Here is a 56,789-nt window from a genome sequence, read left to right on the forward strand (position 1 = left end):
GCCGGCGTGAGCTTGAGGATCGTTGTCTGTGTGAAGTACGTGCCGGACGCCACTGGCGACCGGAAGTTCGCCGACGACCTGACGGTCGACCGCGAGGACGTCGACGGTCTCCTGTCGGAGCTCGACGAGTACGCGGTCGAGCAGGCGCTGCAGATCGCCGAGGAGGCGGACGACGCCGAGGTGACCGTCCTGACCGTCGGTCCCGAGGACGCGCGCGACGCGCTGCGCAAGGCGCTGTCGATGGGCGCCGACAAGGCCGTCCACGTCGACGACGAGTCCATCCACGGCTCCGACGTCATGGCCACCTCGCTGGTGCTCGCCAAGGCGATCGAGAAGACCGGCTACGACCTGGTCATCGCCGGCATGGCCTCCACCGACGGCACCATGGGCGTCCTCCCGGCGATCCTGGCCGAGCGCCTGGGCGTCCCGCAGGTCACCCTGCTCTCCGAGGTCAAGGTCGAGGACGGCAAGGTCACCGGCCGCCGGGACGGCGACACCGCCTCCGAGCAGCTGGAGGCCTTCCTCCCGGCCGTCGTCTCCGTGACGGACCAGTCGGGCGAGGCGCGCTACCCGTCCTTCAAGGGCATCATGGCCGCCAAGAAGAAGCCGGTCGAGGAGCTGGAGCTCGACGACCTGGACATCGACGAGGACGAGGTCGGCCTGGAGGGCTCCTGGACCGCCGTCGACTCCGCCGACGAGCGTCCGGCGCGCACCGCGGGCACGATCGTCAAGGACGAGGGCGAGGGCGGCAAGCAGCTCGCCGAGTACCTCGCGAGCCAGAAGTTCATCTAAGGCTCCCGCGAGCCGCGCTGTCCCCTCAGGCCGTCCCCTTTTCGTTCGCAGGAGATTGAAGTCCCATGGCTGAGATTCTCGTCTACGTCGACCACGTCGACGGAGCCGTCCGCAAGCCCACCCTGGAGCTGCTGACCCTCGCCCGCCGCATCGGCGAGCCGGTCGCCGTCGCCCTCGGCAACGGAGCCGCCGACACCGCCGCCGTCCTCGGCGAGCACGGTGCCACCCGTGTCCTGACCGCCGAGGCCGCCGAGTTCGCCGACTACCTCGTCGTCCCGAAGGTCGAGGCCCTCCAGGCCGCCTACGAGGCCGTGTCCCCGGCCGCCGTGCTGGTGCCGTCCTCCGCCGAGAACAAGGAGATCGCGGCCCGCCTCGCGGTCCGCATCGGCTCCGGCATCATCACCGACGCCGTGGACCTGGAGGCCGGTGACGAGGGCCCGGTCGCGACGCAGTCCGCGTTCGCCGCCTCCTTCACCACCAGGTCCCGCGTCTCCAAGGGCACCCCGGTCATCACGGTCAAGCCGAACTCGGCCCCGGTCGAGGCCGCCCCGGCCGCCGGCGCCGTCGAGGCCCTGGCCGTCTCCTTCTCGGAGAAGGCCACCGGCACCAAGGTCACCGCCCGCACCCCGCGCGAGTCGACCGGCCGCCCGGAGCTGACCGAGGCCGCGATCGTGGTCTCCGGCGGCCGCGGCGTCAACGGCGCCGAGAACTTCGCGGTCATCGAGGCCCTCGCCGACTCGCTCGGCGCGGCCGTCGGCGCCTCCCGCGCCGCCGTCGACGCCGGCTGGTACCCGCACTCCAACCAGGTCGGCCAGACCGGCAAGTCGGTCTCCCCGCAGCTGTACATCGCGGCGGGCATCTCCGGCGCGATCCAGCACCGCGCCGGCATGCAGACCTCGAAGACGATCGTCGCGATCAACAAGGACGCCGAGGCGCCGATCTTCGACCTCGTCGACTACGGCGTGGTGGGCGACCTCTTCGACGTCGTCCCGGTCCTGACCCAGGAGGTCCAGGCCCGCAAGGGCTGACGACCAGCGCTTCCGCAGGTCCAGGGGGCCGCACGGCGAGTTCCGCCGTGCGGCCCCCGGCCGTTTCGGACAACCATTGACGCGGGTCCGACGGCCTACTAACTTCGCTATACGGATTGTTGATTCCGTGAAGCGGAAAACAGGAGGGATCAGGGATGGGTCAGCAGGAGAAGGTGTCGACGAGCCTCGCGGGCGCGGTCAGCGAGGGCATCAGCGCCTCCCTCACCGCGGTGGACGCCGAGCTCGACCGCCGCTACCCGGGCGACCCCGGCACCCGCCAGCCCGTCCACACCGTCTACGTCCCCGGCAACGCCTTCGACGCCGGCACCCTCCGCTCCTGGGGCGACCAGGCCCTCGCCGCGCTCGACGAGCACGCCCCCGACGCCGCCTCCTTCGCCGCCGTCCTCGGCCTCTCCGACGACCTCGCCGAGGACGTCCACACCCGCGTCCGCGCCAAGCTGGAGCGCGAGCCCGTCGAGGACCTCCGGGTCGACTTCGAGGACGGCTACGCCGGGGCCGACGAGGACCAGGACGCGGCCCGCGCCGCCCGTCTGATCAACGAGGCGTACGCCGGGGGAACCGCCGCCCCGTACATGGGCATCCGGATGAAGTGCATGGAGGCCGCCGTCCGCGACCGCGGCATCCGCACCACCGACGTCTTCCTCACCGGCCTCCTGGAGAGCGGCGGCCTGCCGGACGGCCTCGTCCTCACCCTCCCCAAGGTCACCTACCCCGAGCAGGTCACCGCCTTCGTCCGCCTCCTGGAGGCCTTCGAGAAGGCCCACGGCCTCGACGCCGGCCGCCTCGGCTTCGAGATCCAGATCGAGACCAGCCAGTCCATCCTCGCCGCCGACGGCACCGCCGCCGTCGCCCGCATGATCGACGCCGCCGAGGGCCGCGCCACCGGCCTCCACTACGGCACCTTCGACTACAGCGCCTGCCTCGGCGTCTCCGCCGCCTACCAGGCCAGCGACCACCCGGCCGCCGACCACGCCAAGGCGATCATGCAGGTCGCCGCCGCGGGCACCGGCGTCCGCGTCTCCGACGGCTCCACCAACGTCCTCCCGGTCGGCTCCACCGCCCACGTCCACGAGGCGTGGAAGCTGCACTACGGCCTCACCCGCCGCGCCCTGGCCCGCGCCTACTACCAGGGCTGGGACATGCACCCGGGCCACATCCCCACCCGCTACGCCGCCGTCTTCGCCTTCTACCGCGAGGGCTTCGAGACCGCCGCCAAGCGCCTCTCCGCCTACGCCAACCACGCCGGCGGCGACGTCATGGACGAGCCCGCCACCGCCAAGGCGCTCTCCTCCTACCTGCTGCGCGGCCTCCAGTGCGGCGCCCTCGACACCGCCGAGGTCGACGCCCTCACCGGCATGACCCGCGCCGACGTGGAGCGCTTCGCCGCCCCCCGCCGCGGCGACCTCACCGCGAGCGCCGACCGCTGACCCCGCTCAGCCGGACGACGGCGGGACCTCGCCCGACCCCCGGGCGACGAGCCGCGTCCCGATGACGACCCGACGGGGCGCCTCCGCGGCCCCGTCGAGCCGCCGGAAGAGCAGCTCGGCCGCCGTCCGGCCGAGCGCGGCCGGATCCTGGGCGATCACCGTGACGCCCAGGACGTCGCCGAGCTCGACGTCGTCGAAGCCGACCAGCGCCACCGGGGGACCCCCGCCGGCCCGCCCGGCGAGCACCCGGACGGCGGTGACGGTGACCCGGTTGTTCCCCGCGAAGAGCGCCGTCACCGGCTCGGGGCCGGACAGCATCGCGGCGAGCGCCGCCGTCACCCGCTCCGGCTCCGTGGACCCCGACGCCACCCACCGCTCGTCGACCGGCAGCCCCGCGTCCTCCATCGCCGCCCGGTAGCCGCGCAGCCGCTCCGCCGCCGTGTGGATCCGCGGCCGGTCACCGACGAAGCCGATCCTCCGGTGGCCGTGGGCGATCAGGTGCGCCACGCCGTCCCGGGCCCCGCCGAAGCCGTCCGAGAGGACGGCGTCCGCGTCGATGAGCCCGGCCGGCCGGTCGGCGAAGACCGTGGCCACGCCCGCGCGCATCTCCGGCTCCAGGTACCGGTGGTCGTCCCCGGCCGGGATCACGATCAGCCCGTCCACCCGGCGCGCGCAGAGCGTCAGCGCCAGCTCCTGCTCCCGGCCGGGGTCCGCCGCGCTGGAACCGTTGATCAGCAGCGTGCCGTGGGCCCGCGCCACCTCCTCCACGGCGCGGCTGAGCTGCCCGTAGAACGGATCGGCGAGGTCCTCCAGGACGAGCCCGACGGTCGCCGTCCGCCCCTTCCGGAGCACCCGGGCGCTGTCGTTGCGGCGGAAGCCGAGCGCGTCGATGGCCTCGCGGACCCGGCCCTCGGTCTCCGGGGTGACCCCCGGCTCGCCGTTCACGACCCGCGAGACCGTCTTCAGGCCGACGCCCGCCCGGGCGGCGACGTCCTTCATCGTGGGCCGGTTGCCGTAGCGGGGCTCGGGGCGGGGGGTCTCGGCCACGGTGCGGGAATCCTCCTGGTCGGGGGAGCCGGCGGGCGCTGCCACCGGCGGATCATGCGCTTCCGACCGAGCATAGAGCCTCGAAAACGTTGTCATACCAGGGCTTTCCGGTACGGGCCCGAGGCCGCCGCACGGCCCCGTGAGAACCTGATGCCCATGCCCACCGCGCCCGCCCCCCGTCCCGCCTCCGCACCCGTCGCCGCGCTCGACATCGGGGGCACCAAGATCGCCGGGGCGCTGGTCGACGCCGACGGCCGGATCCTGGCCAGGACGCGGCGGCCGACCCCGGCGGGGGAGGACGGGGAGAGCGTCTTCGGGGCGGTCGGCGCGGTGCTCGACGCCCTCGCGACCTCCCCGGCCTGGGCGGTCGCCGAGGCCGTCGGCATCGGCAGCGCCGGCCCGGTCGACGCCGCCCGGGGCACCGTCAGCCCCGTCAACGTGCCCGGCTGGCGGGGCTTCCCGCTGGTCGAGCGGGTCAGGGAACACGCCGGCGGCCGGCCGGTCACCCTCGTCGGCGACGGCGTCGCCATGACCGCCGCCGAGCACTGGCTCGGCGCCGCCCGCGGCCACGCCGACGCCCTCGGCCTCGTCGTCTCGACCGGCGTCGGCGGCGGCCTCGTCCTCGGCGGCCGCCTCCACCCCGGCCCCACCGGCAACGCCGGCCACATCGGCCACCTCAGCGTCGACCTCGACGGCGCCCCCTGCGCCTGCGGCGGCCGCGGCTGCGTCGAACGCCTCGCCAGCGGCCCGCACATCGCCCGCCACGCCCTCGACGGCGGCTGGCGGCCGGGCCCCGACGGCGACGCCTCCGCCGCCGCGGTGGCCGAGGCCGCGCGCGCCGGCCACCCGGCGGCCGTCGCCGCCTTCGAGCGGGCCGCCCGCGCCCTCGCGGCCGGCATCGCCGCCACCGCGCACCTCGTCGAGGTCGACATCGCGGTGATCGGCGGGGGAGTCGCCGGCGCCGGCGAGGTCCTCTTCGCCCCGCTGCGGTGCGCCCTCGCCGACTACGCCACGCTCTCCTTCGCCCGCGGCCTGACCGTCGTCCCCGCCGCCACCGGCGCGGACGCGGGCCTCCTGGGCGCCGCCGCCGCGGCCCGCGCGCCGCGCTGACCGGGCGCCGTACGCACGGGCGGCGTCGTACCGCGCCGGCCGGGGGCCGCGTCCACGCGCGGAGCGGCGTACCGCGCCGAGCGGGGCCTTGCGCACGCGTGGAGCGCCGCGCCGAGCGGCGGGCGCCGCGGTCACTCGCGCAGGGGAGCGGGCCGGGGCTCCGCCCGCCGCGGCGCGCGCTGTTCCACCACGACCAGGAAGGCGTCCGACGCCAGGTCCATGACCACCCGGGCCGGCACTCCCTCCTCGCGACGCGCGCCCGCGTACTCCTCGGCGGGCCAGTGCCCTCGCGGTCCGCCCGCGGGAAACCGCTCCAGAACCGTACGGTCCATCTCCGCACCCCCTCGTGCTCGCCGTTGTCAACGATCTCCGGCCCCGAAGCGTTACGGCTCGACCCCGGACGTGTGTTCGTGGTTTCCGTGGCAGGGTGTTGCGGGCAAGCCACAGGGGGCCGTCGATGAGGGGGGAATCGTGATCGTCTGGATCAACGGTGCTTTCGGCGCGGGCAAATCCAGCACCGCGCGCGAACTGGTCGGACTGATCCCGCACAGCACGCTGTACGACCCCGAGGCGACCGGTGCCGCGCTGCGCCGGCTCCTCCCCGCCAAGCGCCTCGCCGAGGTGGACGACTACCAGGACCTGCCGATCTGGCGCCGGCTCGTGGTGGACACCGCGGCCGCCCTGCACGCCGAGGTCGGCGGGGTGCTCGTCGTCCCGATGACACTGCTGCGGCAGGAGTACCGGGACGAGATCTTCGGCGGCCTCGCCGCCCGTCGCATCGACGTCCGGCATGTGCTCCTGGCACCCGAGGAAACGATCCTGCGGTCCCGGATCGACGGCCGCGCGGACTACGGCGACCCGGACGTCGACGCCGACGTCCGCCGCTGGTGTCACGCCCGTCTGCCGGCCTACCGGGAGGCCGTCGCCGGCTGGCTCGGCGCCGACGCCCACGCCGTCGACGGCTCGGCGCTCACCGTCGCCGAGACGGCCAGGGCTGTCGCCGACGCCGTCCAGGGCGGCCTCGCCACGCCCTGCGGGATCGTCCAGACGCCCGAGCCGACCCGCGAGACCCTCGCCGCCGGCGTCCTCCTCTTCGACGACCAGGACCGCTTCCTGCTCGTCGACCCCACCTACAAGCCCGGATGGGAGTTCCCCGGCGGCGTCGTCGAGGCCGGAGAACCCCCGGCCCGCGCCGGGATGCGGGAGGTCGCCGAGGAGATCGGCCTCGAACTCGACGCCGTCCCCCGGCTGCTCCTCGTGGACTGGGAGCGGCCCCAGCCCCCCGGCTTCGGCGGCCTCCGCCTGCTGTTCGACGGCGGCCGGCTCGCCGCCCACGACCGGGACCGGCTCCGGCTCCCCGGCGCCGAACTGCGCGCCTGGCGCTTCGTCACCGAGGAGGAGGCCGCCGACCTCCTCCCACCCGTCCGCTACCACCGCCTCCGCTGGGCCCTGCGCGCCCGCGAACGCGGCACCGTGCTCAACCTGGAGGCGGGCGTACCCGTCGGCTGACACCGACCCGGTCCGGGCCGGACGGGCCCGGGTCCCGGGCCCAGGGGGCGAGACCCGAACAGCGCCCCGGCTCCGGCCGTCCGGTGGGCCGGCCCCGTCAGCCCAGCGCGACGGCGCCCGCCGCCGCGGCCGCCGACAGCCGCTCCGCCGTGTCCTCCGTCACCGCGGGTCCGTGCCCGCAGCACAGCACCGACGGGCGGAGCTCCGCCAGCCGGCCGAGCGACTCCAGGGCCCGCGCGCGGTCCACGTGCATGACGCCGAAGGTCACGCCCCGCACCGACGCCACGGTGTCGCCCGCGAAGAGCACGCCGTGGCGAGGGAGGTGGACCGCCATCGAGCCGGGGGTGTGGCCGGGGACGTGGACCGCGACCGCCCCGTCCCCGAAGCCGAGCTCCTCGCCGTCCTCGACCTCCCGGTCCACCCGGGTCGGCGGCGCCTCCGGGCAGGTGAGGCCGTGGTCCCAGATCGGGCGCTCCCACTCCAGGAGGTCGGGCGGGGGCACCGGCAGCTCGCCGCGCACGTAGGGCGCGTCGAGCCGGTGGGCGAGGACCTCGGCGCCGTGCCGGTCGGCCAGCTCCTGCGCCGCGCCCACATGGTCGCGGTGGCCGTGGGTGAGGACGATCCGGGCCAGCCGGTCCGGGTCCAGGCCCGCCCCCCGCACCGCCTCGGTCGTGGCGTCCGCCGAGCCGGCCCAGCCGGCGTCCACCAGGGTCAGTTCGCTGTCGTCGCGCCACAGGTACGCCTGCCCGATCCCGTAGTCGAGCAGGTGCAGCCGCGGGGTGATCCTGAGGGCTTCCATGCGTCGAACGTACGCATGGAGCCCCGCCCGGCGGGGGGTTCTACGCTCTCGGCGAGCTTCGCCCAGCGCGGAAAAGGAAGGCCGCGGACCGGCCGCGGCGGACCAACCCCGGCGGCCGTCGGCGCGTCAGACCCGGCGCGCGTCCGCGTAGTTCACCAGGAACAGCGCCTCGGCGACGGAGAGCCGCTCCAGCTCCTCCGGCGACACGGACTCGTTGACCGCGTGGATCTGCGCCTCCGGCTCGCTCAGGCCGATGAGCAGGATCTCCGCCTCCGGGTAGAGGGTGGCGAGCGTGTTGCACAGCGGGATCGAGCCGCCCATGCCGGCCGCCTGCATCTCCTGGCCGGGGTACGCCACCCGCATCGCCTCGGCCATCGACGCGTACGCCGGGCTGGACGTGTCCGCCTGGAACGGCTGGCCCTGGCCGACCTGCTCCAGGGTCACCCGCGCGTTCCACGGCGTGTGCTTCTCGATGTGGGCGAAGAGCAGCTCGGTCGCCTCGACCGCGTCCTGGCCGGGCGGCACCCGCAGGCTCAACTGCGCGCGGGCGGTGCGCGGGATCGACGGGGTGGCGCCCGCGACCGGGTGGCAGTCGATGCCGATGACGGTGACCGCCGGACGCGCCCAGATGCGGTCGGCGACCGACCCGGACCCGGGCAGGTCCACGCCCGGCAGCACCTTGGCGTCGGCCCGGAACTGCTCCTCCGGGTACTGGAGGCCCTCCCACACGGCGTCCGCCGGCAGCCCGTCGATCACCGTCGAACCGTCCTCGGCCCGCAGCGAGTCGAGGACCCGGATGAGCGCGGCGAGCGCGTCCGGCGCGGCGCCGCCGAACTGGCCCGAGTGGAGGTTGCCCTCCAGGGTGTCGATCCGCACCCGGATCATCGTCATGCCGCGCAGGGTCGCGGTCACCGTCGGCAGGCCGACGCGGAAGTTGCCCGCGTCGCCGATCACGATGGTGTCGGCGGCCAGCAGCTCGGGGTGCTCCTCCGCGTATCTCTCCAGACCACCGGTGCCCTGCTCCTCCGAGCCCTCGACGATCATCTTGACGGTCACCGGCACGCCGCCGTTGGCCTTGAGGGCCCGCAGCGCGAGCAGGTGCAGGATGAAGCCGCCCTTGCAGTCGGCGGCGCCGCGGCCGTACCAGCGGCCGTCCTCGCGCTCCGTCAGCTGGAACGGCGGGGTCAGCCACGCCGACTCGTCGAGCTTCGGCTGCACGTCGTAGTGGGCGTAGAGGAGTACCGTCGGAGCGTCCGCGGGGCCCGGCAGAACGCCGTAGACCGCCTGCGAGCCGTCCGGGGTGTCGAGCAGCGCCACGTCCTGGAAGTCCTCGGCGCGCAGGGCGTCGGCGACCCAGTTCGCGGCGGCCTCGCACTCGCTCCGGGGCGCCACGGCCTCGTCCGCGACCGACTCGAAGGCGACCAGCTCCGTCAGCTCGGCCTTCGCGCGAGGCATCAGGGACCGGACGGTCTCGGCGATCGGATTCGGCGACATGGGCACGCTCCTCGTGGGTGCGACGTTGAGAGTCAGGGAAACGAACGGCGTATCGGGTGGTACGGCGTTCGCACCGTCGATCCTACGACCGGGCTCCGGCCTACCGAGCCGTAGGATGCGGGAAGCAGACGCCGGTCGGATCAGGAGCAGAAGCACATCGTGAGCAGCGAGAACGCAGAGAACGCCGGACCGGAGCCCATCGAGCCGCTCGCGCCCGGCGACCCGGCCCCGGCGGCCGGCCCGACCGGCCCGTCGGCGGACGCGGCGACGGGCGCTTCGGCGGACACGCCGACGGATGCGCCGACGGACGGCGGGCCGGAGGCGGGGCCCGACGGGGAGCCCGCTTCCGCGGACGGCGGCGACGGGCCCGAGGTGTGGGACGTCGTGGTCGTCGGCGCCGGGCCGGCCGGTGCCTCGGCGGCGTACGCGGCGGCGGTCGCGGGCCGCCGGGTGCTGCTCCTGGAGAAGGCGGAGCTGCCCCGGTACAAGACCTGCGGCGGCGGCATCATCGGCCCCTCCCGCGACTCCCTGCCGCCCGGTTTCGAACTTCCCTTCCTGGACCGGGTGCACGCGGTCACCTTCTCCCTCGAAGGCCGCTTCCCCCGCACCCGCCGTTCGCGCCGGATGCTCTTCGGCCTCGTCAACCGGCCCGAGTTCGACGCCCAGCTCGTCGAGCACGCCCAGAAGGCCGGGGCCCAGCTGCGCACCGGCGCGACCGTGACCCGGGTGGAGCAGCACGGCCCCTCCGTGCCGGACCGGCGGACGGTCGCGGTGGTGCTCGCCGACGGCGAGACGGTGCTGGCGCGGGCCGTGGTCGGCGCGGACGGCAGCGCCAGCCGGATAGGGGCGCACGTCGGGGTGAAGCTCGGCCAGGTGGACCTGGGCCTGGAGGCGGAGATCCCGGTGCCGCCGTCGGTGGCGGAGGACTGGAAGGGCCGGATCCTCATCGACTGGGGCCCGATGCCCGGCAGCTACGGCTGGGTGTTCCCGAAGGGCGACACCCTCACGGTCGGCGTCATCTCGGCGCGCGGCGAGGGCGCGGCGACCAAGCGGTACCTGGAGGACTTCGTCGCCCGGCTCGGCCTCGCCGGATTCGAGCCCGCGCTCTCCTCCGGCCACCTCACCCGCTGCCGCACCGACGACTCCCCGCTCTCCCGCGGCCGGGTCCTGGTCTGCGGCGACGCGGCCGGACTGCTGGAGCCGTGGACCCGCGAGGGCATCTCGTACGCGCTCCGCTCCGGCCGGCTCGCCGGCGAGTGGGCGGTCCGGGTCGCGGAGGCCGCCGACGCGGTGGACGCCCGGCGCCAGGCGCTCAACTACGCCTTCGCGATCAAGGCGGGGCTCGGCGTGGAGATGGCGGTCGGGCGGCGGATGCTCTCGGTCTTCGAGCGCCGCCCGGGACTGCTGCACGCGGTGATCACCGGGGTGCGGCCGGCCTGGAAGGCGTTCGCGGACATCACCCGGGGCTCGGCCACGCTCGGGGGCATGGTCCGCTCGAACGGCCTGGCCCGGCGGGCCCTCGACGTCCTCGACAAGCGCATGGACACGGAGTCCGGCGTCGGCCCGGCCGGCCGTGGCGTGACCCGGAAGGACGAGGAGGACGCCGCCGCTCCGGAGGAGGCGGCCGGGGCGCTCTGACGACCGGGCGCCGCCGGGGTGCGAGGGCGGGCGCGGGCCTCGGGGGCCGCGCCCGCCCTCACGCGTCTCCGGCGGCCGTGACGCGGAAGACGGGGTGCTTGTGCGCGACGGCGCGCAGCTCGTCGTCGGTGGAGTCCGGGCCGACACCGCCGAAGAAGACCCCGACCTCGGCCTTCCAGCGCTTGAGGTAGGCGCGCAGCACCGCCACCTTGGCGTCGTCGCCGACCTCGGCCGCGGTGAACGGCTCGACCCGCTTGCCGAGGTGCAGCTCGCCGCCGCCGACGGCCCGCATGTTGCGGGTCCACTGGACGTGGCCGCGCGGGGCGACCAGGTAGCGCTCGCCGTCGAGGGTGAGCACGTTCACCGGAGTGGTCCGCCAGACGCCGCTCTTGCGGCCCCGGACGGCGAGGATCCGCGAGCCCCAGACGCTGACGCCGCGGCGGGTCAGCCAGGCGACGGAGCGGTTGACGACGTGGACGGTGAACCAGCCGGGCTTCATGACGTGGACGGTGGTCTCGGCGGACATCGGATCCTCCTGGGGGAAGCGGGCCGGGGCGAGCGGGCGATATTGCTGCGTGAGCGATGCTCTCGATTCGTATCGACCACCTGAATCGTGAGCGGTGCTCTCGAACGAGAACAGTCTGCACGGATCTCCGCTCGCAAGCAAGAGCAGTGCTCTCATTTCAGTGCGCCGCTCCGAAGCGTGGCAGACTGCTCCCATGACCCCCGTACAAGGAGCCCGTGCCCGCGCCCGGGCCGAGATCACCGCCGCCATCAAGGACGAGGCCCGCCGACAGCTCGCCGCCGAGGGCGCCGCCAAGCTCTCGCTGCGCGCCGTCGCCCGCGAGCTCGGCATGGTCTCCTCGGCGCTCTACCGCTATTTCCCCAGCCGCGACGAACTGCTGACGGCGCTCATCATCGACGCGTACGACGCCGTCGGCGCCGCCGCCGAGCAGGCCCACGCCGCGGCCGTCCACGCGGCCCCCGGCGACCACCTCGCGCAGTGGACCGCCGCCTGCCGCGCCGTGCGCGCCTGGGCCCTCGCCCACCCCCACGAGTACGCCCTCCTCTACGGCTCCCCGGTCCCCGGCTACACCGCACCCCGGGACACCGTCGGCCCGGCCGCCCGCGTCGCGCTGCTCCTGGTCGGGACCGCCCGCGCCGCGCACGAGGCCGAGGGCGTCGCGCTTCCGCCGCTCCCGGACGTCCTCGTGCCGGAGGCGGAGCGGCTCGCCGCCGACGTGGCCCCCGACCTGCCGCCCGCGCTCGCCGTCGCCCTCGCCTCCGCGTGGGCGCAGCTCTTCGGCCTGGTCTCGTTCGAGGTCTTCGGCCAGTTCCACCGGGTCGTCGAGGACCGGGACGCCTTCTTCGCCGCCGCCGCCGAACGCCTCGGCCGCGAGGTGGGCCTGCTTCCGCGGCCCTGACCACCCGGCGGCGGCCCGGTCGCCGGCGGGCCCGTCGGACCGTCGCGTCCGGGAAGGAGGACCGGTCCGGCCGGGTCCGGAGGGCGGCCCCGATCATGGCAGACTCGGGCGCATGAACGGCAAGGCGACGACGACGCGTACTCGGCTGGACAGGGGGCGCAGCGCGCTCGGCCCCGCGCTGGAGCTGGTGCACACCGGCCGGGCGCCGACGCGGGCCGTCCTCACCGCCGAGCTGGGCGTCACCCGGGCCACCGCCGGTGCCGTCGCCGCCGAGCTGGAGGCCCTCGGGCTCATCCGGGTCGACTCCAACCCCGGGGCCGCCGCCGGTTCCCAGGGCCGGCCCTCGCACCGGCTCGCCGTCGACGAGAAGGGGCCCGTGGCGCTCGCCGCCCAGGTCCACGCGGACGGTTTCCGGGCCGCGCTGATCGGCCTCGGCGGCACCCTCGTCGCCACCGTCCCCGGCTCGGTGACGGTCTCGGCCGACCCGGCGCAGGTCCTCGGCGCCGTCGTGGACGCGGGGGCGGCGCTGCTCCGCGAGAGCGGGCGGCACTGCGTCGGCGCCGGCCTCGCCGTGCCGTCCGCGGTCGCCGAGCCCGAGGGAACCGCGCTCAACCCGCTCCACCTGGCCTGGCCGGCCGGTGCGCCGGTCCGCGAGATCTTCGCCGAGCGGATCCGCGCCGCCGGCATCGAGGGCCCGGCCTTCACCGCCAACGACGTCAACCTCGCCGCGCTCGCCGAGCACCGGCACGGCGCCGGGCGCGGCGCCCGCGACCTGCTGTGCGTGGCGACCGGGCACCGGGGCGTCGGCGGGGCGCTCGTCCTCGACGGACGCCTGCACACCGGCAGTTCGGGCCTGGCCCTGGAGGTGGGCCACCTGACGGTCAATCCGGAGGGCCGCCCCTGCCACTGCGGCGGCCGCGGCTGCCTGGACGTGGAGACCGACCCGCTGGCCTTCCTCACGGTGGCCGGCCGGGCGCCGGGCCCCGAGGTGTCCCTGCTCCAGCAGGCCCGCGACCTGCTGCGGACCGCACCGGACGACCCGGGCGTGCGCATGGCGGTGGAGGAGCTGATCGACCGTCTCGGCCTGGGCCTCGCCGGCCTGGTGAACATCCTCAACCCGGACCGGATCATCCTCGGCGGCCTCCACCGCGAGCTGCTCGACGCCGACCCGGAGCGGCTGCGCGCGGTCGTCGCCGACCGCAGCCTGTGGGGCCGCAGCGGCGGCGTCCCGATCCTCCCCTGCACCCTGGACCACAACAGCCTGGTCGGCGCGGCCGAACTGGCCTGGCAGCCGGTCCTCGACGATCCCCTGGCCGCCCTGGCGGGCGCTCCCGTCCGCCCCGGAGGCACCGTGGAAAAGGGAGTGGGCGCCCGGGGCGCGGGCGGGTAACGTCCCCGTACATGATCTCTACCGACGCCCCGCTCCCGCCCCGCCTGGGCAGCCTCACCTTCCACGGCCCGCTCTCCGAGGAGCGGGCCGGGCGGCTGGTCCGCCGCATCGCCGACTCCGGCCCGGCCGACGTCCTCGACATCGGCTGCGGCTGGGGCGAGTTGCTGCTGCGGATCCTCGACGCCGCGCCCGGCGCCAAGGGCATCGGCGTCGACATCAACGCCGAGGACCTCGCCCGCGGCCGCGCGCTCGCGGCGGAACGGGGGCTCGCCGACCGCGTCACCTTCGCCGAGGAGTCCGCCCGCGGCAGCGGGCGCGGTCCCGTCGACGCGATCCTCTGCCTCGGCTCCAGCCAGGCGCTGTGCGACCCGGAGCTGCCGCACGACCCGGCGGAGGCGCTGCGCGAGCTGCGCCGGTTGGTCCGGCCGGGCGGCATGGTCGTGCTCGGCGAGGGCTTCTGGGAGCGCACTCCGACCGACGCGGAGCTCGCCGGCATGTGGCCCGACGCGAGCACCGGGGACCACCTCCCGCTGGGGGAGCTCGTCGACCTGGCGATCGCGGCGGGGTTCCGCCCGGCGTGGATCGAGACGGCGAGCCGCGACGAGTGGGAGGACTTCGAGTCCGGCTACCGGTACGACACGGAGCTCTGGCTCGCGGCCCACCCGGACCACCCGCTGGCCGCCGAGACCCGCGAGCGTGTCGACCGGCAGCGGGGCTGGTGGCTGAACGGGTACCGGAACGTCCTCGGCATCGCGTACCTGACGCTGGTCGCCACCGTCTGACCCGCGGCGCCCGGGCGCCGCGGCTCAGGCGCGGGCGCCGCTCGCGGCGAGCGCCGGGGCCTCCGCCGGCGTGCCCAGGGGGACGCCCGCGAGCCTGCTGTACGAGACGATCGGGGCGAGCGGCACCGCGTCGGGTCCGAACCCGAAGCCGAATCCCGCCTCGGCGCCGACCGCGGCCGGTCCGTCGGCGGACGGCGGCGCCGTCAGGGTGAACCAGACGACCTTGCCGCTCGCGCCCCGCGGGCGGACGCCCCAACTGTCGCTGAGCGCCCCGACGATGGCGAGGCCGCGGCCCGAGGTGGCGAGCCCGTCCGGCTCGTCCCACGGGTCGGGGAAGGCCGACTCCGTCGCCACCGGCATCCGGGGATCGTTGTCCCGGACCGAGACGGTCAGCCGGTCGAGCAGGAGTTCCAGCTCGACGGTGCACTCCTTGTCGGGCTGCGCATGGCGGTGCACATTGCTCAACAGCTCGGTCACTCCCAGTTGGACGGGATCGACCAGGGCGTCGAGGCGCCAATGACGCAGATGGGCGGCGACGATCCTGCGGATCTGACCGATCCGCGACGGCAGGGCCTGGAGCTCCACCGCGTAAAACCTGCTCGGCTCGCTGATCACGGCTGCGACTCCCCGAAGTAGTCCTGAAGAACGGAGATTCGGATCTGTCATGCGGTACGTCAGGGTGGCGCACTGAGCGCAGTGTCACCACCGTTGAACCCTCAGTGAGGTGGTTCCAGCGTGAACCAGCCGTCACCGTGCCGCAACCCGCCGCGAGCTTCCGCAGGTCAGCGCCCCGCGGAAGGGCTCATTCGCCGCCGCCCGCCCGCCTGAGCGCGGCGAGGAAGCGGCCCGCCTGCTCGGCGTCCCGGTCGTCGTCCTCCCCGGCGGCGTCCATGGTCAGCCGGTAGCGGGTGCCGTTCACCGTCGCCACCGTCTCGTCGCCCTTCGCGAACCACGGGCGGCCCGCCCGGACCGCCTTGACGGGCGCGCTGTCGATCTCGGAGCCGTAACTCGTGAGCAGCGCGAGCCGGCCGTCCTCGATGCGGACCTCCCCGGCCCGGGTCAGCGAGCGCGGCCACCGCTCGATCCGTACGCCCCTGGCGCTGAACTCCGGTTCCGCCATGCCGTCCACCCCTTCCGACTGCCTGTCCCTCCCAGTGTGCCGGGCCGTCGGCGCGGACGCCAGAGACCCCGCTCAGGTGTTCCCCAAGGCGTTCCTATGGAGCGTCAAAGTGAACGTTTGCCCAGGTCGGAGCGGTATCGTCGGCAGCGGGAAGCCGGGTTCCGACCCGGCGGGACAGCGAGGAGAGAACCGTTGAGCACCGCCGCCAGCAGCACTCCGCACACCGGCGGGGCGATGGCCACCGTGGACGTCGACCGCACCGACCCGGCCTACCGCACCTGGCTGAAGGAGGCCGTCCGCAAGGTCCAGGCCGACGCCAACCGTTCCGCCGACACCCACCTCCTGCGCTTCCCGCTCCCCGAGAAGTGGGGGATCGACCTCTACCTCAAGGACGAGTCCACCCACCCGACGGGCAGCCTCAAGCACCGCCTCGCCCGCTCGCTCTTCCTGTACGCGCTCTGCAACGGCCGGCTCCGGCCCGGCAAGCCCGTCATCGAGGCGTCGAGCGGCTCGACCGCCGTCTCGGAGGCGTACTTCGCGAAGCTCATCGGCGTCCCCTTCGTCGCCGTGATGCCCCGCACCACCAGTCCCGAGAAGTGCCGGCTCATCGAATTCCACGGCGGCCGGTGCCACTTCGTCGACGACTCGCGCACCATGTACGAGGAGGCGGCGGCGCTCGCGGCGCGCACCGGCGGCCACTACATGGACCAGTTCACCTACGCCGAGCGGGCCACCGACTGGCGCGGCAACAACAACATCGCCGAGTCGATCTACCAGCAGCTCCGCCTGGAGCGGTACCCCGAGCCGGCCTGGATCGTCGCCACCGCAGGCACCGGCGGCACCTCCGCCACCATCGCCCGCTACGTCCACTACACCCAGCAGAACACCCGGATCTGCGTCGCCGACCCGGAGAACTCCTGCTTCTTCGACGGCTGGGTGCACCACGACCCCGACGCCACCTCCGACTGCGGCTCCCGCATCGAGGGCATCGGCAGGCCCCGGATGGAGCCCAGCTTCGTGCCCGGCGCCATCGACCGCATGATGAGGGTCCCGGACGCGGCGAGCGTCGCCGCCGTCCGCGCCCTGGAGGGCGCGATCGGGCGGAAGGCGGGCGGCTCCACCGGCACCGGTCTGTGGAGCGCCCTCAAGATCGTCGCGGAGATGGTCGCCGAGGAGCGCACCGGGAGCGTCGTCACCCTTCTGTGCGACCCCGGCGACCGCTACCTCGACAAGTACTACTCGGACGCCTGGCTCGCGGAGCAGGGCCTCGACATCACCCCGTACGCCGCCGCTGTCGAGCGCTTCCTGGCGACGGGCGTCTGGCCGGAGTGAGCCGCCGGTCCAGCGCGGCGGCGGCGCGGCGGAAGGACAGGCCGAGGCCGGGGGAGGCGAGCCGCAGCCCGGCGCGGAACGGGGCGGGGCCGTCGGCCGCCATCGTCCAGCGCAGCCGGGTCCCGGCGCCCTCCGGCGCCAGGGCCCACTCCTCGGCCAGCGCGGAGACCGCGGGCGCGTTGGTGAGGTCGACCCGGTAGGCGTAGCGCAGGTCCGGTTCGGAGGCCAGGACGGTCTCCTCGAACCGGATCCCGCCGCGCAGCCGTATCGTCCGGCGCTCCCCGTCGTCGAGCGGGACCGCCGAGTCGACCGGGGCGAACCAGGCGGGCAGGCTGCCCACTTCCACCGCGATCGAGCGGTAGACCGCCGCCGGCGGCGCCTGGAGGGTGGCCTCGAAGGCGAGGCGGACGGGCGCGGTGGCGGTGAAGCCGAGCTCCACCTGCCGCAGTCGGCGTGGCATGGACCGGACCTCCCGGATGAGTGGAAGAGGCACCCTAACTGACAAACCGTCAGTGCGAAAGCCCGTTCGAGACGTGGCCGTCGGCGGGCGGAGTGCCACCGTCCGGGCCGGCGTCCCCACCGGACGGCGCCGGCCCCGTCACCGCCGGCCCCCGGAGGGTGCCCGCAGCAGGTTGTCCAGCGCCCGGCCGAACACCACCCGCCCCGCCCGCGCCAGCACCCCGTCGAAAGCGCGCGGCAGTCCGCGCACCGACAGGTCCTCGGTCCACACCACCCGGGTGCCGCCGGGTCCCGGAGCGACCTCGATCTCGGCCCACCCCCGCACCAGCCGCCCGTACTTCTCCAGCCGGCAGCGGCCCGGCCCGTCCCCGTGCGGCGGCTCCCAGCGGACCACCTCCATCGGGTCGTCGAAGCCCAGCGGGCCGATCCCGGTGCGCGCCGTGAAGCGGGTCCCGGGCCGGCTCGGGCCGGACGTCAGGACCGTCGTGCGCGTCAGCGGCACCTGCCGGCCGTGCGCCGGCCAGTCCGTCAGCCGCCGCCACGCCTCCGCCGGAGCCAGCGGCACCACGCGCGCCACCCGGAAGAGGCTCATGCCGCCGTCCCGCCGGCCACCAGCAGCCCCGGCACGTGCTCGGCGACCTCGGCCCGCACCTCCGCGGACATGCCCCGGTCGGTCACCCAGGTGTCCACCTCGTCGAGGGTCCCGAAGGAACTCAGGCCCACCGTCCCCCACTTGGTGTGGTCCGCGACCACCACCACCCGGCGCGCCGACCGGATCAGGCAGCCGTTCGTCTCCGCCTCCGCCAGGTTCGGCGTCGACAGGCCCGCCTCCACCGACAGGCCGTGCACGCCCAGGAAGAGCAGGTCGAAGTGGAGCGAGCGGACCGCCCGGTCCGCCACCGGCCCCACCAGCGCGTCCGACGGCGTCCGCACCCCGCCCGTCAGCACCACCGTCGCCGCCCGCCGGCCCTCGCCGGCCGTCTGGCGCGCCTCGTGGAAGACGTCCGCCACCCGGACCGAGTTCGTCACCACGGTCAGGTCCGGCACGTCGAGGAGCTGCCGCGCCAGCGCGTACGTCGTCGTCCCGCCCGACAGCGCGATCGCCGACCCCGGCAGCACCAGCGAGGCCGCCTCCCGCGCGATCTCGTCCTTGGCGCTCGGCTCCAGCGCCGACTTCGCCTCGAACCCCGGCTCGTGCGTGCTCGGCTCCGACACCGGCACGGCCCCGCCGTGCACCTTCGCGACCATGCCCTGCCGGGCCAGCGCGTCCAGGTCGCGGCGGATCGTCATGTCCGAGACGCCGAGCCGCCGGGTCAGTTCGTTCACCCGGACGCCGCCGCGCCGCCGCACCTCGTCGAGGATCAGGGCGCGCCGCTGCTCCGCGAGGAGGTTCTGATTGTCAGTCACCGCCGGGGCCGGTCCTTCCGCAGGAGACGAGGGGATGGCTGTCGGATTCGGTGAGAGACCGTGCGCGGGCACGGGGTCGTCCGCGATCCTGGAGCCGACGTCGCATCCTCCCACTCCCGAGAGGAGGACTCCTAAGTGTCCCCTGCCACACCCGCCCCGGAGCACGGGGGCGCGGCGCTCGAACTCCTCGTCCACGGAGTCGGCGGTGCCACCCCCCAGTCGATGCTGGACGACCCCAGGACCGTACGGATCGCCGGTGACGACACCGCCGCCGTGCACCGGCGCGCCGAGGACCTCGACGCCGAGGACCACCCCGGGCGGCACGCCGCCCGGCCGGTGCCGGAGGCGTACGTCTGGTCCCACCTCACCTCCGGCGACGGAGCCCGCGCCCTCTGGCTGCTGCTCCTGCCGTTCATGGTCGTCAACCTCGCCCACTGGATGCGGCCGCCCGCCACCGGCCGCCCCGGACTCGTCCGCCTCTACGGCGTCCTCGTCCGCCTCCTCGCCCTCACGCTCACCGCGCTGCTCACCGCCGCCGCCTGCGAGGTCGCCCTCGACCTGACGGCCTGGCAGTGCGCCGGGACCGCCGGCTGCGCCGACGGGCGCGCCTGGCTCGGCTTCCTCGCCGCCGACCGGGGCGGCTGGTGGTCGGCGCCCGGCCGCCGGCTCGCCGTCGCCGCCGTCCTCCCGGCCGCCCTCGTCGGACTCCTCTGGTACCTCTCCCACCGCACCTGGAGCGCGTACGAGGCCCAGCGTCCGCCCACCGGCGAGGACCCGCCCGGGCCCGTATCGCCCGGGCCCGTACCGCCCGGCTCCGTACCGTCAGGGCCGGTGCCCGAGGACCCGCGGCCCGCGCTCGGGCGGCCCGGATTCTGGTACGGGAGGCGGCTCGTCGCCCGGCTGCGCGCCGCGCACACCGCCGCCGGCCTCCTCACCGTGGCCGGCGCCCTCGCCGCCGCGCCCGCCCGCCACGACACCGGCGCCCTCGCCGCGACCGGACTCGCCCTGCGGGCCGCCCTCCTGGCGGTCGCCGCCGTCGTCCTGTGGTCGGTCTGCGCCCGCGGCCGCAGCGAACGCCGGCTCGACCAGCGGGTCGAGAGCGCCGTCTTCGCCCGGCTCCCCGCCGCCGCGCTCGTCCTGCTCGCGCTGACCGCCCTGCACACCGCCTGGGACCGGCCCGGCTGGACCTCCGCCGGCACCCTCCCCGGGAACGCCGCCTTCGGCGCGCTCACCCTCGCCCAGGGCGGACTCGTCGTCGCCCTCGGCGCCGTCGCCCTGCTGCTCCAGCGGCCCCGGCGCGACCCCCGCACCGCCCTCGCCGGACTCGGCGGACCCGCCACCGCCGTGCTGGCCTGCGCCCTGGGCGGGGTCATGTCCGGCGGCGTCGCCCAGTGGGTCGCCGACCGCCTCGGCGAGTCCGGCCCCCTCGTCGGCCCGCCCGTCCTCCTCAGCTGGCAGGCGTCCGTCATCCCCGTCCTGCTCCTGCTGCTGCTCCTGCCCGCCGCCCTCCTCGGCGTCAGGACCGTCCTCGCGACCCGCCGGCTGCGGGCCGCCGTCGAGGCCGACTACGCCGGCGAGCGCCCCGACCCGGTGCGCACCGGCCAGATCGCCACCAGCCGCGCCCGCGCCTCGCTCACCGACTCCGCGCCCGTTCTGATCGGCGTCGTCTCCGGCACCGCGCTGCTCCTCGGCGCCGCCTCCGTCGCCGGAGCCTGGACCAGCGGGAAGGTGCCGGGCAGCGCGTTCTCCGGCGCCCACCCCGCGATCGCCGCCCTCGCCTCCGCCACCCAGGCGCTCGGCTCCTGGATGATCGGCTTCGGCTTCCTGCTCTTCGTCACCTGGGGCCGCCGCGCCTACCGCGACGCCTCCGCCCGCCGCACCATCGGCATCCTCTGGGACGTCGGCACCTTCTGGCCGCGCGCCGCCCACCCCTTCGCGCCGCCCTGCTACGCCGAGCGGGCCGTGCCCGACCTCACCTGGCGGATGAGCTCCTGGACCCGGCACACCGGCGGCCGGCTCGTCATCTCCGGCCACTCCCAGGGCAGCGTCCTCGCCGCCGCGGCCGTCTGGCAGCTGCCGACCGCGACCCGCTCGCGGGTCGCCCTCCTCACGTACGGCTCACCGCTGGAACGGCTCTACGGCCGCTGGTTCCCCGCCTACTTCGGCCCCGAGGCGCTGCGCGGACTCCACCGCGCCGTGCACTGCTGGACCAATCTGCACCGCGCCACCGACCCCATCGGCGGCCCCGTCCGCGTCCCCGCCGAGGACGGCCGCCCGGCCGTCGACGCACCGGCGCTGCGCGACCCGGTCGCGTACGGACGCTCCCACGCCCACCCGCTGCCCGAACCGGTCCTCGGCCACTCCGACTACCAGGCCGACCCGGCCTTCGCGATCTGCCGGTCCGCCCTCCTCGACCGGCTCCTGCCCGCGCTGCCCCGCCAGAAGGGCGTCGACGAGGCGGCGGATCAGGGGAGTTCGGGCAGATCCTCCGGATAGAGCAGGGTCAGGTCGTCGGTGCTCGCCTCCACGAGCACCGCGACCCGGCCCGCGTGCCGCTCCACCATCGACTCGAAGGTCTGCCGCGCGGTCCGCCCGTTGCCGAACGCCGGGCCCTTCGGCAGCTTCTCGAAGTACGCGAGGAGGGCGTCGTCCGCGCCCTCCGCGAGCCGGTACTCGTGCTCGTCCGCCTGCTGCCGCACGATCCGCAGCAACTCCTCCGGCGTGTAGTCACCGAAACTGATGGTCCGTGAGAAACGGGACGCCACCCCGGGGTTGACGGTGAGGAACCGCTCCATCTCGGCGGTGTACCCGGCGACGATCACCACCACCGCGTCCCGGTGGTCCTCCATCAGCTTCACCAGCGTGTCGATCGCCTCGCGCCCGAAGTCCCGCCCCGAGTCCTCCGGCGACAGCGCGTACGCCTCGTCCACGAACAGCACCCCGCCGCGCGCCCGGTCGAACGCCTCCTGGGTGCGGATCGCGGTCGACCCGATGTGCTCGCCGACCAGGTCGACCCGGGAGACCTCCACGAGATGGCCGCGCTCCAGGACGCCGAGCGAGGCGAGGATCTCGCCGTAGAGGCGGGCGACGGTCGTCTTGCCGGTGCCCGGGTTGCCGGTGAAGACGAGGTGGCGACGGACCGAGGCGGCCTTCAGGCCCGCCTCCTGCCGCCTGCGGCCCACCTCGATCATGTTGGTGAGCGTCCGCACCTCGTGCTTGACGCTGTCCAGGCCGACCAGCGCGTCGAGCGCCCCGAGCACGTCGTCCGGGGACCTCGGCGCGGGGACCGGGGCGACCACGGCGGCCGGCGCCGGTGCGGCGGCGGTACGCGGCGGGGGAGAGGAGCCGAGCAGGCCGGGGGAGTGCCGGGCGGCGGTCAGGACCGGTGCCGGGGCCGCCGGCACGGGCGCCGGCGGAGTCCGCACGGCGCTCTCGTCCCCGGTGCAGTCCTCCACGACGGGCCCGTCCTCGGGGAACTCGTACCCGCCCCGCGCGCACCGCTCGGTCCGGCAGCGGCGCAGCACCGTCCGGCAGCCGTCCATCACGTGGAAGCCGTAGCCGCCGCTGCCCGTGACCCGGCAGCCCAGGAAGGTGCCCCGGCCCTCCGCCGACACGTAGAAACCGGCCTCGGCGGGGGAGGTGACGACACAGCGCTCGACCGTGGGGTCCGCGCCCTTGGTGACGATGACGCCCGTCTGCACGGTGTCCACCGTGCAGTTGGCGAGGGTGCCGCCGCTGCCGTGGTCGCGGAACCACGCCCCGGTGGACGCCTCCCTGATCCGGCAGTCGTCCAGCTGGGCGGTGGCGCCGTCGCTCACCGACACGGCGGTGTTCCGCACCTGTGTGAGGTCGCTGTCCACGACGTCCACCCGGGAACCCCGGTCGAGCACGAACAGGGCGTCCGGCACGTCGTGCACCCGGCACGCGTCGAGCACGGCGCTCGCCCCGTCGCTCACCCACACCGCCGGATAGTCACCGGTGCTGTCGTGGATCTCGCACTGGTGGGCGTCCACGCGCGTCCCCGGGTCCCACACCGACAGGCCGTTGCGCCCGAAGCGGCGCACGGTCGACCGGGTGAGCGTCAGCACCGAACGCGACCGCAGGTCCACGGCGTTCTCCGGCACGTCGTGGATGTCGCAGTCGGAGAGCGTGAGGACGGCGTCGGTGTCCAGGGTCACGCCGTCGGCGGAGGTGCGGTGCACGGAGGAGTCCACGAGGTGCGCGGTGGCGCGGCCGGCGATCTGGAGTCCGGCGCCCTTGATCTCGTACACCTCGCAGCCGACGCCCTCCAGGCCGCTGCCCTCGCCGGTGACGGCGATCCCGGCTCCGGAGGCGTGGTGCACCCGGCACCGTTCGAGCCGGGGGTGCGCCCCGCCGCGCACGGCCACCCCGGCCTGCCCGGCCGCGACGACCTCGCACTCCTCGAAGACCCCGCCGGCGCCGTCGACGGCCGCGATGCCCACGCCCGCCGGGTTGTCGATCGTGCACCGCCGGACCGTCGGCCTGGCCTGCCCGCGCACCTCGATCCCGGCGGCCGAGCGCGTCATGATCCGCAGGTCGAGCAGTTCGGGCGTGCCGTCCTCGACGAGCAGCGCCGGCGCCGCCACGTCCTGGCCCTCGATGTGCAGGTCCTGCACGATCGCCGAGGCGCGCAGCGTCAGCGGCACCCCGTCCGGCGGCGCGATCCGCACCGGCCCCGCGCCGTCCTCCGGCCCCCGCAGCGTCACCGCCCGGGTCACCACGAGGTTCTCCCGGTACGTGCCGGGCGCGACGGTGAGGACGTCGCCGTCCCCGGCCGCCTCCAGCGCGGCGGCGAGGGAGGCGTACTCGCCCGTGCGGCGCCGCCACCGCGACGTGCCGGTGTGCGTCACCTGGACCGTGCCCTGTGCCATGGGTGTGCTCTGCCCCCGCCTCGTGCCGTCGACGCTGAACCGGATCCAGGATCCGATACATGAGATCCGGCGTAACGTCTCCTGGATCCCATACATCGGATCCTGGATCTCGTACATCGGATCCGATGCACGGGATCCGGCGTACGGGATCCCATGCGATGGATCCGATATCCGGGACCGTGGACCCGATGCCCCACCGTAGCGCGCGCGGCGGCGCGGGGTTGACGGGTCGTCGAGCCGCACCCTTACGGGGCACGGAAGCCTGGTTCCGGGTCGGGTCAGCTGCCGGCGCCGGTACGTCCCCAGTCGGGGCCGACCTCCGCCCAGGCGCGGTCCAGACGCGCGTACCGCCGGCAGCGGAGCCGCCGCATGACCAGCCGCCGGACCAGCTCGACGCCGGCCCCGGCGAGGACGGCCGTCATCAGGCCGACGAGGACGGCGTGGGCGCGGGCCGTGTCGCGGGCCAGCGGCGCGGCGACGGGCCGGCCGTCCCGGTCGGTCCAGAGGGAGAATGCGTCGCCGGGCGCGGAGGCGGCCCGGGAAGTGGTGACGGTGCCCGTGCGGGAGGTGCCGTCGGGGGCGGTCCACCGGGCCACGACCGCGCGCCGGAAGCGCTGTTCGGCGGCCTGGTCGCTCGACGCGGCGGCGCCCGGCGCCACCGGGGCGGGGCGGAGCACACGGGCCGTGGTCTCCACGCGCCCCTGCTGCTGGGCGTGGACCGTCCGCTGGAGCGAGTGCTGCGCGGCGGCACCGGCCGCCCAGCCGGCCGCGGGCACCGCCAGGCACAGCGCGAGGGCGGCCACGAGCGCCACCCACGCCTCGACCAGGTCCGTCGTGCGGCGCAGGGGATTGTGCCGCCAGCGCCAGAGTCCGGTGACTGCGCGCATGTGCCGGAACCCCCTCGTTCGTCGGTCCTCCGACGAGTCTGCCCCCGGGGTGCGGGGTTCGCCTGTCGAGCGGGGAGGCCGGGATCAGTCGAGGATCTTCACCGGGTCGCCGACGCGGACGGTGCCGCGGTGTTCGGGCACGAGGTTCTGGCCGAAGACGAGCTTGCCGTCCAGCTTCCGGTGCCGGCCGAGGGTCCGCAGCGGCTCCTTGCCGCGCGCGGCGGTCGTCTGGTCGGTGGTGGTCACCACGCACCGACCGCACGGCTTGGCGACCCGGAAGGTCACCTCGCCCACGGCGAGCCGGGTCCAGCCGTCCTCGGCCCACGCCTCCGTGCCGTCGACGACGAGGTTGGGCCGGAAGCGGCTCATGGGCAGCGGGCCCTCGTGGGCGTGGTCGCCCTCGCCGATGAGCGCGTTGAGGGCGTCGAGGGAGGCGCTGGAGGTGACGAGGAGCGGGTAGCCGTCGGCGAGGCTCACGGTCTCGCCGGGCAGCGCGTACGCGGGGTCGATCGGACGCCGGTGCTCGGGCGCGTCCAGGTGCACGAGGCGCGCGTCGGTCTCCAGGTAGGCGGAGAACCAGGCGGCGGCCGGCTCGCCTGCGGGCACCGTCTCCACGTCCTTGTCGAAGAGGTTCGCCGTCAGCGTGGCCGAGGGCTCCGGCACCGGCACCACGAGCGGCGCGCGCCCGGGCGCGGTCAGCCGCAGGCCGCCGTCCGGGAGGGGTTCGGCGGCGACGAGGGCGAGCCGGGGGTGACGGCGCTGGGTCATGACGGTGCCGGCGGCGTCGACCACCGCCCAGCGGCGGTCGTGCGCGAGTCCCCAGGGCTGCACCTCTGCCTCCGCGCGGTCGAGCGCGCGGAGGGCCTTCACCGGATGGACGTGGACGGAGCGGAGGACGGGATCGGCCATGGGCTCATCCTGCCAGCCGCTCCGTCCCCGGTGGGACCGGTCCGCGGGCCGTCAGTAACCGCCGCCCTGGTAGGGGCGGTTGTACGGGTCGTGGTACTGCGCGGGGGCCGGGACCGGCGCCGGTGCGGGGCGCGGGGCGGCGGGGCGCATCGCCTCGTAGCCGGTGGCGGCCGGCCGGGCCGGCTGCGGGACCGGCCCGCCCGGGTAGCCGCGCGGCGCCGCGGGCTGCTGCGGGATGTACGGCGTCGGCGCCGGCTGGAGCGGCGCGGGCGCCGTCATCTGCGGGGCCGGCTGCGGATATCCGTAACCGCCGCCGCCGAAGTAGCCGGGCGCCGACTGGGGGGACGGCGCCGCCGGGAGGGCGGGCAGGGCCGCGGGGAGGGCGGGAAGGTAGGAGCCGGTCGGCGCGGGCGCCGGATAGCCGACGGGGGCCTCGTACGCGGCGGGCACTCGGATCGGGGCGATCTGAGGCGTGCCCCGCTCCGCGACCAGGGAGTCGTAGATAGGGGTGTCCGGGAAGGACGGCGCGGTGTGGTAACCGCCTCCATAGCTGGAGCGGGGGGAGGTCATGGCACATAAGTTAAGCCCACGATCTGCCGATTGGGGAGCCTGCTCAACGCCTTCTTTGACGGGGTTCCGGCGGCCGCGGATCCCCAACCAGAGCGAACTCGTAGAAAACGGGCACGCCGCTGTCCCATGATCGCGCAAAACCCGAGTTGGGAGGGGGTTACCGCCGGGTCGGACCGGGCGCCGCCGACGGCTCCGCCCGGTATGAAGAACGGATAAAGAAAAAGCGGCCGGAAGGAGTGGGAGAAGTGATCTTGGGTAAGTCGAAAAGCCGATCCGGCGCCGAACGGCGAGATGTGCACACGCCGAATTCGCCGCGTTACTCCCCGTGGCGGGGAGTGAATTCCCCGCCCCCCGTCGCCCTCCGGTGCCCGGAGTGGAACCGGCCCTTCCATGCCCCGCCCCGCCCCTGGTGGTGGCGTACCGCCGAGTCCACCGTCATCAGCAGATAGAGGAAGGCCGTGAACGGCAGCAGCGGCGCCGTCCCCGCCGGCAGGCGGTAGTAGCGCAGCATCGGCACGTACGTCCCCGCCATCACCGCCCAGGCCGTCCCGCCCGCCCACGCCGCCGGCGCGTCCCCCGTGGTCAGCCCCGCCACCAGCGCGGCCGGCGGCACCAGGTAGACGAGCACCAGGCCGGCGACCGTCCCGAGCAGCAGCGGCGGGCTGTAGCGCAGCTGGGCGTACGCGCTCCGCGTCACCATCCGCCACAGCTCCCCGAGCCCCGGATACGGGCGCACCGAGTCGACCCGGTCGGCGAGCCCCAGCCAGATCCGGCCCCCGGCCGCCCGCACCGCCCGCGCCAGCGACACGTCGTCGATCACCGCCGTACGGATCGCGTCCGGCACCCCGGCCGCCACCGCCGTCTCCGTCCGCAGCAGCACGCACCCCCCGGCCGCCGCCGTCGCCCGCGGCCGGGCCGCGTTGATCCGGCGGAAGGGGTAGAGCTGGGCGAAGAAGTAGACGAAGGCGGGGACCACGAGCCGCTCCCAGAAGCTCCTCACCCGCAGCCGGGCCATCTGCGACACCAGGTCCCGGTCGTCGTCCCGCGCCGCCGCCACCAGCCGCCGCAGGCTGTCGGGTTCATGGGCGATGTCCGCGTCCGTGAGGAGCAGGAACTCCGGGTCACGCGCGCGTGCCAGCGCCATCCCGTGCCGCAGCGCCCACAGCTTCCCGGTCCACCCCGGTCCGGGCTCGCCCGGCGACACCACCGTGAGCGGCAGCCCGTCGTGCCGCGCGGCCAGCTCGGCGGCCAGCCGGCCCGTCCCGTCCGTGCTCCCGTCGTCCACCAGGATCACCTCGGCCCGGCCCGGATAGTCCTGGGCCAGCAGCGACGGCAGGCTCAGCGGCAGCACCCCGGCCTCGTCCCGCGCGGGCACCACCACCACGACGCCGGGCCACGCCCCCGCCCCCACGCGCGCGTGCTCCCTGCCGGGGCCGGCCTTCGGCAGGCGCTGGTCCGTGCGCCAGAAGAAGCCCTGGCCGAGCAGCAGCCAGACCCAGACGGCCAGGGAGAGGAGGGCGAACCAGGCAAGGGTGCTCATTTGCCGCAGTCTGCCCCAGAATGCCGGGGACACAAGGCCCATCGGCTAGGGTGACCGGGTGAAGATCGCGCTCATGGACTCCGGGATCGGCCTCCTCCCGGCGGCCGCCGCGGTGCGCCGGCTCCGCCCGGACGCCGAGCTGCTGCTCTCCAACGACCCCGACGGCATGCCGTGGGGACCGCGTACCCCCGAGGACCTCACGGGGCGCGCCCTCGCCGTCGCCCGCGCCGCCGCCGCCCACCGGCCCGACGCCCTGATCGTGGCCTGCAACACCGCCACCGTCCACGCCCTGCCCGCGCTGCGCGCCGCCCTCGAACCGGCCGTCCCGGTCGTCGGCACCGTTCCCGCGATCAAGCCGGCCGCCGCGGCCGGCGGCAAGGTCGCCATCTGGGCGACCCCCGCCACCACCGGCAGCGACTACCAGCGCGGACTCATCCGCGAGTTCGCCGGGGGCGCCCAGGTCACCGAGGTGCCCTGCCCCGGCCTCGCCGACGCCGTCGAGCACGCCGACCCCGAGGCCGTCGACCGGGCCGTCGCGGCCGCCGCCGCGCTCACGCCGCCGGACGTCCGGGCGCTCGTCCTCGGCTGCACCCACTACGAACTCGTCGAGGACCGCATCCTCGCCGCCCTGGCCCCCCGCCGCAGCCCCGGCCTGCCGCCGCTCGTCTTCCACGGCTCCGCCGACGCCGTCGCCGCCCAGGCGCTGCGCCGCGTCGGCGCCGCGCCGGCTCCCGGTGCCGAGCCGACCGGCACCCTCTCCGTCCTGCTCAGCGGCCGCCCGGGCACCCTCCCGGCCGCCGCCCTCGAGTACGCCGCCGGACGGCTCCTGGCCGCCGCCCCGGCCCCTTCCTTCTGATCCTTCCGGGCCCCGGCGGGGCCACGCGGCGCCACCGGACGGACGCGCTCCGTCGCGCCGAACCGGACGCGGCTGGCTAGGCTTCCGGACATGAGGAAGGAATCCGGCCACGTGCGTGCCGACGGGCGTCCGCCCGCCGTCTGGACCGGTCGCGCGACCAACCGCTTCCAGTGGATCGCCGCCGTCGCCGGCGCCGCCTTCATGGCGCTCGGGATCACCCTCGCCGTCGTGTCCGCCTGGACCACCGGCGTCGCCGCGCTCGTCATGGCCGTCTTCGGCTGCGTCGCCGCCGGACTCCTCATCCTCTTCGGCACCCTCGCCTTCGTGCACGTGGAAGTCCGCGTCGACGACCGGGCCATGGAGGTCCGCTGCGGCCACATCGGCGTCCCCCGCCGGACGATCCTCCTCACCGAGGTCGTCGACGCCGACTACGCACCCCGGGTCACTCCCCGCCACTGGGGCGGCTGGGGCTACCGCTGGCGCCCCGACCGGGGCACCGCCGTCGTGGTCCGCCGGGGCGAGGGCCTGGTGCTCCGCCTCGCCGACGGGCGGAGCTTCACCGTCACCGTCGACGGCGCCGAAGGGGCGGTCGACTCCATCCGGGGCCGCCTCCGCCGCCCGGCACCGCCCCAGACCCCCGCCGGCGCCTGACCGGCACGCGCGCGTACGGGTGGCGGGTACCCGCGGGGACCGGCGCGGCCTCCGGAGCTGCACGGTGCCGGACCGGGCGTCAACGGGCACGGCACGTACACTCCGCAAGGTGAGCACCACCATCACCCCCGAGGCGGCCGGAGCCGCCGACGACCCGCCCGCGGCCGACGACCGGACGCGCCGTCTCGCCCGGCTCCAGCGGTTCGCCCGCCCCGGAACGGCCCTGCTCTCCGGCGTCCTGCTCTACCTGAGCTTCCCGCCGCGCCCCCTGTGGTGGCTCGCGCTGCCCGCCTTCGCGCTCCTCGGCTGGAGCCTGCACGGGCGCCGCCTCCGCGCGGGCTTCGGACTCGGATACCTCGCCGGGCTCGGCTTCCTGCTGCCGCTCCTCGTCTGGACCGGCGAGGAGGTCGGCCCGGTGCCGTGGCTCGCCCTCGCCGCGGTCGAGGCGCTCTTCGTCGCCGTCGCCGGACTCGGCGTCGCCGCCGTCTCGCGGCTGCCCTGGTGGCCGGTCTTCGCCGCCGGGGTGTGGATCCTCGGCGAGGCGGCACGCGCGCGTGTGCCCTTCGGCGGCTTCCCCTGGGGCAAGATCGCCTTCGGCCAGGCCGACGGGATCTTCCTGCCCCTCGCCGCCGTCGGCGGCACCCCCGTGCTCGGCTTCGCCGTCGCCCTCTGCGGCTTCGGCCTCCACGAGGCCGTCCGTCTGGTCCGCCTCCACCGAGCGACCGGCGCCGTCCCCCGCGGCCCCCTGGCCGCCGCCGCGCTCTCCGTGCTCGTCCCGGTCACCGGCGCCCTCGCCGCCCTGCCGCTCGTCAGCGACGCCCCCGAGGACGGCACCGCCACCGTCGCCGCCATCCAGGGCAACGTCCCCCGCCTCGGCCTCGACTTCAACTCCCAGCGCCGCCAGGTCCTCGACAACCACGCCGCCCGCACCCGCGAACTCGCCGCCGAGGTGAAGGCCGGGACCGAGCCGCAGCCGGACTTCGTCCTGTGGCCGGAGAACTCCTCCGACATCGACCCCTACGCCAACCCCGACGCCGCCGCCGTCATCGAGGGCGCCGTCGACGCCGTGAAGGCCCCCACGGTCATCGGCGCCGTGATCTCCCCGCCCACCGGCAAGCTCCGCAACACCCTCATCCAGTGGGAGCCCGGCAAGGGGCCCGTCGCCACCTACGACAAGCGGCACGTCCAGCCCTTCGGCGAGTACATCCCCATGCGGTCCGTCGTCCGCCTCTTCAACAGCGACGTCGACCGCGTCGCCCGCGACTTCGGCCCCGGCGGCGAGGTCGGCGTCTTCGACCTCGCCGGCACCAGGGTCGGCCTCGCCACCTGCTACGAGGCCGCCTTCGACTGGGCCGTCCGCGACACCGTCACCCACGGGGCGCAGCTGCTCACCGTCCCCAGCAACAACGCCACCTTCGGCCGCAGCGAGATGACCTACCAGCAGCTCGCCATGTCCCGCGTCCGGGCCGTGGAGCACAGCCGCGCCGTCGTCGTCCCGGTCACCAGCGGCGTCAGCGCCGTCATCCGCCCCGACGGCGAGATCGTCTCGCAGACCGCCATGTTCACCCCCGACTACCTGGTCGAGGAGGTCCCGCTGCGCTCCACGCGGACCCCCGCGACCCGACTCGGCACCCTCCCCGAGGCCCTGCTCGCCGCCGTCGCGGCCGCCGGCCTCGGCTGGGCCGCCGCCCGGGGCGTACGGGCCCGCCGCGGCCGTTCCTGAGCCCGGGGCCCGGCCCGGAAGATGATCTAGGGTCGGGCCCATGGCCACCCCTGACTTCATCCGCGAACTGCGCAAGACCGCCGGACACCAGCTGCTCTTCCTGCCCGGGGTCAGCGCCGTCGTCCTCGACGACCGGGGCCGGGTCCTGCTGGGCCGCCGCGCCGACACCGGCGCCTGGGCCGTCGTCGGCGGCATCGTCGAGCCCGGCGAACAGCCCGCGGACTGCGCGGTCCGCGAGGTCGAGGAGGAGACCGGGGTGCGCTGCGTGCCCGAGCGGGTGCTCCTGGTCGAGACCCTGCGCAAGCCCGTCGTCTACGCCAACGGGGACGTCTGCCAGTTCATGGACGTGTCCTTCGTCTGCCGTGCCGTCGGCGGCGAGGCCCGGGTCAACGACGACGAGTCGATCGACGTCGGCTGGTTCGACGTCGGCGCCCTCCCCGAGATGAAGCGCTTCTCCCTGCACAGGATCGAGAAGGCGCTCGCCGACGAACCCACCTGGTTCCGCACCGCGTCCGCCGGCTGACGCACGGTCCGGCGGCGTCCGGGCACCCCGACGGGAGGGTCCGGCGGCGTCCGGCGCCCCGGCGGGAGCCGTCCACAGGAGCCGTCCCCAGGGGTGGTGCGGGCACACGTCCGCCGGGTATTCCTGTGTCCATGTCCCACGAACACGTCTCCTATCTGGAACTCCTCGCCCGGGGAGCCGCCACGGAGGCATACGACCGGCCCGTGCTCCTCGCCCGCGCGAGCGGCGCGGAGCCCGAGGTGCTGGCCGGACTCGAAGAGGCGAAGCAGCTCGCCCTGAGGGTCCGCGACGACCTGGAGGGCCGGCGGCGGCGCGAGGCGGAGCTCTCCGCCCTCTTCGCCACCGCCCACGACCTCGCGGGACTCCGTGACCTCGACGCCGTGCTGCGCGCGATCGTCCAGCGCGCCCGCGCCCTCCTCGGCACCGAGGTCTCCTACCTGAGCCTCAACGACCCGGTGGCCGGCGACACCTACATGCGGGTCACCGAGGGCTCCGTCTCCGCCCGCTTCCAGCAGGTCCGCCTCGGCATGGGCGAAGGGCTCGGCGGCCTGGTCGCCCAGACCGCCCGCCCCTACGTCACCGCCGACTACTTCGGCGACGACCGCTTCCAGCACACCGGCACCATCGACTCCGCCGTCCGCGACGAGGGCCTGGTCGCCATCCTCGGCGTGCCGCTGAGCCTCGGCAGCCAGGTCATCGGCGTGCTCTTCGCCGCCGACCGCCGCGCCAGGGTCTTCGAACGCGAACAGGTCGCCCTCCTCGGCTCCTTCGCCGCCCACGCGGCCGTCGCCATCGACACCGCCAACCTGCTCGCCGAGACCCGCTCCGCCCTCGCCGAGCTGGAGCGGGCCAACGACATCATCCGCGAGCACAGCGCCGTCATCGAGCGCGCCTCCGAGGTCCACGACCGCCTCTCCGAACTCGTGCTGCGCGGCGGCGGCGTCCACGACGTCGCCGAGGCCGTCTCCGAGGTCCTCGGCGGCACCGTCGAGTTCACCCGGACCCCCGCCGGCGCCGCCCGCCGCTCCGGCGGGCACGCGGTCCGCGAGGGCGACGACTGGGTCGCCGCCGTCTCCGCCGGGGGCGAGCACCTCGGCGCCCTCGTCCTGCGCGGCCGGCCCGACCTCGACCCCGTCGACCTGCGCACCCTGGAGCGGGCCGCCCTCGTCACCTCCCTGCTGCTGCTCGCCCGCCGCTCGGCCGGCGAGGCCGAACGGCGGGTACGGGGCGAACTGCTCGACGACCTCCTCGACGCCCCCGACCGCGACCGCCGCCTGCTGCGCGAGCGCGCCGCCCGCCTCCGCACCGACAGCGACGCCCCGCATGTCGTCCTCGCCGCCCGCATCGACCGCACCGGCCCCGACGACGCCGAACGGCCCGGCAGAGAGAGCGCCGACCGGCAGCGGCTGTGGTCCGCCGCCTCCCACCTCGCCGCCACCCGCAGCGGCCTCGCCTCCGCCCGGGACGGCGGTACGGTCCTCCTGCTGCCGCTGGGCCCCGGCGAGGACGCCACCGAACTGGCCCGCCAGACCGCCCGCCACCTCGGCGGCACCCTCCGCGAACCCGTCACCGTCGGCGCCTCCGCCCCCGTCCGGGACCTCCTCGACCACCCGGGCCGGGTGGCGGGCGCGTACCAGGAGGCCCGCCGCTGCCTCGACGCCCTCGGACTGCTGCACCGCGCGGGCGAGGGCGCCGCCGCCGAGGACCTCGGCTTCCTCGGCCTGCTCCTCGCCGACGGCCGGGACATCGGCGGCTTCGTGGAGCGCACCATCGGCCAGGTCGTCGCCTACGACCGACGGCGCGGCACCGACCTGGTGCGCACCCTCGACGCCTACTTCGCCAGCGGCATGAGCCCGGCCCGCACCAAGGACGACCTGCACGTCCACGTGAACACCGTGGCCCAGCGCCTGGAGCGGGTCGGCCGGCTCCTCGGCCCGGACTGGCAAGCGCCCTCCCGGGCCCTGGAGATACAGCTGGCCCTGCGCCTGCACGCCCTCTCCCCGGCCGTCTCCCGCGCCTGAACCTTGCGGCCCCGCAGTGGCCGGTACCGCTCCCCGACAGCCGTACGGGCGCTCGCTCGTGGGGCGGAAGCCGGGCCGACGGCCGTGTCCCCGCCGCCGGTCCGCTGTTCTCACCCGATGGAAGATCGTTTCGAGGCGGGAGAGGGACGGCGCGTGCTGCGGGACGGGGAAGGCGGTCGGCGTAGGTGAGCCTGTCCGAGGAGGCCGGCACCATGGCGCCGTCCGCACCCGCCGACCCCGCCCGCGCCGCCCGCGCGGTGGCCGGGGCGCTGCTCGACCGCACCCTGGGCGCCCTGCCGGGCGGCGACCGGGACCTCCCCGCCTGGACCGTCGGCGGCGCCGGACCCATCGGCATCGACGCCGGCGACGAGCGGGCCGCCCAGGCCGCCTGCGGCGTCATGCACGTGCACGGCCGGGCCGCCGGCGCCCCCGCCCCCCTCACCGCGGAGTACGTCTCCGCCGTCACCGGCGTGCTCGCCGCGCAGGGCGTCACGGCCGCCCTGTTCGCCCGCGCCCAGGGCCGCCCGCCGCTGCGCACCGGCACCTCCCTCGCCCAGGGGGCGCTGCTCACGGTCACCCAGTACCTCGCCGCCGCCACCGCGCCCGACGACGCCCCGCCCGCCGACGGCCCGTCCGGACTCGCCACCCTCGTCACCGCCGACGGCGCCCGCGTCGAGATCGAGACGCTCGACCCCGACGCCTGGGCCGGGTTCTGGAGCCGGCTGGGCGTCCCTCCGCGCACGGCGGGCCGCGGCTGGCTGCCCTTCCAGTCCCGCTTCGGGACGGCGGTCTGCCCCCTCCCCGCGGAGCTCCGCACCGCCGTCCTGGCCCTGCCCCTGGAGGCCGTGCGCCGGGCGGGCGCCGCGCACGGCGTCTCCGTCGCCGAGGTCGGCGCGTCCACGACGCCCCCGCCCGGCCTCGCCCCCTGGACGCTGGAACCCGCCCCCCACGCCCCGCCCCGCCCCCCGGCCGCCACCCCGCTCGACGGGGGTGCCCTGCCGCTGGCCGGCGTACGGATCGTCGAGTCGGCCCGCCGCGTCCAGGGCCCCATGGCCGGACACGTCCTGCGGATGCTCGGCGCCGAGGTCGTACGCGTCGAACCGCCGGGCGGCGACCCCCTGCGCGATCTCCCGCCGGTCGCCGCCGGCTGCTCGGTCCGCTTCTCCGCGCTCAACCACGGCAAGTCCGTCGTCGAGGCCGACCTCACCACCCGCCGGGGCCGCGACGCCGTCGCCGAACTCGCCGCCACCGCCGACGCCTTCGTCCACAACTGGGCCCCCGGCAAGGACCGCGTCCTCGGCCTGGACGCCGAGGCGCTGCACGCCCTCCACCCCCGCCTGGTGTACGCCTCCGCCTCCGGCTTCGGCACCGCCCTCGGTCCCGTCCCGCCGATCGGCACCGACTACCTCGCCCAGGTCCACGGCGGCCTCGCCGCCGCCCTCCGCCCCTCGGGCGAGCCCCCGGCCCCCTCCCTGATGACCGTCACCGACGTCCTCGGCGGGCTCGTCCTGGCCCAGGCCGTCCTCGCCGGCCTCCTCGCCCGCGAGCGGACCCACCGGGGCGCCCGCGTCCACTCCTCGCTGCTCTCCGCCGCCGCCCTGGTGCCCCGGGCCGGCCACCGGGCCGTCCTCTCCCCGCTCGACCACCCTCTGCCCACCGCCGACGGGCTGCTCTACCTCGGCGCCCGGGCACGCTCCAGGCCCGGGGAGCTCGCCCGGGCCGTCGGCGCGTACGGCGCCGACACGGTGGGGGAGCGGCTGCGGAGCCGTACGACGGAGGCCTGGCTGGCCCGCCTCCGCACGGCCGGACTGCCGTCGGTCGCCGTCCGCACCGACCTGGCCCGCCTCGCCGGCGACCCGGCCTTCGCCCGGGCCGTCCTCCCGCCGGACGAGCACCTCCCGTACGCCCGCCCGGCCGCGCCCTGGACGTTCACCGAGGAGGCCTCCGCGTGAGGCGCCGCCGCCCGACAGCCGGCGCCCGCACGCGCTGACGCGGCGCCCGCGTCCGTCCCGCCGAGGCCCGACGCCCAACCCGAACCACCCCGGAAGGCAGAACCCCGATGACCGCGACGTCCGCCGTGCGGGAGACCCCCTGGCGTTCCCACAACGGCCTGGAGCTGCCCGACCGGGTGCCGCGCGCCGACCGCGCGGCGTGGGAGGCCCGGGGGCTGTGCCCCGACGCCGACCTCTTCACCCTCTTCCGGCGCAACGTCCTCGCCTTCCCCGACCGCGAGGCGGTGGTGGACGACCGGGGCACCCTCACCTACGGCGAGCTGTACGCCGAAGTGGTGCGCGTCGCGGGCCTGTTCGCGGAGGCGGGGCTCGGCGCCCGGGACGTGATCGCGCTGCGGCTGCCCAACGGGCGGCTCGCCGCCGCGGCCGAACTCGCCGTCTACGCCCTCGGCGCGGTCGCCCTGCCGTACCCGCTCGGCGGCGGCGTCCGCGACACCCGCGCGCTGCTGTCCCGCTCCCGGGCGGGCGGAGCCGTCCTCAGCGAACCGGCGGACGTCGAGACGGCGGCCGAACTGCCGTGGACGCGCGCCGTCTTCCGCACCTCCGCCGGCGCGGACGGCCTCGACCGCGCCGTGTCGCGGACGGCCTTCCGGCCGGCGGACCGCCCCGCGGAGGCCGGCGCGCCGGCGCGGTTCCTCGTCTCCTCCGGTTCCGAGGCCGAGCCGAAGCTGGTCGCCTACAGCCATCAGGCGCTGGCGGGGGGCCGGGCGGCGTACGTACGCGCCCTCGCGGGCTTCCCGGCGGAGCCGCCCCGCTTCCTCGTCCTCGTCCCGCTGGCCTCCTCGTACGGCTCGCTCGGCGTCCCGGTGGCGCTCGCCGCGCTCGGGGCGACCCTGATCACGCGCGAGCGCTTCGACGCCCGCGAGGCGCTCCGGGCGGTCGTCGACCACCGGCCCACCCATGTCTTCGGGGTGCCGACCATGCTGCGGCGGATGGCGGACCTGCCCCGTCTGCGGGGGGAGCCGGCCCCGGGGCTGCGGGCCGTCGTCTCCAGCGGCGCCGCGCTGCCCGCCTCCACCGCGACCGCCTGCCGGGAACGCTTCGGCGTGCCGGTCGTCACCGTCTACGGCTCGTCCGACGGCGTCAACTGCCACACCGTCACTCCGGCCGGGGACACCGCCGGGATCCCCGATCCCGCCGTGGCCGAACTCCGGATCGTCCGGCCGGACGGCACGCCGGCGGACACCGGCGAGCCCGGGGAGATCCAGGCCAAGGGGCCGATGACACCGCTGTGCTACGTGGACGCGCCCGAACTCGACGCCCGCTACCGCACCGCGACGGGGTGGGTCCGCTCCGGGGACCTCGGCGCGCTCGACGAAGCGGGCCGGCTGCGGGTCCTCGGCCGGCTCAAGAACGTGGTGATCAGGGGCGGTTACACGATCAGCCCCGCCGAGGTGGAACGGGAGCTGGGCACCGACCCCCGGATCGCGGAGGCGGTCTGCGTGCCCGTGCCCGACGAGGAGTTCGGCGAGCGGCTGTGCGCGGCCGTACGCCCGGCCCCCGGGGCGCCCGCCCCGGCCCTGGACGCCGTGACCGCGCACCTCGCGGCCCGGGGGCTGGAGCGCCGCAAGTTCCCCGAGTACCTCCTGGTGCTCGACCGGATGCCGCTGCGGCCCACCGGAAAGGTCTGCCGGCGCACCGTCACCGCCCGGGCCGTGGAGGCCCTGGGCGGTACCACCCCGGTCGGTGCGACGGTCCGCGTCGACTTCGAGGCAGGGCCTTTCACTCATGCGGGCGAACTCGCGCATTGATTGCGCAGCGACCCGGAGTCGCATGCAATCCTGTTGCTGCAAACGGAATCTTTGATTCAACTTCCTTGTGCGGGAAGTGAATCACGGGGGAGACGAATGTTCACAGAAGTCGCCGTGGTCGGTCTCGGCTACGTCGGTCTTCCGCTGGCCCGCCGGGCCTGCGAAGCGGGACTCGCGACCGTCGGCTTCGACGTCGACGCCGAGGTCGTGGAGGGGCTCGGCCGGGGGCGCTCCCACATCGAGGACATCCCGGACGCGGACGTCGCGGCGATGCGCGCCGCCGGCTTCCGGGCCACCACGGACCCCTCGGTCCTCGCCGGAGCCCACACCGTCGTCATCTGCGTGCCCACCGGGCTCACCCCGGCCGGAGAGCCCGATCTGTTACCGCTGACGACGGCCGTCCGCACGGTCGCCCGCCACCTGGAACCCGGCGTGCTCGTCTGCGTCGAGTCCACCAGCCACCCGGGCACCACGGAGGAGATCGTCCGGCCCCTCCTCGAAGCGCACGGACTGCGCGTCGGCGAGGACTTCCACCTGGCGTACTCCCCCGAGCGCATCGACCCCGGCAACCGCCGCTACAGCCTGCGCACCACGCCCAAGGTCGTCAGCGGCTGCACCAAGCTCTGCGCCAAGCACGCGACCGCCTTCTACGAGCGGCTCGTCGACGAGGTCGTCGTCGCCGCCGGGACGCGCGAGGCGGAGATGGCCAAACTCCTGGAGAACGCCCACCGGTACGTCAACATCGCCCTGGTCGACGAGGTCGCCCTCTACTGCGACCGGGTCGGCATCGACGTCTGGGACGTGCTGCGCTGCGCCGGCACCAAGCCCTTCGGCTACTCGGCCTTCCGGCCGGGCCCGGGCGTCGGCGGCCACTGCATCCCCGTCGACCCCCGCTACCTGATGAGCCACGCCGCCGAACAGGGTTTCACCTTCCACACCCTGGGCGCCGCCCGCGCCGTCCTCGACACCATGCCGGAACACGTCGCGGGCCGGGCCCGCGACCTGCTCGCCGCCGCGGGGAAGGACCCCGCGGGGGCCAGGGTGACCCTGCTCGGCGTCGCCTACAAGGCAGACATCTCCGACACGCGGGAGTCGCCCGCCTACCCCGTGGCCCGGGCGCTCGGCGCGCTCGGCGTCCGGCTCTCCTACCACGACCCGTACGTCGGACGTTTCGAGGTGGACGGCGTCCCCGTCCCCCGGCGGCGTTCGTGCGAACAGGCCCTCGCCGAAAGCGACCTGGTGGTGCTGCTCCAGGAGCACGCCGCGTACCGGACCGCCGACTGGGACGGCGCGGACTGCCCGGTCCTGGACACCCGGGGGACGGCGGAGGGCAGACGCGTGGTGCGGATCTGACGCCGCCCCGCGCCCCACAGACCTCCGGTCCGGCCCCGGCGCGCAGGGCAGGACCGAGGAAAGGCCGTTCGGACGTCCGTCCGAACGGCACCATGAAAAAATCTAAAGGAGAAAATCTCATGACCATCGCCCAGGAGCGTCTGGCCAAGCGTTTCGAGAAGTGGGACGTGAACGGCGACGGCGTGCTGGAGCCCTCGGACTTCGTCACCGAGGCCGCCAACATCGCCCGCGCCTTCGGCGAGACCCCCGAGTCGGCGAAGGGCAAGCAGCTCCGCGACGGCTTCACCGCGATGTTCGACCTGCTCGCCGACAAGGCGGGCGCCTCCGCGCAGGGGCAGATCAACCGTGCGCAGTTCCTCCAGGCCGCCGGTGAGGTCGTCGAGGGTGGCGCCGCCACCTTCAACCCGGTCCTCGGCCCGGTCACCAAGGGCATCGTCGCCCTCGCCGACAAGAACGACGACGGCGTCATCGACGAGACCGAGTTCGCCGCGTGGCTCGGTGCCATCGGCCTGGACGAGAAGGAGGGCCGCGCCGCCTTCCAGCAGATCGACACCGACAAGGACGGCTCGCTCTCCGAGAACGAGCTGCTCGACGCGGTGCGCAAGTTCCACACCGGTGAGCTCGACGTCGAGCTGCTCGGCTGAGCCTCGCCTTGCCGACGGCGGCCGGCCGGCACCCTCCCGGGGGTGCCGGCCGGCCGTTTCCCTGTGCGCCCGGCTCAGCCGGCCGGAGCGAAGACCACGGGCGTCTCGGGTTCGAGGGCCAGGGACCGGCCGGTGAGCAGCCGGGACGCGTGGATCACGATGTTGTAGTGGTTGGGCAGGTGGCAGCCGTCGAAACCGAGCACCGTACCCACCGGCTCCCCGCCGATCAGCACCGTGTCGCCCCGGTCGACGACCCCGCCGGCCTCCAGCTCCACGAAGCCGAGGAAACCGACCCGGTCCACCCGCGCGCCCGGCGCGTCGGTCCACCGGTCGGTCGTCAGCAGCTCGTGGACCTCGCCCCGGCGGACGCAGCGGGCCGCGAACGGCTCCAGGGTCATGCCCCGGTCCGTGCGCTCGTGCAGCAGCACCTTCACCAGCGTCCCGCGCACGGCGCGCTTGGCACCGTTCTCGTGCCGGCCGGCGTCCAGGGAGGCGGCGGGCACCACAGGGGGCGCGGTCACCGGTCCGCCTCCGTCGCGTAGACGTCGGCGACCAGCCCCAGCGCGGCCAGGCCGCCCTCGACGGCGCGGGACGGGTCGGGCAGGTCGCGGAGCCCCGCGACCTCCCTGAGCACGCCCTCGTACTCGTGCCACAGCGACTCCTTGAAGCCGGGGCGGCCGCCCAGCATGTCCGCGGAGAGCTCGGTGCCGTCGCTGAGCCGCACCACGACGTCCTTGACCTCCCCGGGATACGACCAGTCCAGCTCCACCAGGCCGCGGCCGCCCGGACCGGCCAGCTCGACCACGGCCTGCCGGTCGGTGCCGGACGCGTCCCGGACCACCTTCGCCCCGACGACCTCCAGCGGGGCCTCGCCCAGCAGCAGGCGGACGAGGTCGAAGGCGTTGGGGCCGTTGTCCGCGACGCAGCCGCCGCCGCAGCGGGCCGGGTCCAGGTACCAGGTGTCGGTGCCGATGTGCTCCTCGATCCGCTCCAGGTACCGCACCCGTACGGACTCCACCCGCACCGGCGCGTCCGGTGCGGGCAGCCGGTCGCGCAGCGCGAGGACCCGGTCGTTGTGGCGGCGGTGGAAGGCGGTGAGCAGCGGGACGCCGCACTCCTTGGAGAGCGCGGCCAGGCGGTGGCCGTCCGCCGGGTCGAGGGCGAGCGGTTTCTCCACGCAGACCGGGACGCCGGCCCGCAGCGCGTCCGCGCACACCTCGGCGTGCGCGTGGTTCGGCACGGCGACGACCAGGGCGTCCAGCGGGCCGGCGGCGAGCAGTTCCCGGTGGTCGGTGTGGCAGGCGACCCGGCCCCGGAAGGGCGCCAGGGCCTCCTCGCGCAGGTCGCAGACCGCGGAGACCTCCCACTCGGGCATCCGCTCGGCGGCGGCCAGGTAGAAGCGGGAGATCACGCCGAGTCCGGCGATCCCCAGGCGCAGGGGGCGGTCGGCGGCGGGCGTCATCGGTTCTCCTCCGGGGCGGTCGGGAGGCGGAGGCCGAGGGCGGTCAGTTCGGCGTGGAGCGCGGCGGAGAGGGGGACGCCCGAGGCGCGCCGTCGCTCGGCCCGTTCGGCCTCCGGGTGTCCGGGGTAGCGGACCGGTCCCTGGCCCGGCAGCGGCGGGCAGTCGAGGATCGTGCCGAACATCTCGCGGGCGTCGTCGTCGAAGCCGTCGCGGAGCACGTTCGGCGCGATGGCGAGGACGAGGAAGCCGATGTCGTCGTCGGTGCCGCCCGGCCTGCCGTCGCCCTCCAGGGCGGCGGGGGAGGGGCCGGTGGCCGCGCCGGGCAGCACGGCGGCGAGGAGTTCCACGGCGAGGCCGAGGCCGAAGCCCTTGAAGGCGCCGGTCGCGGGGGTGCCGCCGAGCCAGCCCAGCCAGGCCTCGCCCCGGTCGTAGGCGGCCGCGTCCCGCACCGGCCGTCCGGCGTCGTCGGTGAGCCAGCCCTCGGGCGCCTCCCGGCCGTCGCGGGCGGCCGTGCGGACGCGGCCGGTGGGGACGACGGTGGTGCTCATGTCCAGGACGAACGGGCGCCCTTCGAGGGCGGGGGCCGCCACGCTCAGCGGATTGGTCCCCAGGAGGGCGGCGGCGCCGAGCGGCGGGCGGGCGATGCGCTGGCCGCCGCAGTTCGAGGCGACGACGCCGATCATGCCCCGGTCGGCGGCCCGCTTGGCGTGCACGCCCGCGCAGCCGAAGTGGGTGGCGCCCCGCACCGACACGAGGCCGATGCCGCAGCGGGCGGCGCGCTCCACGGCGAGGTCCATCGCCTCCGACGCGGCCCACAGGCCGAGCGCCCGCCGTTGGTCGACGGCCACGCAGGGGCCGAGGTCGCGCAGGATCAGCGGTTCGGCGACGGGGTCGGCGCCGCCGGAGCGCAGCAGCGGCCCGTAGAGGCGGGCCAGGTTGAACACGCCGTGCGAGTCCATGCCGGTCAGGTCGCCGTAGCAGAGCGCCTCGGCGGCGAGCCGGGCCCGGCCCTCGGGGAGTCCGAGCCGGACGAAGCAGGCGGCGGTCTCGTCGAGCAGCGTCTCGTACGCGACCGTGACCTCCCGGCTCTCTCCGGGCGCCGGGCCGGCGCTCCGGGGGACGGCGCCGTCGGGCAGCGTGGACGTCATGCGGTTCCTGCTTTCTCGGTAGGTCCCGGCTCGACGCGGTGTTCCGCGCCGAGCCGGAGGTCGTCGGCGAAGGCGGTCAGCAGTGCGGCGACGCGGTCCGCGAAGGCCTCCAGGTCGGCGAGGTCGACGAACTCACCCGGGGCGTGGGCCCCGTTGGCGTCCAGGGAGCCGGGGCCGAACACCGTGGTGAAGGTGGCCTCCGTGCCGTCCAGCCAGATCGCGTCACAGGTGAAGGCGGGTTCGTCGTCCGGCCATCGGGCGATGCCCGCGCGGGCCAGCAGGTCCTCGCCCCAGGCAGGTTGGGGGCCGAGCGCGGGCAGGCCGCGCTTCTCCCAGTCGAGGCGGGTGATGCGGGCCGCGTCGGCCGCCGTACGGGCGAAGAGGGGGAGGCCGGAGAACCGGGCGGTGAACTCCCGGAGCCCTTCGTCGAGGGCGCGGGCGAGCGTGCGCTCGGCGGCGGCGCCCGCCTCGGCGGTGGCATGGGCGAGGTTCAGCAGCAGACTGCCGGTGCCGTGCACCTTGTTGTGCAGGGTGCCGGTGTGCAGCCCCGCCACGCAGACGGTGGGCGGGGGGCCGCCGGAGGGCGCCCGGCCGATCGCCGCGGCGAGGTGCTGCGCGAGGAAGCCGAGGAGGACGGTGGCGTTGTGCCCGGCGCCGGGCCGGTCGTCGACGGCGTCCTCGCCCTCGACCGAGACGCGGGCGGTGGCGGCGGCGGTGGCGCGCGGCAGGTGGCGCAGCCCGGTCGGTTCGCAGAACACGTTGAGCCGGCCCACGTGGCCCGCCTCCACCAGCGGCCGGGTGCCGAAGGTGCCCAGCGCCCCGCCCTCCTCGCCGGCCACCGCCTGGACGAGGACCGTGACGTCCCGCCCGATGGCGGGACGGCGCGCGGCGGCCGCCGCGATCCCGGCGAGCAGCGCGACCGCCGGGCCCTTCGCGTCGACGGCGCCCCGGCCGTGGAACCGGGATCCGTCGAAGGACGGGGGCTCGCCGCCGGCGACGGTGTCCAGGTGCACGTTGAACATCACCGTGCGCTCCCGGGGCAGTTCGGGGCCGAGGCGCAGCAGGAGGCTCGGCTGGCGCTCCAGGAACGCCGGGTCGGCGGCGACCGCGCGGCGTACCGGCCGGGGGGTGTCGTCGCGCAGCACCGCCTCGGGGGCCGGGGAGCCGAGGCGCACCGTCGTGAGACCGTGCCGGGCCGCCGCCGTGGCGTAGGAGTGCAGGGCGGCCGTCAGGTGGTGGGGTGCGTCGGGGCCGGTCTCCAGGGGGCCGGCGGTGGGCGTGTGGAGGAGGTGGAGCAGCAGGCCCGTGTCGACGCCGGCCGGTGCGCGGGGCCGGTCGGGCGCCGGGGCCGGGGCGGGGACGGCGGGGGAGGGGATCGGCAGGGCGGCCAGGCGGCGGGCGGCCCGGACGAAGGGGCCGGCCGTGTCGGTGCCCTCGCCGCGGACGCCCTCGTGCGGGACCACCGCGAGATGGGGTTCGAGCGAGTACGCGCCCCGGTAGCCGTGCTCCTCCAGGAGCCGTACGCAGTCGGCGACCCGGGCGACGCCCTCGCCGGGCAGCGTGTACACGGCCTCGCCGGGGCGGTCGCCGGGCAGCGCGTCCTTGACGTGGACGTGGGCGACGTGCGGCAGGAGCCGTTCGAGGAGGGCGTGGCCGTCGTAGCCGTACGGCACGCCGTTGCCGATGTCGAAGAGGACGCGCAGCGCGGGGCTGTCCACCTCGGCGAGGAGCCGGAGCGTCCGGTCGGCGTCGGAGCCGGCCCAGCCGGCGCAGTTCTCGTGGAGCAGTTCGACGCCGAGCCGCTCCGCCCGGCGGGCGAGCCGGCGCATCCGGTCGATCGCCTCGGCCGCCCACTCCTCCTCGGGCAGCCCTCCGTCGGTCCACGACATGACGCGCAGGCTGCGGCAGCCCAGCACCCTGCCGTGCTCGGCGAGCCGGTCCAGCTCCTCCAGGTCGGCGGAGAAGGGTCCGGTGACCGGGCGGGCCCAGTTGCCGATCCGGGAGTCGAGGCAGACGACGCCGAGTCCCGCCGTGTGCAACCGTGCCGCCGCCTCCCGTACGGCCTTCGCGGGGAGGTCGGCCAGGGCGATGCCGTCGAGGCTGCGGAGCTCCAGCGCGGACCAGCCCAACTCGCTTGCGACGGAGATCTGTTCGGCGAGGCCGGGCGCGGCCTCGTCGCCGATGCCGGTGATCCGGCCGGTCAGGTCAGCGGGCCACGGCACGACGGGCCTCCTCGTCGCGCTCGCCGGCCGCGTCCGCCGCGCAGTGCCGCTTGGCCGCGTCGAGGATGCGGACCACGTCGGCGTGCAGGGCGAAGTCCGCGCCCCAGGAGGGTTCTTCGGCGGGGACGGTGGCGAAGCGGTGGTAGGCGCGGTGCAGGAAGGCGGTCAGGGCGTCGTCGCGGAACACCTCGCGGCGTCCGTCGACGTCCAGCTGGACGTGGTCGTCGGCGTCGCTCGGCGCGAAGTGGCCGACGACGGTGCCGCGTTCGAAGGTGAGGGTGACCCGCCGCTCGCGCACCGGGGCGGTGAGGTCGGAGTGGATGCGGGTGCGCGCCCCGCCCGCGTGGAGGAGGTCGAGCACCGCGGAGCCCAGGCCGGGGCGTACCGTCTCCCCGATCCGCAGGCCGGTCAGCCGGGCGCCGGTCGCCTCGGCGGGGCCCGCGAGCGACAGGACCAGGCCCAGGGAGTGCGGCACCTCCACGTCGAAGGCCGTGGGGTGGCCGTCGTCGGGGCGCAGCCCGCGGGTGAAGCGCGGCTTGTGCTGGACGACGTCGATGCGCAGCAGCCGCCCCCGTTCTCCCGAGGCGAGGGAGGCGCGCAGCCGGTCGGCGAGACCGGAGGCGGGCCAGTGCGCCACCACGACGACCCGCAGCGCGTACCGGGTCACCAGCGCGGTGACGGCGGCCAGTTCCGTGGCGTCGGCGGCGAGCGGCTTCTCCACGACCAGGTCGCGATAGCCGGCGGCGGCCAGCTCGGCGAGGACGGCGAGCCGGGTGGCGGGCGGGGTGCAGACGTGGACCACGGCGCGCTCGGGGGGCAGCAGGGCGCGGGCCTCGTCGAGCGCGGCGGTCACGGTGACCCCGTCGGGGACCGGGGCCCGCTCGCCGGGCCGGGGGTCGACGGCGACGACCGGCCCGTGCCAGAGGCCGGGCGAGCGGTCCAGGGCGGTGCGCAGGGCCCGCAGGTGCAGCCCGGCGCCGGCCCGGCCCAGTCCGATGATCAGGGGCTGCCTCATACGGTTGTTCCATTCGGTGATTCGGGCGGGACGCAGCGAAGAATCTCGCCGCCGCGCGCGATACCGGTCAAGGAAATCGGAGACATGGTCACCGAGAAGTATGAATTTTCTTGAGGGATTCGTGACGCCGATCTTCGTACTGTTACGCTCGCCCGGCAGGCTTTCAGGGCAGGCAACGACCGGCCCTTCGTCCCTCTCGGGCCTTCTCCCCGGCCCTGGTTGACGCCGACGTCCCGTCGGCCGAGAAGAATTGTTTCCGCGTGACGCGAACCAGCATTCCCTTTTTCTCCCAGGCGAAGACGTTCGAAAAGATCTGGCCGGAACTGCGCGCCGGAGTGGACGAGATTTTCGCCGACGGCAAGTTCTCGCATTCCCGCCGGGTCGGCCGCCTGGAAGACGCCCTCGCGCGGTACACCGGCGCCCGCCACGTCATCGGCGTGAACAGCGGCACCGACGCCCTGGTGCTCCTCCTCCAGGCCTGCGGACTGCGCCCCGGGGACCGGGTCCTCGTCCCGACGTACTCCTTCGTGGCCACCGCCAGCGCCGTCGTCCTGGCCGGCGGCCGGCCCGTCTTCACGGACGTCGAACCGGACACCTACGCCATGAGCCCCGAGACGATCCGGGACGAGGACGCGGACGGCGCCCGGTTCCTGATGCCCGTCCACCTCTTCTCCCGGATGGCCGGCATGGCCGCCCTCTCCGCCTACGCCGCCGCCCGGGACCTCACGCTCCTGGAGGACAGCGCCGAAGGCATCGGCATGCGACAGGACGGCGTCCACGCCGGGCTGCACGGACGCGGCGGCGTGCTCTCCTTCTTCCCCAGCAAGACCCTCGGCGCGCTCGGCGACGCCGGCGCCGTCCTCACCGACGACCCGGAGCTCGCCGAGCACGTGGCCGCCCTCCGCCACCACGGCCGCACCGGCCGCACCCTCGCCCACTTCCCCGGCATCTCCAACGAGACCGTGCACATCGGCCACAACAGCAAGATGGACGACCTCCAGGCCGCCGTCCTCCTCGCCAAACTCACCGTCCTCGACGACGACGTCCGCCGCCGCGCCGCCCTGGCCCGCCGCTACGACGAAGGCCTGCGCGACACGCCCGGCATCATCCGGCTGCCCGCCGTCACCGGCGCCCCCGACGAGGTCTTCTACGTCTACCTGATCGAGACCGAACGGCGCGACGCGCTCGTCGCCCACCTCCAGGAGCAGGGCATCGGCACCGAGACGTACTACCCGCGCCCGCTCCACCTCCAGCCCTGCTTCGCCGGACTCGGCCACCGGCCCGGCGACTTCCCCGTCGCCGAGGCCGCCGCCCGCGCCGCCGTCGCCCTGCCCCTCCACGCCGATCTCACCGAGGCGGAGGTGGACCGGGTCTGCGCGGCCGTCCACGCGTTCCACACCGGGAAGGTGCCCGCATGACCACCACCAGCGACCGGCCCGCCGAGCCGACCGCCGCCCCCGGCGACCGCGTCCCCTTCTTCCCGCCCGACCTCTTCCACGAGGACCGCGACACCCTGCTGCGGCTCCTGTACGAGATCGGCACCGGCGCCGACCAGAAGTTCATCCTCGGCGACCGCACCCGCCGCTTCGAGGACGCCCTGCGCGAACGGCTCGGCGCCGCCGACGTCGTCGCCTGCTCCAGCGGCACCTCCGCCCTCCAGCTGATCCTCACCGCCCTCGGCATCGGCGCCGGCGACGAGGTCGTCGTCCCGGCCTTCGGCTGCGCCCCGCTCGCCGCCGCCGTCCTCCACACCGGCGCCGTCCCCGTCTTCGGCGACATCGACCCCCGCACCCTCACCCTCGACCCGGCCGACGCCGAGACCCGCATCACCGGACGCACCAAGGCCCTGATGCCGGCCCACATGTTCTCCGTCATGGCCGACATGCCCCGCTTCACCGCCCTCGCCGCCGAGCACGGCCTGCGGCTCGTCGAGGACTCCGCCGTCGCCCAGGGCGCCGTCCTCGACGGCACCCCCGCCGGACTGTGGGGCGACGCCGGGCTCTACTCCTTCGTCCAGGTCAAGTCCTTCGGCATGCCCGGCGAGGGCGGCGCCGTCGTCACCCGCGACGAGGAGACCGGCCGCACCGTCCGCATGCTCCGCAACCACGGCCAGGACGGCGTCCACCGCTTCCTCCACCACCGGATCGGCGTCAACAGCCGCTTCGACGAGATCCAGGCCGCCTTCCAGCTCCACCGGCTCGCCGGCCTCGACGCCCGCCTGGAGCGGCGCGCCCGCATCGCCGCCCACTACACCGAACACCTCGCGGGACTGCCCGGCGTCACCACCCCGCCGCCCGGCACCGACGGCCGCTGCTACTACGTCTACACCCTGCTCGCCGACGACCGGGACGCCCTGCGCGACCACCTCTCCGCCGCGGGCGTCGACACCCACGTCTACTACCCGAGGACCCTCCCCGAGCAGACCGCCTTCGCGCCCGTCGCCGCCGCCCGCCCGGGCCCCGGCCTGCCGCACGCGGCCGACGCCGCCCGCCGCCACCTCTCCCTGCCCGTCCACCACCGGCTCACCGACGCCCAGGTCGAACGCGTCACCGACGCCGTCCGCGCCCACGTCCTGCGCGCCCGCCGGTGACCGCACCGCCCCGGACGGGCCGCGTCCCCCGCCCCCGCCCCGCACGGAGTACCCCCGCATGACCCCTGACCTCGACATCGCCGTCATCGGCTCCGGACTCGCCGGACTCGCCGCCGCCCACGAACTGCGCCGCAACGGCCACGAGGTGTGCGTCTTCGAGGCCGCCGACGCCCCCGGCGGCCGGATGCGCAGCGTCCGCCGCGACGGCTACCTCATCGACACCGGGGCCGAGCAGATCTCCGCCCAGGGCTACCGCGCCACCTGGCAGCTGATCCGCCGCGCCGGACTCACCCCCGACGACGTGCCCCGCATCGGCCGCCCCATGGCCGTGTGGCGCGGCGGCCGGCCCCACAACGGCGTCGGCGAACCCCGGGCCGTCCTCACCGGCGCCGGACTCGTGCCCGCCGCCCGGCCCTCCCTGGCCCGCTTCCTCGCCTGGAGCGGACGCCGCCGCGCCGAGATCGACCACGACCACCCCGAGACCACCCCGCTCGGCTCCGACACCATCGCCGACGCCGCCCGCGCCTACCACCCCGACCTCCACGACCACCTGCTCCAGCCGCTCTCCTCCGCCTTCTTCGGCTGGGACGCCGGACGCAGCGCCGCCGCACCCCTCGTCGGCCTGCTCCTCGCCGTCGGGCCCGTCTCCGCCTGGCGCACCTACCGGGGCGGCATGGACCTCCTCGCCACCCGCCTCGCCGCCGGACTCGACACCCGGTACGGCCACCGGGTCGACGAGGTCACCGACCACGGCGACCACGCCCGTCTCACCGTCGACGGCACCACCCTCACCGCCCGCGCCGTCGTCCTCGCCGTCCCCGCCCCGGTCGCCGTGAAGCTCACCGGCGGCCCCCACCCGGCCGACGCCGGCTACGTCGCCGCCTCCACCTTCCGGCCCATGTTCAAGGTCAGCTGCGCCCTCGACCGGCCCCTCGCCCCGCGCGGCGGCGGCTACGCCCTGCTCACCCCCGCCGTCGAGGAACCCCTGCTCTCCTGCGTCATCGCCGACCACCTCAAATGCGCCGACCGGGCCCCCGCCGGCGCCGGCCTGATCAGCCTCCTCGCCGCGCCGCGCCACCTCCCCGAACTCGCCGCGGCCACCGAGGAGGAAGCCGCCCGCCGGCTCACCACCGCCGCCGAACGGTACGTCCCCGGCCTCGGCGCCGCCCTCACCGCCGCCCACGTCCACCACTGGCCCGAGGCCATGCCCGAACTCACCCCCCGCGCACTCGCCGTCCGCGCCGCCTTCCTGCGCCGCCCGGCCCGCGCCGTCGAGTACGCCGGCGACTGGGTCGCCGCCCGGCCCTCCAGCGAGGGCGCCGCCCGCTCCGGAGCCCTCGCCGCGGCCCGCGTCCTCGCCCACCTCGCCCCGCACCGGGGCCGTACCGCCCGGCAGGAGACCGCCGCATGACCCCCCGCGACCTGGGCACCCTCTTCGACGAGCTCGCCGACGCCGGCACGCCCACCCGCGTCCACCTCGACCGCCCCTTCGACCTGGCCCCCTCGCCCACCGGTGACGGCGCCACCGAATGGACCGTCCCGGAACTCGCCCTGCTCGTCCGGGAGACCGCCGGCGCCCTCGCCGCCGCCGGAGCCGGACCCGGCGACCGCGTCGCCATCGTCAAGGCCAACCACTGGGACTACGACCTGATCGCCTGCGCCGCCGTCCGCGCCGGCGCCGTCCCCGTCAAGCTCTCCGACCGGCTCGCGCCCGAGGTCCTGCGCGTCCTCCTGGACCGCTGCGCCCCCGCCGTCCTCGTCACCGACGCCGACGTCCTGCGCCGCGACCCCGCCGCCGACCTCGCCAAGGCCGCCCGCACCACCGTCGTCCTCGGCTCCCGCGACGGGCTCCCCGACGGCACCGTCCACCTCGACGAGCTCGGCGGCCGGCCCGACCCCGGACCGCACCCCCGCGACGACGACGCCCCCCTCGTCGTCGTCCACACCAGCGGCACCACCGGCGTACCGAAACTCGTCGCCCACACCACCCGCACCCTCATCCACCACCTCGCCCGCTTCGAGACCCTGCCGACGCCCCGCATCGGCCTGCGCCGCGACGACAGCCTCTTCAACGCCAGCTCCTACGCCCACGGCCGCACCATCTGCTGGACCGCCGTCGCCCCCGTCCGCGGCCCCCGGCACATCTCGATCGACTCCCAGGGCCGGCCCGACACCGCCGACCTGCTGCTGCGCGCCCACCCGCCGACCGTCGTCGAGGCGCTGCCCTCCCACTACGTACGGCTCCGCCCGCTCACCCGCCGCCTGGACCAGCCCTTCCGGGACGTCCGCACCTACGTCAGCACCTACGACGCCGTGCACCCGCCGGTCATCCGCTCCTACCTCCAGGCCAGCACCCGCCGCCGGCCGCTGTGGATGCAGGGCTGGGGACAGAGCGAGACCGGACCACTGACCTTCGCCTTCCACACCCGCCGCTCCGTCGCCCGGGCCGCCGACGGCACCGCGACGACCGCGCGCGACCTCGGGCGCCCCGTCCCCCTCAAGACCCGCCTCAAGGCCGTCGACCCCGACACCTTCCTCCCCGTGCCCGCCGGTACTCCCGGGCTCATCCTGTGCCGCACCAAGGCGCTCGCCCCCGACTACCCCGGCGAATCGGAACGCTGGGCGGCCAAGGCGCACGGCCCCTGGTGGAACACCGGCGACATCGGGACGATCGCCCGCGACGGCAGCGTCCGGCTCCTCGACCGCGAGGTCGACCACCTCCCCGGCTTCAGCTGCCTCCAGGCCGAGGACATGCTGGAGGACCGGCTCCCCGAGGCCCTGGAGTGCGTCGTCCTCGCCCGGACCGGCGGCGCCGCACCGCTGCCCGTCGTCGTCACCGAGGACGGCACCCTCGACCCCGGGCACTGGAAGCGCGCCACGGACGGCCTCCCGCCGCTCGCCGAACCCGCCGTCGTCTCCTGGGACGAGGTCCCGCGCACCGCCACCGGCAAGGTCCGCCGCGCCGTCCTCCTCGAACGGCTCACCGGCAGCGCCGAGACCTGCGGCACCGGCCGCTGGACCTGAGATGACCGCGTCCCCGCCCGCCGTGCCCGGCGGCTACGTCTTCGACAACGACAGTCCGCACAGCGCCCGCCACCACGCCTCCCTCGAAGGCGCCCTCGACCCGCTCACGCTCGGCCACCTCCGGGAGGCCGGCGTGACGCCCGGCATGGACTGCCTGGAGATCGGCGCCGGCGCCGGCAGCGTCTCGTACGCCCTGCTCCGGCTGGTCACGCCCGGCGGCACCGTCACCGCCACCGACATCAAACCGGGCCGGATCGCACCGGCACCCGGACTGACCGTCCTCGCCCACGACGTCGTCACCGACCCGCTGCCCGAAGCGGCCTACGACCTCGTCGTCGCCCGCCTGGTCCTCCAGCACCTGCCCGGGCGGCAGGCCGTCCTGGCCCGGCTGGTCCGCGCGCTGCGACCCGGCGGACTCCTCCAGGTCGACGAGTTCGACGCCGGACACGAACCGTGCCTCCTCGCGCCCTCCCCGGAGGACGCCCGGCTCTACGAGCGCTTCACCACGGCCAAGACCGACCTGATGCGCGCGGCGGGCGGCGACCCCACCTGGGGCCGCCGGGCCCCCGCCGCCCTGCGCGAGGCGGGCCTCACCGGCCTCCGCATCCGGCCGCACGTCCTGGTGCGCGCCCCCGGCACGCCCGCGCTCGGCCTCCAGCTCCACCACCTCGCCCATCTCGCGCCCCGGCTCCTCGACGGGGGCTTCACCCCCGCCGAGCTCGACCGGCTCGGCGCGCTGATGCGCGACCCCGGGTTCGCCGCCGCGACCGGCGTCCTCTACTCCGTGCAGGGCCGCCGCCCCGCCCGTGCCCCCCTCTCCTGCCCACGCTCCGAGGCGACATGACAGACTCCGCGCTCACGACGACCACCGCGCCCGCCCCCGACGGGCCGGCCGCCCCCGCCGACAGCAGGCTCCGGACCTACGCGCGGCTCGGCAAGCTGGACGTCTACGACTACTACCTGGGCACCTTCATCGCCCTCTCCGCCGTCCTGCTGCCCGCCGGCGCGCTCACCGGGCGGACCGCCGCCCTCTTCGGCGTCTTCCTCGTCGGGCAGGTCTTCCTGCTCATGGCGATGACCGCCTTCGACGACGTCACGGGCTTCCGCGACGGCAGCGACATCACCAACTACGGCCCCGACCACCCGCTGCGCAACGTCCGGCGCAAGCCGCTGGTGGCGGGGGCGCTCACGGTGCCCGAGGCGCTGCGCTTCGCCTGGGCGAGCGCCGTCCTGGCCGCGCTGCTGTTCGGGGTGACCGCCGTCCTCGCCCCGCACCGGCCGGCCTGGACCACGATCGGGCTCGTCGTGCTCTGGGTGGTGACGCTCCAGTACTCGTACGGGGTCAAGCTCAGCTACCACGGCTTCCAGGAGCTCTACCTGGTCGCCCTCGGTTTCGCCCTGGTCATCCTGCCGTACGGCATGGTCACCGGGCAGGCCACCGGATTCCTGCTGGTCCAGGCCGTCCTCTTCGGCTTCGGCCCGCTGATGTTCGGCGTCTACTCGAACACCAACGACGTGGAGGGCGACCGCGCGGTGGGACGGCCCACCGTCGCGGCCCTGGTCTCGGAGCGCGGCAACGCCCGGTTCATCGGCGCGCTCTCCCTCGCCGAGTTCCTGACGATCGCCGTCGCGAGCCTCGTGGGCGTCGCCCCCTGGTGGTTCGTCCTGGTGATGCTGCCCGCCTCGCTGCTGCGGCTGCGCCAGTACCTGCTCGGCTTCCGGTCCGGCGACATCATGCGGGCCCGCCGCACCGGCTTCGCCGTGCACCGGCTCGGGGTCGTCCTGATGATCGCGGCGAACCTGCTGGCGGCCGTCACCGCCTGAGCCCCGGGACGAGAAGGCAGGGGAGGGGCGTGTGGCGTGTCGACGCGCCCCCCGAGCCGCGCGGGCCGGATCGTGCTACGGTGGACGTGTTGCAGTTGTGGTACCCATGAACCTATGTGCGCCTGACCGGAATGCTTTTCCGCGGGCGCATTATTAGTTTTTACCGGCATCTCCGGATGGGGCCTCTGCCTACAGAAGGAGAAGGTCATGGCACAGGGAACCGTGAAGTGGTTCAACGCGGAAAAGGGCTTCGGCTTCATCGAGCAGGACGGTGGCGGTCCGGACGTGTTCGCCCACTACTCGAACATCAACGCCTCCGGCTTCCGTGAGCTCCAGGAAGGCCAGCGCGTGACCTTCGACGTCACGCAGGGCCAGAAGGGCCCCCAGGCGGAGAACATCGTCCCCGCCTGATCGCCGGACACGTGTCCGTCGCCCGCCGGGGTTCGCACCTTCGTGGTGCGGACCCCGGTTTGTGCTGTTCGAAGAAAGGTAGAACCTTATATGTCCCGAAGGCCCCGGAAGTCGAGCAAGCGAGGCTCCGCTCCCCTCTCGGTTCCCTCCTCTGCTCCCTCCTCGGCCTCGGTCGGCGAGTTCCGCATGCCGGAGAGCGCGACGCCCGCCCTCCCGGCCGTGGACGAATTCGCCGCGCTGGACATGCCGGCGGGACTGCTCGCGACCCTCACCGCACAGGGCGTGACCACGCCCTTCCCGATCCAGGGCGCGACCCTGCCCGACTCGCTCGCCGGCCGTGACGTGCTGGCACGGGGGCGGACCGGCTCCGGCAAGACCCTCGCCTTCGGGCTCGCGCTGCTCGCCCGCACGGCCGGGCGGCGGGCCAAGTCCAGGGCGCCGCTCGCGCTGGTCCTGGTGCCCACCCGCGAGCTGGCGCAGCAGGTGACGGACTCCCTGGCCCCGTACGCGACCGCGGTGAACGTCCGGATGACCACCGTCGTCGGCGGCCTCTCGATCACCAAGCAGGCCGCCACGCTGAGGCGCGGCGTCGAGGTGGTCGTGGCGAGCCCCGGCCGGCTCAACGACCTCGTCGAGCGCGGCGACTGCGTCCTCGACGACGTCCGCATCACGGTCCTGGACGAGGCCGACCAGATGACCGACATGGGCTTCCTGCCGCAGATCACCAAGCTGATCAAGCAGGTGCGGGACGACGGGCAGCGGATGCTCTTCTCCGCCACCCTGGACAAGAACATCGACCAGCTGGTCAAGCGCTTCCTGACGGACCCCGTGGTGCACTCGGTCGACCCGTCGGCGGGCGCGGTCACCACGATGGAGCACCACGTGCTCCACGTGCAGGACGCGACCGACAAGAAGGCCGTCACCACCCGCATCGCGGCCCGTGACGGCCGGGTCATCCTCTTCCTCGACACCAAGCGGTCGGCGGACCGGCTCGCCAAGCGGCTGCTGTCCGTCGGCGTCCGGGCGGCGGCGCTGCACGGCGGCCGCAGCCAGCCGCAGCGCAACCGCACCCTGGAGCAGTTCAAGAACGGCCAGGTCACCGCGCTGGTGGCGACGAACGTCGCGGCCCGCGGCATCCACGTCGACGACCTCGACCTCGTCGTGAACGTCGACCCGCCGGGCGACCACAAGGACTACCTGCACCGCGGCGGCCGCACCGCCCGGGCCGGCGGCTCCGGCAGCGTCGTCACGCTGGTGCTGCCCGAGGAGAAGCACGAGGTCAGCAAGCTGATGCGGGACGCGGGCATCCAGCCCCGCACGACCCGCCTGAGGTCGAGCGACGAGGAGCTGACCGCCCTCACCGGCGCCCGCGAGCCGTCCGGTGTCGCCGTCACCATCGAGGTGCCCCAGCAGGCCGCCCCGGCGGCCTCCCGCCCCGCCCGCAAGCCGGCGGGCGAAGCCGGTACCCGTCCGCCGCGGCGGCGCCGTGGCGGGGGCGGCGGCGCCGGTGACGGTGCCGGTGCCGGAGCCCGTGGCGACGCGGGCACCCGTGGCGCCGGTGGCAAGGGTGGCGCCCGTGGCGCCCGTCGCACCGGTGACGGCGGCGACGTGAAGGCCGGCGCGGGCGCGGGTGGCCGTGGCGGCGCCGGTGGCGCGGGCGCCCGGGGCGGTGCCGGCGGTGGCGCCAAGACCGGCGGACGGGCCTCCGCCGGCGGCGGGCGGGGAACCGCTCGTCGTACGGGCTCCGGCGCGGCGGGCGCTGCCAAGGGCGACGCCCCCGCCACGTCCTCGGCGCGGGGCGGCGAGCGGCGGTCGCGCCGGCGCACGTCCGCGCAGGGTGGCGGAGCGGCGTAGGACCGACCCCGGGCCCCGGAGCCGGGCGGACACGGCGGAGGAGCCGTGTCCCCGGGTCCGGGCGCACGGGCCGTCAGGGCAGGTAGTCGGCCACGAGCTCGGCGAAGGCCTCCGGGGTGAGGACCTCGACGCCGAGCTTCTCGGCGGCCACCGCCTTCGAACTGGGCTTGCCCGTGGGGGAGGGGGCGGCGACGAGGTAGCTCGTCCTCCCGTTGACGCCGCTGCCCGCCCGGCCGCCGGCCCGTTCGACGAGTTCGTTCATCTGCGAGCGGCCGAAGCCGTCGAGCCGGCCGGTCATCTTTCCGGTGACCACGACGGTCTTGCCGGCGAGGGGGCCCGCGGCGGGCGCGGATCCGTCGGCGTCCGCCGCGTCCGCCTCGCCGACCGCCGGGAGCCCGGGCCGCTGGGGTTCCGTCATGTTCACGCCCGCCGCGATCAGTTTGTCGACGACGGGGGCGAGCGCCGCCAGTTCGGCGACGACCACGGGGGCCTTCTCCGGGCCGATGCCCTCCACGGCCAGCAGGTCCTCGGCGCTCGCGGCGCGGATCGCCTCCATCGTGCCGAAGTGGGCGGCGAGCCGCCGCGACATGCGGCGGCCGGTGCCCCGGATGCCGAGGGCGCAGAAGACCCGGCTCAGCGGGCGGCTGCGGGCCAGCTCGAACTGCTCGGCGAGCTTCGCGCCGCGCCGGGCGCTGCCGGAGGCGACCGTCAGCTGTTCCTCGGTGAGGGTGAACAGGTCGGCCACGTCGGTGACCAGACCGGCGTCGATCAGCGCCTTGACGTAGGTCCTGCCGAGGCCGTCGATGTCGAGGACGTCGCGCCCGGCGGCGTACTCGACGAGCGGGGCGAGCGCGCAACCGGCGCCCTTCGCGCACCGCCAGCGCTCCTGGCTCTTGTCGATGTCGCCGTCGCAGTTCGGGCACGCGGCCGGCAGCGGGACCGGCACGGCGTCCTCGGGGCGCAGTCCGGCCACCGGTGCCTGCACGCGCGGGATGATGTCGCCGGCCTTGTACACGGTCACGGTGTCACCGAGGTGGAGGTCGCGGCGGGTGATGTCCGCGGGGTTGTGGAGGGTGGCGCGGGAGACCGTGGAGCCGTCGATCTCGACCGCGTCGAGGACGGCGGTCGGCGCGAGCACGCCCGTGCGGCCCACCTCCCACACGACGTCCCGCAGCACCGTCTGCCGCTCGACCGCCGACAGCTTGTACGCGACGGCCCAGTACGGGAAGCGGCTGCCGAGCCCCGCCTCGGCCTGCTCGGCCGCGCTGTTCGCCTTCACGACGACGCCGTCGATGCCGAAGGGGAGACCGGCGCGCAGCGCGCCGATCGCGTCCACCCGGGCCTGCGCCTCGGCGACGGTGGCGACCACGTGCAGCCCGGCGGGCGTGTCGGCCGTCGTCCGGACGCCGGCCGCGGCGACCGCCGCCAGCACCTCGGCGTGCGTCGCCCCCACCGGAAGAAACGATCCGCCGTCCAGGTCCACGGCGCCGTACGCCCAGAACGCCATCTCCAGGCGGTACGGCCGGTCCTTGGCCCGCAGCGTCCCCGCCACCGCGTTCCGCGGGTTCGCGAACGGCGCGCCGCCGTGCGCCGCGCGCACCCGCTGCGCCGTCTCGAACTGCTCGTGCGTGAAGAGGACTTCGCCCCGCACCTCGAACGTCACCGGCTCCGCCAGCCGCTCGGGCAGCCCGACGACCGAACCCACCACGTGGCTGACGTCCTCGCCGTGCGTGCCGTCGCCGCGCGTGACGACCCGCACCAGCCGCCCGTCCCGGTACCGGGCCGCGACCGCCGCGCCGTCCAGCTTCGGCTCGACGGTGAACCCGCCCTCGACCGGCCGGCCGAGCCGCCGCTGGAGCGAGGCGTCCCACGCGACCAGCTGCTCCGGTCCGAACGCGTTGTCCAGGCTCAGCAACGGAGTGGTGTGCGCGACGTCGCCCTCCGGCGCGGCCCCGTCCGCGACGAGCCCGGTCGGCGAACCGGACACCTCGTCCGGGTGCGCCGCCTCCCAGGCCAGCACGGCCAGCCGCAGCGCGTCGTACGAGGCGTCGTCCAGCGGGCTGTTCTCGCCCGCGTAGTAGGCACCGGACGCGGCGCGCAGCCGGTCGAGCGCGTCCTCGTAGGCGGC

General features: G+C 75.5%; 49 protein-coding genes (1 of these 49 cut by a window edge). 28 read left to right on the plus strand and 21 right to left on the minus strand.

Annotated features, from left to right (window positions below; translation table 11 throughout):
• The first annotated feature begins 6 nt into the window (after positions 1-6).
• The 3 genes from IE245_RS28195 (at position 7) to IE245_RS28205 (ending at position 3,268) form a co-directional block, all read left to right on the plus strand.
• On the plus strand, positions 7-792 hold the full coding sequence (locus IE245_RS28195; RefSeq protein ID WP_189952567.1) for an electron transfer flavoprotein subunit beta/FixA family protein: 786 nt from the start codon (positions 7-9) through the stop codon (positions 790-792).
• A 65-nt stretch (positions 793-857) separates the two neighbouring features.
• A complete protein-coding gene (locus tag IE245_RS28200) occupies positions 858-1,820 on the plus strand; it encodes an electron transfer flavoprotein subunit alpha/FixB family protein (RefSeq protein WP_189952569.1) in 963 nt (320 codons plus the stop codon).
• Between the two features lie 155 nt (positions 1,821-1,975).
• Positions 1,976-3,268, plus strand: a complete 1,293-nt coding sequence (locus IE245_RS28205; RefSeq protein ID WP_189952571.1) for a DUF6986 family protein — start codon at positions 1,976-1,978, stop codon at positions 3,266-3,268.
• Between the two features lie 6 nt (positions 3,269-3,274).
• Here IE245_RS28205 and IE245_RS28210 read toward each other — a convergent pair whose 3' ends face one another.
• Positions 3,275-4,267, minus strand: coding sequence for a LacI family DNA-binding transcriptional regulator (locus IE245_RS28210; RefSeq protein ID WP_373305415.1), 993 nt, complete (start codon positions 4,265-4,267; stop codon positions 3,275-3,277).
• A gap of 204 nt (positions 4,268-4,471) precedes the next feature.
• Here IE245_RS28210 and IE245_RS28215 point away from each other — a divergent pair, with 204 nt between their 5' ends.
• Complete coding sequence (locus IE245_RS28215; protein WP_189952573.1) at positions 4,472-5,425, plus strand: ROK family protein; 954 nt, start codon at positions 4,472-4,474, stop codon at positions 5,423-5,425.
• Between the two features lie 131 nt (positions 5,426-5,556).
• Here the strand turns inward: IE245_RS28215 and IE245_RS28220 are convergent, their stop codons facing one another.
• Complete coding sequence (locus IE245_RS28220; protein ID WP_189952575.1) at positions 5,557-5,757, minus strand: DUF8839 family protein; 201 nt, start codon at positions 5,755-5,757, stop codon at positions 5,557-5,559.
• Positions 5,758-5,896: 139 nt separating this feature from the next.
• Between IE245_RS28220 and IE245_RS28225 the strand changes: the two genes are divergently transcribed.
• Entirely contained in the window at positions 5,897-6,934 is a 1,038-nt protein-coding gene (locus tag IE245_RS28225; RefSeq protein ID WP_189952577.1) for an NUDIX hydrolase, read from the plus strand.
• A gap of 97 nt (positions 6,935-7,031) precedes the next feature.
• On the opposite strand, the gene IE245_RS28230 is transcribed toward IE245_RS28225, so the two are convergent.
• Positions 7,032-7,733 (minus strand): MBL fold metallo-hydrolase, encoded by a 702-nt coding sequence (locus IE245_RS28230; RefSeq protein WP_189952579.1) that lies wholly within the window; start codon positions 7,731-7,733, stop codon positions 7,032-7,034.
• A 126-nt stretch (positions 7,734-7,859) separates the two neighbouring features.
• Complete coding sequence (locus IE245_RS28235; RefSeq protein ID WP_189952581.1) at positions 7,860-9,227, minus strand: dipeptidase; 1,368 nt, start codon at positions 9,225-9,227, stop codon at positions 7,860-7,862.
• Positions 9,228-9,599: 372 nt separating this feature from the next.
• Here IE245_RS28235 and IE245_RS28240 point away from each other — a divergent pair, with 372 nt between their 5' ends.
• Positions 9,600-10,865, plus strand: coding sequence for a geranylgeranyl reductase family protein (locus tag IE245_RS28240; RefSeq protein ID WP_229851593.1), 1,266 nt, complete (start codon positions 9,600-9,602; stop codon positions 10,863-10,865).
• Positions 10,866-10,923: 58 nt separating this feature from the next.
• Here the strand turns inward: IE245_RS28240 and IE245_RS28245 are convergent, their stop codons facing one another.
• Positions 10,924-11,391, minus strand: coding sequence for a nitroreductase/quinone reductase family protein (locus IE245_RS28245; protein WP_189952583.1), 468 nt, complete (start codon positions 11,389-11,391; stop codon positions 10,924-10,926).
• A gap of 193 nt (positions 11,392-11,584) precedes the next feature.
• Between IE245_RS28245 and IE245_RS28250 the strand changes: the two genes are divergently transcribed.
• The 3 genes from IE245_RS28250 (at position 11,585) to IE245_RS28260 (ending at position 14,461) form a co-directional block, all read left to right on the plus strand.
• A complete protein-coding gene (locus tag IE245_RS28250) occupies positions 11,585-12,289 on the plus strand; it encodes a TetR/AcrR family transcriptional regulator (RefSeq protein WP_189952585.1) in 705 nt (234 codons plus the stop codon).
• Positions 12,290-12,401: 112 nt separating this feature from the next.
• On the plus strand, positions 12,402-13,679 hold the full coding sequence (locus IE245_RS28255; protein ID WP_189952587.1) for an ROK family protein: 1,278 nt from the start codon (positions 12,402-12,404) through the stop codon (positions 13,677-13,679).
• An 11-nt stretch (positions 13,680-13,690) separates the two neighbouring features.
• Positions 13,691-14,461 (plus strand): SAM-dependent methyltransferase, encoded by a 771-nt coding sequence (locus IE245_RS28260; protein WP_189952589.1) that lies wholly within the window; start codon positions 13,691-13,693, stop codon positions 14,459-14,461.
• A gap of 24 nt (positions 14,462-14,485) precedes the next feature.
• Here the strand turns inward: IE245_RS28260 and IE245_RS28265 are convergent, their stop codons facing one another.
• Both IE245_RS28265 and IE245_RS28270 read right to left on the minus strand, forming a co-directional pair.
• The gene (locus IE245_RS28265) at positions 14,486-15,076 is read right to left on the minus strand and encodes an ATP-binding protein (protein ID WP_189952591.1); all 591 of its coding nucleotides are present in this window, start codon (positions 15,074-15,076) and stop codon (positions 14,486-14,488) included.
• 187 nt (positions 15,077-15,263) lie between these two features.
• Positions 15,264-15,581, minus strand: coding sequence for a hypothetical protein (locus IE245_RS28270; RefSeq protein WP_189952592.1), 318 nt, complete (start codon positions 15,579-15,581; stop codon positions 15,264-15,266).
• Between the two features lie 234 nt (positions 15,582-15,815).
• Between IE245_RS28270 and IE245_RS28275 the strand changes: the two genes are divergently transcribed.
• Positions 15,816-16,913, plus strand: coding sequence for a PLP-dependent cysteine synthase family protein (locus IE245_RS28275; RefSeq protein WP_189952664.1), 1,098 nt, complete (start codon positions 15,816-15,818; stop codon positions 16,911-16,913).
• Here the strand turns inward: IE245_RS28275 and IE245_RS28280 are convergent.
• The 3 genes from IE245_RS28280 to IE245_RS28290 form a co-directional block, all read right to left on the minus strand.
• Positions 16,855-17,373: an SRPBCC family protein gene (locus IE245_RS28280; protein ID WP_189952594.1), complete on the minus strand. Its 519-nt coding sequence runs from the start codon at positions 17,371-17,373 to the stop codon at positions 16,855-16,857. The two genes, IE245_RS28275 and IE245_RS28280, sit on opposite strands and share 59 nt — an antisense overlap.
• Before the next feature lie 138 nt (positions 17,374-17,511).
• The gene (locus IE245_RS28285) at positions 17,512-17,964 is read right to left on the minus strand and encodes an SRPBCC family protein (protein ID WP_189952596.1); all 453 of its coding nucleotides are present in this window, start codon (positions 17,962-17,964) and stop codon (positions 17,512-17,514) included.
• Positions 17,961-18,779, minus strand: coding sequence for a DeoR/GlpR family DNA-binding transcription regulator (locus IE245_RS28290; RefSeq protein ID WP_189952598.1), 819 nt, complete (start codon positions 18,777-18,779; stop codon positions 17,961-17,963). Before IE245_RS28290 ends, IE245_RS28285 begins: the two co-directional genes overlap by 4 nt.
• Before the next feature lie 135 nt (positions 18,780-18,914).
• On the opposite strand from IE245_RS28290, the gene IE245_RS28295 reads away from it, so the two are divergent.
• Entirely contained in the window at positions 18,915-21,275 is a 2,361-nt protein-coding gene (locus IE245_RS28295; RefSeq protein ID WP_189952600.1) for a hypothetical protein, read from the plus strand.
• Here IE245_RS28295 and IE245_RS28300 read toward each other — a convergent pair.
• The 5 genes from IE245_RS28300 to IE245_RS28320 form a co-directional block, all read right to left on the minus strand.
• Positions 21,245-23,671: a right-handed parallel beta-helix repeat-containing protein gene (locus IE245_RS28300; RefSeq protein WP_189952601.1), complete on the minus strand. Its 2,427-nt coding sequence runs from the start codon at positions 23,669-23,671 to the stop codon at positions 21,245-21,247. The genes IE245_RS28295 and IE245_RS28300 overlap by 31 nt on opposite strands.
• A gap of 278 nt (positions 23,672-23,949) precedes the next feature.
• Positions 23,950-24,558 carry an Rv1733c family protein gene (locus IE245_RS28305; RefSeq protein WP_189952603.1) on the minus strand — a complete coding sequence of 203 codons (609 nt, stop codon included), beginning with the start codon at positions 24,556-24,558 and terminating at the stop codon, positions 23,950-23,952.
• An 84-nt stretch (positions 24,559-24,642) separates the two neighbouring features.
• A complete protein-coding gene (locus IE245_RS28310; protein ID WP_189952605.1) occupies positions 24,643-25,467 on the minus strand; it encodes an MOSC domain-containing protein in 825 nt (274 codons plus the stop codon).
• A 51-nt stretch (positions 25,468-25,518) separates the two neighbouring features.
• Complete coding sequence (locus tag IE245_RS28315; RefSeq protein ID WP_189952608.1) at positions 25,519-26,037, minus strand: DUF6643 family protein; 519 nt, start codon at positions 26,035-26,037, stop codon at positions 25,519-25,521.
• Positions 26,038-26,353: 316 nt separating this feature from the next.
• Positions 26,354-27,577, minus strand: a complete 1,224-nt coding sequence (locus tag IE245_RS28320) for a glycosyltransferase (protein WP_189952609.1) — start codon at positions 27,575-27,577, stop codon at positions 26,354-26,356.
• A 58-nt stretch (positions 27,578-27,635) separates the two neighbouring features.
• On the opposite strand from IE245_RS28320, the gene IE245_RS28325 reads away from it, so the two are divergent.
• The 9 genes from IE245_RS28325 (at position 27,636) to IE245_RS28365 (ending at position 39,111) form a co-directional block, all read left to right on the plus strand.
• Positions 27,636-28,433, plus strand: coding sequence for a glutamate racemase (locus IE245_RS28325; RefSeq protein WP_189952611.1), 798 nt, complete (start codon positions 27,636-27,638; stop codon positions 28,431-28,433).
• A gap of 90 nt (positions 28,434-28,523) precedes the next feature.
• On the plus strand, positions 28,524-29,084 hold the full coding sequence (locus tag IE245_RS28330) for a hypothetical protein (RefSeq protein WP_189952613.1): 561 nt from the start codon (positions 28,524-28,526) through the stop codon (positions 29,082-29,084).
• 109 nt (positions 29,085-29,193) lie between these two features.
• On the plus strand, positions 29,194-30,807 hold the full coding sequence (gene lnt, locus IE245_RS28335; protein WP_189952615.1) for an apolipoprotein N-acyltransferase: 1,614 nt from the start codon (positions 29,194-29,196) through the stop codon (positions 30,805-30,807).
• A 40-nt stretch (positions 30,808-30,847) separates the two neighbouring features.
• Positions 30,848-31,330, plus strand: a complete 483-nt coding sequence (locus IE245_RS28340) for an NUDIX hydrolase (protein ID WP_189952617.1) — start codon at positions 30,848-30,850, stop codon at positions 31,328-31,330.
• Positions 31,331-31,461: 131 nt separating this feature from the next.
• Positions 31,462-33,351: a helix-turn-helix domain-containing protein gene (locus tag IE245_RS28345; RefSeq protein ID WP_189952619.1), complete on the plus strand. Its 1,890-nt coding sequence runs from the start codon at positions 31,462-31,464 to the stop codon at positions 33,349-33,351.
• 185 nt (positions 33,352-33,536) lie between these two features.
• Positions 33,537-35,303, plus strand: coding sequence for a CoA transferase (locus IE245_RS28350; protein ID WP_229851589.1), 1,767 nt, complete (start codon positions 33,537-33,539; stop codon positions 35,301-35,303).
• Between the two features lie 107 nt (positions 35,304-35,410).
• Positions 35,411-37,114: a class I adenylate-forming enzyme family protein gene (locus IE245_RS28355; RefSeq protein ID WP_189952621.1), complete on the plus strand. Its 1,704-nt coding sequence runs from the start codon at positions 35,411-35,413 to the stop codon at positions 37,112-37,114.
• A 96-nt stretch (positions 37,115-37,210) separates the two neighbouring features.
• Complete coding sequence (locus tag IE245_RS28360) at positions 37,211-38,467, plus strand: nucleotide sugar dehydrogenase (protein WP_189952623.1); 1,257 nt, start codon at positions 37,211-37,213, stop codon at positions 38,465-38,467.
• A gap of 119 nt (positions 38,468-38,586) precedes the next feature.
• Entirely contained in the window at positions 38,587-39,111 is a 525-nt protein-coding gene (locus IE245_RS28365) for an EF-hand domain-containing protein (RefSeq protein ID WP_189952625.1), read from the plus strand.
• 74 nt (positions 39,112-39,185) lie between these two features.
• Here the strand turns inward: IE245_RS28365 and IE245_RS28370 are convergent, their stop codons facing one another.
• Genes IE245_RS28370 through IE245_RS28395 form a run of 5 tightly spaced genes read right to left on the minus strand, consistent with a single transcriptional unit; the run spans position 39,186 to position 44,958 of the window.
• Positions 39,186-39,632, minus strand: coding sequence for a DUF6917 domain-containing protein (locus IE245_RS28370; RefSeq protein ID WP_229851590.1), 447 nt, complete (start codon positions 39,630-39,632; stop codon positions 39,186-39,188).
• Positions 39,629-40,573, minus strand: a complete 945-nt coding sequence (locus IE245_RS28375; protein WP_189952626.1) for a Gfo/Idh/MocA family protein — start codon at positions 40,571-40,573, stop codon at positions 39,629-39,631. The genes IE245_RS28370 and IE245_RS28375 overlap by 4 nt, the downstream gene beginning before the upstream one ends.
• Positions 40,570-41,721 carry an Ldh family oxidoreductase gene (locus tag IE245_RS28380; RefSeq protein WP_189952628.1) on the minus strand — a complete coding sequence of 384 codons (1,152 nt, stop codon included), beginning with the start codon at positions 41,719-41,721 and terminating at the stop codon, positions 40,570-40,572. Before IE245_RS28380 ends, IE245_RS28375 begins: the two co-directional genes overlap by 4 nt.
• Entirely contained in the window at positions 41,718-43,943 is a 2,226-nt protein-coding gene (locus IE245_RS37975) for a M20/M25/M40 family metallo-hydrolase (protein WP_308436635.1), read from the minus strand. The genes IE245_RS28380 and IE245_RS37975 overlap by 4 nt, the downstream gene beginning before the upstream one ends.
• A complete protein-coding gene (locus tag IE245_RS28395) occupies positions 43,927-44,958 on the minus strand; it encodes a Gfo/Idh/MocA family oxidoreductase (RefSeq protein ID WP_189952630.1) in 1,032 nt (343 codons plus the stop codon). Before IE245_RS28395 ends, IE245_RS37975 begins: the two co-directional genes overlap by 17 nt.
• A 260-nt stretch (positions 44,959-45,218) precedes the next feature.
• Here IE245_RS28395 and IE245_RS28400 point away from each other — a divergent pair, with 260 nt between their 5' ends.
• The 8 genes from IE245_RS28400 (at position 45,219) to IE245_RS28435 (ending at position 54,661) form a co-directional block, all read left to right on the plus strand.
• Positions 45,219-46,376: a DegT/DnrJ/EryC1/StrS family aminotransferase gene (locus tag IE245_RS28400; protein ID WP_229851591.1), complete on the plus strand. Its 1,158-nt coding sequence runs from the start codon at positions 45,219-45,221 to the stop codon at positions 46,374-46,376.
• A complete protein-coding gene (locus IE245_RS28405; protein WP_189952632.1) occupies positions 46,373-47,548 on the plus strand; it encodes a DegT/DnrJ/EryC1/StrS family aminotransferase in 1,176 nt (391 codons plus the stop codon). The genes IE245_RS28400 and IE245_RS28405 overlap by 4 nt, the downstream gene beginning before the upstream one ends.
• A 58-nt stretch (positions 47,549-47,606) precedes the next feature.
• Positions 47,607-48,959 (plus strand): protoporphyrinogen/coproporphyrinogen oxidase, encoded by a 1,353-nt coding sequence (locus IE245_RS28410; protein ID WP_189952634.1) that lies wholly within the window; start codon positions 47,607-47,609, stop codon positions 48,957-48,959.
• A complete protein-coding gene (locus IE245_RS28415) occupies positions 48,956-50,572 on the plus strand; it encodes an AMP-binding protein (RefSeq protein ID WP_189952636.1) in 1,617 nt (538 codons plus the stop codon). The genes IE245_RS28410 and IE245_RS28415 overlap by 4 nt, the downstream gene beginning before the upstream one ends.
• A gap of 1 nt (position 50,573) precedes the next feature.
• On the plus strand, positions 50,574-51,416 hold the full coding sequence (locus IE245_RS28420) for a methyltransferase (RefSeq protein ID WP_189952638.1): 843 nt from the start codon (positions 50,574-50,576) through the stop codon (positions 51,414-51,416).
• The gene (locus IE245_RS28425) at positions 51,413-52,396 is read left to right on the plus strand and encodes a UbiA family prenyltransferase (RefSeq protein ID WP_189952640.1); all 984 of its coding nucleotides are present in this window, start codon (positions 51,413-51,415) and stop codon (positions 52,394-52,396) included. Before IE245_RS28420 ends, IE245_RS28425 begins: the two co-directional genes overlap by 4 nt.
• Positions 52,397-52,603: 207 nt before the next feature.
• Positions 52,604-52,807: a cold-shock protein gene (locus IE245_RS28430; RefSeq protein ID WP_169093332.1), complete on the plus strand. Its 204-nt coding sequence runs from the start codon at positions 52,604-52,606 to the stop codon at positions 52,805-52,807.
• A gap of 90 nt (positions 52,808-52,897) precedes the next feature.
• Positions 52,898-54,661: a DEAD/DEAH box helicase gene (locus IE245_RS28435; RefSeq protein WP_189952642.1), complete on the plus strand. Its 1,764-nt coding sequence runs from the start codon at positions 52,898-52,900 to the stop codon at positions 54,659-54,661.
• Positions 54,662-54,734: 73 nt separating this feature from the next.
• Here the strand turns inward: IE245_RS28435 and ligA are convergent, their stop codons facing one another.
• Positions 54,735-56,789, minus strand: the 3' portion of a protein-coding gene (gene ligA, locus IE245_RS28440) for an NAD-dependent DNA ligase LigA (protein ID WP_189952644.1). Its footprint extends 48 nt past the window's final position; the window shows 2,055 of its 2,103 coding nt (coding positions 49-2,103); its start codon lies off the right edge, out of view — the gene reads right to left on this strand; it ends in the stop codon at positions 54,735-54,737.

The organism is Streptomyces roseolus (genome assembly GCF_014649855.1).
GTDB lineage: Bacteria > Actinomycetota > Actinomycetes > Streptomycetales > Streptomycetaceae > Streptomyces > Streptomyces roseolus.

Excerpts from the sequence above, each read along its gene's own strand:
- IE245_RS28205 (WP_189952571.1), top strand. The coding sequence starts at position 1,976 with ATGGGTCAGCAGGAGAAGGTGTCGACGAGCCTCGCGGGCGCGGTCAGC.
- IE245_RS28275 (WP_189952664.1), top strand. The coding sequence starts at position 15,816 with ATGGCCACCGTGGACGTCGACCGCACCGACCCGGCCTACCGCACCTGG.
- IE245_RS28315 (WP_189952608.1), bottom strand. The coding sequence starts at position 26,037 with ATGACCTCCCCCCGCTCCAGCTATGGAGGCGGTTACCACACCGCGCCG.
- IE245_RS28260 (WP_189952589.1), top strand. The coding sequence starts at position 13,691 with ATGATCTCTACCGACGCCCCGCTCCCGCCCCGCCTGGGCAGCCTCACC.
- IE245_RS28340 (WP_189952617.1), top strand. The coding sequence starts at position 30,848 with ATGGCCACCCCTGACTTCATCCGCGAACTGCGCAAGACCGCCGGACAC.
- IE245_RS28220 (WP_189952575.1), bottom strand. The coding sequence starts at position 5,757 with ATGGACCGTACGGTTCTGGAGCGGTTTCCCGCGGGCGGACCGCGAGGG.
- IE245_RS28285 (WP_189952596.1), bottom strand. The coding sequence starts at position 17,964 with ATGAGCCTCTTCCGGGTGGCGCGCGTGGTGCCGCTGGCTCCGGCGGAG.
- IE245_RS28355 (WP_189952621.1), top strand. The coding sequence starts at position 35,411 with ATGACCGCGACGTCCGCCGTGCGGGAGACCCCCTGGCGTTCCCACAAC.
- IE245_RS28305 (WP_189952603.1), bottom strand. The coding sequence starts at position 24,558 with ATGCGCGCAGTCACCGGACTCTGGCGCTGGCGGCACAATCCCCTGCGC.
- IE245_RS28425 (WP_189952640.1), top strand. The coding sequence starts at position 51,413 with ATGACAGACTCCGCGCTCACGACGACCACCGCGCCCGCCCCCGACGGG.
- IE245_RS28415 (WP_189952636.1), top strand. The coding sequence starts at position 48,956 with ATGACCCCCCGCGACCTGGGCACCCTCTTCGACGAGCTCGCCGACGCC.
- IE245_RS28330 (WP_189952613.1), top strand. The coding sequence starts at position 28,524 with ATGAGGAAGGAATCCGGCCACGTGCGTGCCGACGGGCGTCCGCCCGCC.
- IE245_RS28375 (WP_189952626.1), bottom strand. The coding sequence starts at position 40,573 with ATGACGCCCGCCGCCGACCGCCCCCTGCGCCTGGGGATCGCCGGACTC.
- IE245_RS28405 (WP_189952632.1), top strand. The coding sequence starts at position 46,373 with ATGACCACCACCAGCGACCGGCCCGCCGAGCCGACCGCCGCCCCCGGC.
- IE245_RS28410 (WP_189952634.1), top strand. The coding sequence starts at position 47,607 with ATGACCCCTGACCTCGACATCGCCGTCATCGGCTCCGGACTCGCCGGA.
- IE245_RS28310 (WP_189952605.1), bottom strand. The coding sequence starts at position 25,467 with ATGGCCGATCCCGTCCTCCGCTCCGTCCACGTCCATCCGGTGAAGGCC.
- IE245_RS28360 (WP_189952623.1), top strand. The coding sequence starts at position 37,211 with ATGTTCACAGAAGTCGCCGTGGTCGGTCTCGGCTACGTCGGTCTTCCG.
- IE245_RS28255 (WP_189952587.1), top strand. The coding sequence starts at position 12,402 with ATGAACGGCAAGGCGACGACGACGCGTACTCGGCTGGACAGGGGGCGC.
- IE245_RS28435 (WP_189952642.1), top strand. The coding sequence starts at position 52,898 with ATGTCCCGAAGGCCCCGGAAGTCGAGCAAGCGAGGCTCCGCTCCCCTC.
- IE245_RS28345 (WP_189952619.1), top strand. The coding sequence starts at position 31,462 with ATGTCCCACGAACACGTCTCCTATCTGGAACTCCTCGCCCGGGGAGCC.
- IE245_RS28215 (WP_189952573.1), top strand. The coding sequence starts at position 4,472 with ATGCCCACCGCGCCCGCCCCCCGTCCCGCCTCCGCACCCGTCGCCGCG.
- IE245_RS28210 (WP_373305415.1), bottom strand. The coding sequence starts at position 4,267 with ATGAAGGACGTCGCCGCCCGGGCGGGCGTCGGCCTGAAGACGGTCTCG.
- IE245_RS28320 (WP_189952609.1), bottom strand. The coding sequence starts at position 27,577 with ATGAGCACCCTTGCCTGGTTCGCCCTCCTCTCCCTGGCCGTCTGGGTC.
- IE245_RS28430 (WP_169093332.1), top strand. The coding sequence starts at position 52,604 with ATGGCACAGGGAACCGTGAAGTGGTTCAACGCGGAAAAGGGCTTCGGC.
- IE245_RS28200 (WP_189952569.1), top strand. The coding sequence starts at position 858 with ATGGCTGAGATTCTCGTCTACGTCGACCACGTCGACGGAGCCGTCCGC.
- IE245_RS28250 (WP_189952585.1), top strand. The coding sequence starts at position 11,585 with ATGACCCCCGTACAAGGAGCCCGTGCCCGCGCCCGGGCCGAGATCACC.
- IE245_RS28270 (WP_189952592.1), bottom strand. The coding sequence starts at position 15,581 with ATGGCGGAACCGGAGTTCAGCGCCAGGGGCGTACGGATCGAGCGGTGG.
- IE245_RS28365 (WP_189952625.1), top strand. The coding sequence starts at position 38,587 with ATGACCATCGCCCAGGAGCGTCTGGCCAAGCGTTTCGAGAAGTGGGAC.
- IE245_RS28420 (WP_189952638.1), top strand. The coding sequence starts at position 50,574 with ATGACCGCGTCCCCGCCCGCCGTGCCCGGCGGCTACGTCTTCGACAAC.
- IE245_RS28395 (WP_189952630.1), bottom strand. The coding sequence starts at position 44,958 with ATGAGGCAGCCCCTGATCATCGGACTGGGCCGGGCCGGCGCCGGGCTG.
- IE245_RS28230 (WP_189952579.1), bottom strand. The coding sequence starts at position 7,733 with ATGGAAGCCCTCAGGATCACCCCGCGGCTGCACCTGCTCGACTACGGG.
- IE245_RS28380 (WP_189952628.1), bottom strand. The coding sequence starts at position 41,721 with ATGACGTCCACGCTGCCCGACGGCGCCGTCCCCCGGAGCGCCGGCCCG.
- IE245_RS28235 (WP_189952581.1), bottom strand. The coding sequence starts at position 9,227 with ATGTCGCCGAATCCGATCGCCGAGACCGTCCGGTCCCTGATGCCTCGC.
- IE245_RS28300 (WP_189952601.1), bottom strand. The coding sequence starts at position 23,671 with ATGGCACAGGGCACGGTCCAGGTGACGCACACCGGCACGTCGCGGTGG.
- IE245_RS28245 (WP_189952583.1), bottom strand. The coding sequence starts at position 11,391 with ATGTCCGCCGAGACCACCGTCCACGTCATGAAGCCCGGCTGGTTCACC.
- IE245_RS28280 (WP_189952594.1), bottom strand. The coding sequence starts at position 17,373 with ATGCCACGCCGACTGCGGCAGGTGGAGCTCGGCTTCACCGCCACCGCG.